The organism is Pseudomonas sp. YQ_5 (assembly GCF_043103305.1).
Classification (GTDB): domain Bacteria; phylum Pseudomonadota; class Gammaproteobacteria; order Pseudomonadales; family Pseudomonadaceae; genus Aquipseudomonas; species Aquipseudomonas putida_Y.
The window spans coordinates 1-57671 of the sequence record NZ_JBICJS010000098.1 but is presented as its reverse complement, the minus strand read 5'-3'; the positions used below and the strand labels follow the sequence as shown (position 1 = coordinate 57671).

General features: G+C 62.6%; 40 protein-coding genes (1 of these 40 running past the window's edge). 30 read left to right on the top strand and 10 right to left on the bottom strand.

Features of this window, described 5'->3' with window-relative positions; genetic code table 11:
• Together ACF8EA_RS23585 and ACF8EA_RS23580 are read left to right on the top strand one after the other, a co-directional pair.
• Positions 1-20 carry the 3' end of an XdhC family protein gene (locus ACF8EA_RS23585; RefSeq protein WP_028698364.1) on the top strand. 952 nt of this gene lie to the left of the window's left edge, so only the last 20 of its 972 coding nucleotides appear in the window; its start codon lies off the left edge, out of view; its stop codon occupies positions 18-20.
• Positions 17-583 (top strand): nucleotidyltransferase family protein, encoded by a 567-nt coding sequence (locus tag ACF8EA_RS23580; RefSeq protein ID WP_028698363.1) that lies wholly within the window; start codon positions 17-19, stop codon positions 581-583. The genes ACF8EA_RS23585 and ACF8EA_RS23580 overlap by 4 nt, the downstream gene beginning before the upstream one ends.
• Before the next feature lie 16 nt (positions 584-599).
• Here ACF8EA_RS23580 and ACF8EA_RS23575 read toward each other — a convergent pair whose 3' ends face one another.
• From ACF8EA_RS23575 to ACF8EA_RS23565, 3 genes are read right to left on the bottom strand one after another with little or no spacing between them, the layout of a single operon-like run.
• A complete protein-coding gene (locus ACF8EA_RS23575) occupies positions 600-1226 on the bottom strand; it encodes a GAD-like domain-containing protein (RefSeq protein ID WP_012051708.1) in 627 nt (208 codons plus the stop codon).
• A 22-nt stretch (positions 1227-1248) separates the two neighbouring features.
• Positions 1249-1866, bottom strand: coding sequence for a GAD-like domain-containing protein (locus ACF8EA_RS23570; RefSeq protein ID WP_392523463.1), 618 nt, complete (start codon positions 1864-1866; stop codon positions 1249-1251).
• Between the two features lie 18 nt (positions 1867-1884).
• Complete coding sequence (locus ACF8EA_RS23565) at positions 1885-3231, bottom strand: DUF6861 domain-containing protein (protein ID WP_392523461.1); 1347 nt, start codon at positions 3229-3231, stop codon at positions 1885-1887.
• A gap of 257 nt (positions 3232-3488) precedes the next feature.
• Between ACF8EA_RS23565 and ACF8EA_RS23560 the strand changes: the two genes are divergently transcribed.
• From ACF8EA_RS23560 to ACF8EA_RS23550, 3 genes are all read left to right on the top strand, one after another.
• Positions 3489-4172, top strand: coding sequence for a response regulator transcription factor (locus ACF8EA_RS23560; RefSeq protein ID WP_004576176.1), 684 nt, complete (start codon positions 3489-3491; stop codon positions 4170-4172).
• Entirely contained in the window at positions 4169-5500 is a 1332-nt protein-coding gene (locus ACF8EA_RS23555) for an ATP-binding protein (RefSeq protein ID WP_392523460.1), read from the top strand. The genes ACF8EA_RS23560 and ACF8EA_RS23555 overlap by 4 nt, the downstream gene beginning before the upstream one ends.
• Positions 5501-5587: 87 nt before the next feature.
• Positions 5588-6979 carry an aspartate aminotransferase family protein gene (locus ACF8EA_RS23550; protein ID WP_392523458.1) on the top strand — a complete coding sequence of 464 codons (1392 nt, stop codon included), beginning with the start codon at positions 5588-5590 and terminating at the stop codon, positions 6977-6979.
• 74 nt (positions 6980-7053) lie between these two features.
• Here the strand turns inward: ACF8EA_RS23550 and ACF8EA_RS23545 are convergent, their stop codons facing one another.
• The 3 genes from ACF8EA_RS23545 to ACF8EA_RS23535 all read right to left on the bottom strand — a co-directional run bounded on the left by ACF8EA_RS23545 (position 7054) and on the right by ACF8EA_RS23535 (position 10892).
• Positions 7054-8175, bottom strand: a complete 1122-nt coding sequence (locus tag ACF8EA_RS23545; protein ID WP_392523456.1) for a cupin-like domain-containing protein — start codon at positions 8173-8175, stop codon at positions 7054-7056.
• Between the two features lie 64 nt (positions 8176-8239).
• Entirely contained in the window at positions 8240-9529 is a 1290-nt protein-coding gene (locus ACF8EA_RS23540) for an aminotransferase class V-fold PLP-dependent enzyme (RefSeq protein WP_028698357.1), read from the bottom strand.
• A 16-nt stretch (positions 9530-9545) separates the two neighbouring features.
• Positions 9546-10892 (bottom strand): dipeptidase, encoded by a 1347-nt coding sequence (locus ACF8EA_RS23535; RefSeq protein WP_028698356.1) that lies wholly within the window; start codon positions 10890-10892, stop codon positions 9546-9548.
• A 182-nt stretch (positions 10893-11074) separates the two neighbouring features.
• Here ACF8EA_RS23535 and ACF8EA_RS23530 point away from each other — a divergent pair, with 182 nt between their 5' ends.
• From ACF8EA_RS23530 to ACF8EA_RS23515, 4 genes are all read left to right on the top strand, one after another.
• Positions 11075-12700 (top strand): twin-arginine translocation signal domain-containing protein, encoded by a 1626-nt coding sequence (locus ACF8EA_RS23530; RefSeq protein WP_392523453.1) that lies wholly within the window; start codon positions 11075-11077, stop codon positions 12698-12700.
• Positions 12701-12822: 122 nt separating this feature from the next.
• Positions 12823-13299, top strand: coding sequence for a sigma-70 family RNA polymerase sigma factor (locus ACF8EA_RS23525; RefSeq protein WP_392523451.1), 477 nt, complete (start codon positions 12823-12825; stop codon positions 13297-13299).
• 168 nt (positions 13300-13467) lie between these two features.
• Entirely contained in the window at positions 13468-13947 is a 480-nt protein-coding gene (locus tag ACF8EA_RS23520; RefSeq protein WP_028698353.1) for a hypothetical protein, read from the top strand.
• 72 nt (positions 13948-14019) lie between these two features.
• Positions 14020-15345 carry an MFS transporter gene (locus ACF8EA_RS23515; protein WP_392523449.1) on the top strand — a complete coding sequence of 442 codons (1326 nt, stop codon included), beginning with the start codon at positions 14020-14022 and terminating at the stop codon, positions 15343-15345.
• A 532-nt stretch (positions 15346-15877) separates the two neighbouring features.
• Here the strand turns inward: ACF8EA_RS23515 and ACF8EA_RS23510 are convergent.
• Positions 15878-17560: an electron transfer flavoprotein-ubiquinone oxidoreductase gene (locus ACF8EA_RS23510; protein WP_392523447.1), complete on the bottom strand. Its 1683-nt coding sequence runs from the start codon at positions 17558-17560 to the stop codon at positions 15878-15880.
• Between the two features lie 535 nt (positions 17561-18095).
• Between ACF8EA_RS23510 and ACF8EA_RS23505 the strand changes: the two genes are divergently transcribed.
• From ACF8EA_RS23505 to ACF8EA_RS23465, 9 genes are all read left to right on the top strand, one after another.
• Complete coding sequence (locus ACF8EA_RS23505) at positions 18096-18845, top strand: electron transfer flavoprotein subunit beta/FixA family protein (protein WP_003254232.1); 750 nt, start codon at positions 18096-18098, stop codon at positions 18843-18845.
• On the top strand, positions 18846-19775 hold the full coding sequence (locus ACF8EA_RS23500; protein ID WP_021784840.1) for an electron transfer flavoprotein subunit alpha/FixB family protein: 930 nt from the start codon (positions 18846-18848) through the stop codon (positions 19773-19775). It begins immediately after the preceding gene.
• 75 nt (positions 19776-19850) lie between these two features.
• The gene (locus tag ACF8EA_RS23495) at positions 19851-20672 is read left to right on the top strand and encodes a substrate-binding periplasmic protein (RefSeq protein ID WP_392523445.1); all 822 of its coding nucleotides are present in this window, start codon (positions 19851-19853) and stop codon (positions 20670-20672) included.
• A 9-nt stretch (positions 20673-20681) separates the two neighbouring features.
• Positions 20682-21035, top strand: coding sequence for a DUF4398 domain-containing protein (locus tag ACF8EA_RS23490; RefSeq protein WP_021784842.1), 354 nt, complete (start codon positions 20682-20684; stop codon positions 21033-21035).
• The gene (locus ACF8EA_RS23485) at positions 21032-21844 is read left to right on the top strand and encodes an OmpA family protein (protein ID WP_325950575.1); all 813 of its coding nucleotides are present in this window, start codon (positions 21032-21034) and stop codon (positions 21842-21844) included. Before ACF8EA_RS23490 ends, ACF8EA_RS23485 begins: the two co-directional genes overlap by 4 nt.
• A gap of 170 nt (positions 21845-22014) precedes the next feature.
• Entirely contained in the window at positions 22015-23457 is a 1443-nt protein-coding gene (locus tag ACF8EA_RS23480; RefSeq protein ID WP_003254223.1) for a PLP-dependent aminotransferase family protein, read from the top strand.
• 64 nt (positions 23458-23521) lie between these two features.
• A complete protein-coding gene (locus ACF8EA_RS23475) occupies positions 23522-23956 on the top strand; it encodes a hypothetical protein (RefSeq protein WP_392523443.1) in 435 nt (144 codons plus the stop codon).
• 130 nt (positions 23957-24086) lie between these two features.
• A complete protein-coding gene (locus tag ACF8EA_RS23470) occupies positions 24087-24341 on the top strand; it encodes a YkgJ family cysteine cluster protein (protein ID WP_003254220.1) in 255 nt (84 codons plus the stop codon).
• A 33-nt stretch (positions 24342-24374) separates the two neighbouring features.
• The gene (locus ACF8EA_RS23465; protein WP_325950576.1) at positions 24375-24980 is read left to right on the top strand and encodes an START domain-containing protein; all 606 of its coding nucleotides are present in this window, start codon (positions 24375-24377) and stop codon (positions 24978-24980) included.
• A 219-nt stretch (positions 24981-25199) separates the two neighbouring features.
• Here the strand turns inward: ACF8EA_RS23465 and gltA are convergent, their stop codons facing one another.
• Positions 25200-26489, bottom strand: coding sequence for a citrate synthase (gene gltA / locus ACF8EA_RS23460; RefSeq protein WP_021784847.1), 1290 nt, complete (start codon positions 26487-26489; stop codon positions 25200-25202).
• 352 nt (positions 26490-26841) lie between these two features.
• Here gltA and sdhC point away from each other — a divergent pair, with 352 nt between their 5' ends.
• From sdhC to ACF8EA_RS23405, 11 genes are all read left to right on the top strand, one after another.
• Complete coding sequence (gene sdhC / locus ACF8EA_RS23455) at positions 26842-27228, top strand: succinate dehydrogenase, cytochrome b556 subunit (protein ID WP_008091902.1); 387 nt, start codon at positions 26842-26844, stop codon at positions 27226-27228.
• Positions 27222-27590, top strand: coding sequence for a succinate dehydrogenase, hydrophobic membrane anchor protein (sdhD, locus tag ACF8EA_RS23450; protein WP_003254214.1), 369 nt, complete (start codon positions 27222-27224; stop codon positions 27588-27590). Before sdhC ends, sdhD begins: the two co-directional genes overlap by 7 nt.
• 3 nt (positions 27591-27593) lie before the next feature.
• The gene (gene sdhA, locus ACF8EA_RS23445) at positions 27594-29366 is read left to right on the top strand and encodes a succinate dehydrogenase flavoprotein subunit (RefSeq protein ID WP_003254213.1); all 1773 of its coding nucleotides are present in this window, start codon (positions 27594-27596) and stop codon (positions 29364-29366) included.
• An 11-nt stretch (positions 29367-29377) separates the two neighbouring features.
• Positions 29378-30082: a succinate dehydrogenase iron-sulfur subunit gene (locus ACF8EA_RS23440; protein ID WP_003254212.1), complete on the top strand. Its 705-nt coding sequence runs from the start codon at positions 29378-29380 to the stop codon at positions 30080-30082.
• Between the two features lie 246 nt (positions 30083-30328).
• The gene (locus ACF8EA_RS23435; protein ID WP_021784848.1) at positions 30329-33160 is read left to right on the top strand and encodes a 2-oxoglutarate dehydrogenase E1 component; all 2832 of its coding nucleotides are present in this window, start codon (positions 30329-30331) and stop codon (positions 33158-33160) included.
• 42 nt (positions 33161-33202) lie between these two features.
• The gene (gene odhB / locus ACF8EA_RS23430) at positions 33203-34426 is read left to right on the top strand and encodes a 2-oxoglutarate dehydrogenase complex dihydrolipoyllysine-residue succinyltransferase (RefSeq protein ID WP_021784849.1); all 1224 of its coding nucleotides are present in this window, start codon (positions 33203-33205) and stop codon (positions 34424-34426) included.
• A 96-nt stretch (positions 34427-34522) separates the two neighbouring features.
• Positions 34523-35959: a dihydrolipoyl dehydrogenase gene (lpdA, locus tag ACF8EA_RS23425; protein WP_021784850.1), complete on the top strand. Its 1437-nt coding sequence runs from the start codon at positions 34523-34525 to the stop codon at positions 35957-35959.
• Positions 35960-36131: 172 nt separating this feature from the next.
• A complete protein-coding gene (gene sucC / locus ACF8EA_RS23420) occupies positions 36132-37298 on the top strand; it encodes an ADP-forming succinate--CoA ligase subunit beta (RefSeq protein ID WP_003254205.1) in 1167 nt (388 codons plus the stop codon).
• On the top strand, positions 37298-38182 hold the full coding sequence (gene sucD / locus ACF8EA_RS23415) for a succinate--CoA ligase subunit alpha (protein WP_016393102.1): 885 nt from the start codon (positions 37298-37300) through the stop codon (positions 38180-38182). Before sucC ends, sucD begins: the two co-directional genes overlap by 1 nt.
• A 484-nt stretch (positions 38183-38666) precedes the next feature.
• Positions 38667-39980 carry a branched-chain amino acid transport system II carrier protein gene (gene brnQ, locus ACF8EA_RS23410; RefSeq protein ID WP_392523440.1) on the top strand — a complete coding sequence of 438 codons (1314 nt, stop codon included), beginning with the start codon at positions 38667-38669 and terminating at the stop codon, positions 39978-39980.
• A gap of 235 nt (positions 39981-40215) precedes the next feature.
• Entirely contained in the window at positions 40216-40965 is a 750-nt protein-coding gene (locus tag ACF8EA_RS23405; protein WP_021784852.1) for a DUF599 domain-containing protein, read from the top strand.
• Between the two features lie 27 nt (positions 40966-40992).
• On the opposite strand, the gene ACF8EA_RS23400 is transcribed toward ACF8EA_RS23405, so the two are convergent.
• Both ACF8EA_RS23400 and ACF8EA_RS23395 read right to left on the bottom strand, forming a co-directional pair.
• Positions 40993-41535, bottom strand: a complete 543-nt coding sequence (locus ACF8EA_RS23400; protein WP_392523439.1) for a thiamine pyrophosphate-binding protein — start codon at positions 41533-41535, stop codon at positions 40993-40995.
• Positions 41532-42728, bottom strand: a complete 1197-nt coding sequence (locus ACF8EA_RS23395) for a PepSY domain-containing protein (protein WP_021784854.1) — start codon at positions 42726-42728, stop codon at positions 41532-41534. The genes ACF8EA_RS23400 and ACF8EA_RS23395 overlap by 4 nt, the downstream gene beginning before the upstream one ends.
• A gap of 248 nt (positions 42729-42976) precedes the next feature.
• On the opposite strand from ACF8EA_RS23395, the gene ACF8EA_RS23390 reads away from it, so the two are divergent.
• The coding region (locus tag ACF8EA_RS23390; protein ID WP_392523437.1) for a non-ribosomal peptide synthase/polyketide synthase at positions 42977-57671 on the top strand (14695 nt) is incomplete at its 3' end.

Below are 57671 nucleotides of genomic sequence, written 5' to 3'. Positions count from 1 at the left end.
TCGAGCGGGCGGCGCTGTGAGCGTGGTTGCGTTGGTATTGGCGGCAGGCAGCAGTGTGCGTTTTGGCTCTGACAAGCGCCGTTCGCTGCTGGCTGACGGTCGAAGCTTGCTGGTGCACAGCGTAGAGAGCGCCTGCGCAGTGTTCGATGATGTGCGGGTGGTGTTGCGTGAAGGGGAGCGAGGCGTGGACCTGGGGTTGCCAGCGCGGTGCAGGGTGGTCTCCAGTCCGGATTTCACATTGGGCATGGGCCATAGCCTGGCGGCCGGGGCCGCTTCGCTGGCTGACAGCGAGGCGCAGGCAGTAGCGATTCTGTTGGGTGATATGCCCTGGGTGGCGTCCGCGACCCTGGATTTGCTTGCACGCGAGGCCAGTGGGTCAACGATAGTCCTGCCTTGTCATGCCGGACGACAGGGCCATCCGGTGTTGTTCGGGCGTGATTTCTGGCCGGCGCTTGCCCGGCTGAAGGGTGATGAAGGGGCGCGTTCGGTGGTCAAGGCCAACCCGGCGGTTTGCGTCAGGCTAGAGGTGCAGGATGCCGGTGTGTTGCAGGATGTCGATAGGCCGGATGCGGTGCGCCCTTGAATGCGTTCGTCAAAGGCTATTCATCTTCTTCGCCAGTGAGTTCATAGGGTTCGAGTTCGCTCAGTTGGGAAAGCAGCACCAGATGCTCCACTGCCTTCAGCTTTTCAAGACGCTCAAGGCTGTCTGGGCCTCCCAGCATCAAGGCGGGGACAAAGCCATACATTTCGTCTGAGCCCAGGGTGCCGAGCCGTTCCCTGGCAGGTTCGAACAGGTCGTCGAAGTAGACGCACTCGGTCATCAGCCACATGAGCAAACCGTGGATCTTGTTGTCCCGTTCTTCGTCGCCTGAGCTGTGAGCGCCATCGAGGTAACGGGAATGGTAGGCCGCGATGGTCAGCACCGAACCGGTTTTCTCACCCCATAGGTACAGGTCGCCAAAAGCGCTGCGGGCGATGAGGTGATAAGTGTCGCATGCTTCGAAGTGCGTACCTGCCAACCAAGAGGCCACTACACCCTGGTATTCCTGAGGATTTACAAGCCAGAACAAGCCGCCGCCGTAGCCGCACCAGCCGTGGTCTTGCCAGTATTCAAGGAGGCGATTGGGGAGTTTGCCTTGGTAATGATCGATAGCGGCAGGTGGTACGGGTTGCTGGCCGATGGGTTCGCCGAAGGTTTCCAGGAAAATGCTGAAGATGACATCCATTCGTTTAGGTCCTTTTGTGTGCTCAGAAGTCAGAGAAGCTGTAGGGTTCGAGTTTGGTGATTTGAGACAGCAAAATCAAATGCTCTATTGCTTTAAGTTTTTCTAGGTTTTTGAGGTCGGGGCGCCCTCCCAGCATCAATGCAGGAACAAATGCATATATCTCATCTTCTTTCAAGATGCCCAGCTTTTTCTTCGCGGGCTCAAAAAGGCTTTCAAAGTCGTTGTGTTCTTTTTTTCTTGATAGAAAGAAGCTTTGGACCTCTCTGGTTGCTTCCGTTTCAGTGAGTGTGCAGTTTTCACCTGTGTAACGGGACAGAAGACTTGTGATTTTTACTGAAAAGCCACTGTTCTCTCCCCAAAGATACAGGTCGCCGAAAGCGCTTCTGGCAATCAAGTGGTAAGTGTCCCGGTTTTCAAGGAGGGTGTCCTCGGTCCAGGATGAGACAACGCCCTCATAGTCCTGTGGATTAACCAGCCAGAATATACCTTCGCCAAAACCACACCATCCATGCTCTTTCCAGTATGCAAGTAACAACTCTGGAAGTTTTCCGTTATAGCGATCAATGCTGGATGGGGGCACCTCTCGACGGGAAAAAGGCGCGCCTATATTGTCAAGGAATATGGAGAATACCTCATCCATTTGCGATGCCTCTTATCGTTAGCACTTATGAAGTCTTACATTCATGTAAGTCGAGTGGGTGCCGAATTTCGGCGATTTTTCCGCAGCCTCTTTGATGCTGGCTAGTCTATTTCGCCATTGAGCACCAATGCTGGAGTTGACTTGCCTGTCGCCAAAGTCTGAGATCATGTCTCTGCCACCCGCGCTTAAGTCGGGATTGTGTAGCGCGGCCAAGGTGGCCATCGTCTCTTTCGCCTTTATGGTCGACAGTCTAGTTGCTTCTGCTGGGCTCATTTCGGCGAGCAGCTCCTTGTTGATTCTTTTTTCCAACCTGTCTTGTAGATCCCTGCGTGCAGCGCGTGCGACCGCAGGGTCACGCTTTATAGGATTGGCAACGTTCTCCAAAAACTCCTCAACCGTCAGCCGATTCAACCCATCCTGTTGCCCCTTCAGCTGCCGCTCAAACTCGCCATGCTTCGACGCTGGCAATTTATCCGCCTTGAAACACGCCACCGTATGCAACGGCATCCTACCGGGCTTAGCTGTCGAGGGCTCCTTGTCTTTTCCCGCCTGCCGATTCGGCTGAACTGGCTGCGGATCATCCATCGCCCCTTTGCGCCGCTCCGGCACCTGCAGATCCGGCCGTTTCTTCAACCCTTCCTCATGCTTGAGCATCCATTGCCCCAGTCGCGCGCCTTTGCGGCTGGCCGCCATCTCCTGGACCAGCACTCGGGCATCGCCGCGCCCGCGGGTGAGGTACGACACGATTGCCCCCAACAAGAGCACCACGACTTCCACATGGCCTTGGGCAATCTGATGCGTGGCCCGGGATATCGCATAGGGGTCGTCCCGGCAGAACGGGCCGGTGCCTTCATTGCCGCAGGTACCTTCCCAGGCGAAGCGGATGCCATCGACGTAGTACTCGCCGATCCGCGGTAAGCCCTCGACGAAGAACTCGGCAATGGAGGCCAGCCCCAGCGCACCGAGGATCCAGCCGCTGACCTTGAGGCCCATGGCCGCGCCTGCGCCAGCGAACGGAATGGTTCCGGCGCCGCCAGTGAATGCGCCAACCCCCGCGCCAAGCAGGCCGCCGGTAACGGTGCTGCCGATGACGATCATCGCCATCTGCTGCACGACCCTCAGCAGTTCGTCGATGATGCTGTTGATGTCGAGGTCGGCGAAGCGCTGGCGTAGCATGTTCGCCGCCTGCCATTCGGCGTGGTAGAAGGCTGTGCGGACAGCTTCGATCCGGCGCAGGTTGAGGCCCAGTGAGGCGACTTCTTCATTGAGGCTGGTGCGGAACTGGCCACCGCTTTGGTAGCCCACCATGGCGATGACACGTGACTCGATCTCGTGCCAGGAGGGCACGAGGTAATCCAGGTACATGAGGTGTCTCCCTGACAACGTGTGCAGGGGGAAATCCCATCATGGATTCGGATCGGAGGTTTCTGGGTCAGTTGTAGGAAAGGGCGACTTCGTTTCTGTTGTGTTCGAGAAGCTCGGGAATTGGGGTTGAGGCTGCGAGGGGAAGGGTGGCGACCCGCACGGCGCTCGATCTCCCCCAACCCTCCCCAAAAGGTCCATAATCCCCCCTTAATCCGCCCAAGGTGCAATACCAGCCACACCACACCGGGAGCCCCACCATGCACGTTCTGCTCTGCGAGGACGACGACCTGATCGCCGCCGGCATCTGCGCCGGTCTCACCGCCCAGGGCCTGACCGTGGACCGTGTGGGCAACGCCGCCGCTGCGCGGGCAATGCTGCAGGCCGCGCAGTTCGACGTGATGATCCTCGACCTCGGCCTGCCCGACGAAGACGGCCTCAAGCTGCTGCGCCGCCTGCGCGAAAAAGGCGAGACCCTGCCGGTACTGGTGCTCACCGCCCGCGATGCCGTCACCGATCGTGTCGATGGCCTGCAGGCCGGTGCCGACGATTACCTGCTCAAGCCCTTCGATCTGCGCGAGCTGGCCGCACGCCTGCATACCTTGCTGCGGCGGGTGGCCGGGCGGGCGGTGAACGTAATCGAGCACGGCCCGCTGCGCTATGACCCGAGCAGCTGTGAGGCGACCCTGGCCGGCCAGCATGTCGACCTGTCCCGCCGCGAGCAGGCCCTGCTTCAGGCGCTGCTGCAGAACCCCGGGCGAGTGCTGTCCAGCGAGCAACTGAAAGACTGCGTGTACGGCTTCAGCGACGAAGTCGAGAGCAACGCCCTGAACGTGCACATCCACCACCTGCGCCGCAAGCTGGGCAACGGCATTGTCGAGACCGTGCGTGGCCTGGGCTACCGGCTGGGTCCGGCGCAGGCACCGCAAGAGGCCGCATCATGAGCCTGCGGGTGCGCCTGAGCCTGATCCTCGGCAGTGCCTTCGTGATCATCTGGGCACTGGCCGCCGCGTGGATGCTGCGAGACCTGCGCCAGCAGATGATGTTTTCCCTCGACCAGCGGCTGGTGGCGTCGGCGCGTATGGTCGCCGGGCTGATCGACCAACTGCCGCAGCCGCTGACCGCCAAGGGCGGGGAGGCGCATATTTCCGCCGACCAGTTCAACGTACCGGATGGCATGGCCTGCCAGGTCACCTCGCTGCGTGGCGAGATCCTTGCCAGCAACCACAAGCACGATGGCGCCATGGACGACGAGCGCAGCGGGTTCCGTGACCAGACCATCGACGATGCGCTTTGGCGCACCTTCACCTACAACCACGGCGATGTGCGCATCACCACGGCCGACCGGCATATGGAGCGCGAGGCGCTGAACCAGTCGATTCTGCTGGCGGCATCGGCGCCGGTATTGATGGCCCTGCTTGGCAGCCTGGGGCTGTTGTGGATCGGCCTTGGCAAGGGCCTGGAGCCGCTCAACCGCATGCGTGATGCGTTGCGCCGCCGGCGTGCAGACAGTGTCGAACCGCTGCAGGTGGCGGGCATGCCCAGCGAGTTGCAGCCGTTGCTGGAAACCCAGAACCAGCTGTTCCGGCGCATTGCCCAGACCCTCGAGCGTGAGCGGCGCCTGACCGATGATGCCGCGCATGAACTGCGCAGCCCGCTGACCGCGATCAAGACCCACCTGCAGGTGGCGCGGATGACCGACGGTGCGGTGCGCGAGCAGGCGCTGGAGCATGCAGAGCAGGGCACCGACCGCATGCACCGAACGCTGGAGCAGTTGCTGATGCTGGCGCGGGTGGAAGGCAGCCTGTCGTTCGAGGACGGCGTGCAGTGCAGCGCCGAGCAGGTGGCCCATCAGGCGGTGCAGGACGCCGGAGGGGGTGACAACCGCCGTATCGTGCTGCGTTTGCCTGAAGAAGCCACGCAGATCTACCTGGGCATGCCCGCTCCGTTGGCAGTGGCAGCGCTGCGCAACCTACTGGACAACGCCTTGCGTCATGGCGGCGATGAAGCCGTAGAGCTGGACGTGCAGATGGCGGACGGCCAGGTGGGCTTCATGGTGCGTGATCACGGGCCAGGGATTGCCGAAGCGGACCTGGAGCACCTGACCGAGCGCTTCTGGCGCAATGGGCAGAGTGGTGGTTGCGGATTGGGGCTGGCGATTGTGCAGGCGATCGTGCAGCGGTGTGCCGGCAGCCTGCGCTTTGACAGCCGTAGTGACGGCTTGCGGGTCTTCTTGCAGGTACCGGCGCGTCCTGGGCACAGACAGAAATAAAATCCAGTAACAACCGCTAAATCCTCCCCGCACTCAAGCGTTTCCAAAGCGATAACCGCCCATCCGCTTGCTTGCGAGGATTCACCCATGTCCACCGCTTCCAGCCTTGCCCGGGTTGTTCCGGCCAGCGTGCCGCAACCTTTGTACGAATTCACCGATTCGCCTTTGCTACAACGCCAGCAACAGCAAGAGTCCAACGCCCGCAGCTACCCGCGGCGCATCCCGCTGGCGCTAAAGCGCGCCCGGGGCATTCATGTCGAAGATGTCGAAGGCCGCCAGTTCATCGACTGCCTGGCTGGCGCTGGCACTTTGGCGCTGGGGCATAATCACCCGGTAGTAGTCGAGGCAATCCAGCGCGTGCTGGCTGACGAACTGCCGCTGCATACACTCGACCTGACCACACCGGTCAAGGACCGCTTCGTCCAGGACCTGTTCGGCATCCTGCCCGAGGCGCTGCGTCGCGAGGCCAAGGTGCAGTTCTGCGGCCCGACCGGTACCGACGCCGTTGAAGCGGCGCTCAAACTGGTGCGTGGCGCAACCGGGCGCAGCACCGTGCTGGCCTTTCATGGCGCCTACCATGGCATGAGCCAGGGCGCGCTGAGTCTGATGGGCAGCCTTGGCCCCAAGCAGCCACTGGGGGCGTTGCTGAGCAGCGGTGTGCAGTTCATGCCGTACCCCTACGACTACCGCTGCCCGTTCGGCCTGGGCGGTGAAGCCGGGGTCAAGGCCAGCCTGCATTACCTGGAAAACCTGCTGCTCGACCCGGAAAGCGGTGTGCCGCTGCCCGCTGCCGTGATCCTCGAAGTGGTGCAGGGTGAGGGCGGGGTCATTCCGGCCGACATCGAATGGCTCAAGGGCGTGCGGCGCATTACCGAGCAGGCGGGCGTGGCGTTGATCGTTGACGAGATCCAGAGCGGCTTTGCCCGTACCGGGCGCATGTTCGCCTTCGAGCACGCCGGTATCGTGCCCGATGTGGTCACCTTGTCCAAAGCCATCGGTGGCAGCCTGCCGCTGGCGGTAGTGGTCTATCGCGACTGGCTGGACACCTGGAAGCCGGGTGCGCATGCCGGTACCTTCCGTGGCAACCAGATGGCCATGGCGGCCGGCTCTGCGGTGATCAACTATCTGGTCGAGCATCGCCTGGCCGAGCATGCAGAAGCCATGGGCCTGCGCCTGCGCCAGCACCTGCAGCAATTGCAACGTGACTATCCGCAGTTGGGTGATGTACGCGGGCGTGGCTTGATGCTTGGGGTCGAACTGGTCGCGCCGCAGGGCGAACGGGATGCGTTGGGGTACCCGCAGGCCAACCATGAGCTGGCGGCCACGGTGCAGCGCGAATGCCTCAAGCGCGGGTTGATTCTGGAGCTGGGCGGGCGGCATGGCGCGGTGGTGCGCTTCCTGCCGCCGTTGATCATCAGCGCTGAACAGATCGATGACGTGGCTCAGCGCTTTGCAGAGGCGTTGATCGCGGCAGTCTGAACCCTTGTCTGGGCCGCTTTGCGGCCCATCGCCCCCGCCAACGGCCCATCAAGATCAGGTCATCGTCCCGCGGGTTACCAGCCGCGTCCGGAGTCTATCCAGAAGTTCACGGACAGCGACGTGGACACTGACTCTACCTGGTGGAACCAGCCCTCGGGCAGGAACAGCAAGTCGCCGGCCTGCAACACCACACGCAGGAAGGGCACCTCACGGGCTTCGGGGAAACGCTCGTAGTCGGGGGCGTCGGGGTTGAAATCACAGCCGTCCAGGCCGCCCTTCGGGCTGGTTGACCAGGTGCCCAGTGCGGCGCGATGGTGCGGTGCTGCCAGGATGAACGATTTCTGCCCCCAGACCTGGGCGAACAGGTTGTCGGTATCATCCCGGTGCAGCGGTGTAAGCGTGCCTTTGGGGCCGATCCAGATACGCGGTGGAATGAAGCGCTGGCGTTCGAAGTAGTCCGGGTAGCGGATCAGGGCCTGGAGCTTTTCCGGCACGATATTGTTGCCCATATAGGCGGGGGGCTCGCCAGGCTTGACCGGCTGGTCCAGCGACGCGATGAAATCAGCCATGGAAGTGGCGCGAAAGTCGCGATCAGTGGAGAAGGTCTTCTTCACATAATCACCATGCCGGGTAATGCCCTGTAGCTCGGCAAAGTGTGCCAGCGAGGCGTCGCGGCCCATGGTGAACAGCGGCCAATCGCCAAGGGCGTCGCTCAGCACCACTGGCAAGCCCGTTGCCAGGTGCTCTCGATCGAAGCGCGACGGTGGCATTTCGGCCCGTGACAGGCGTCGTACAGCATGCAGCAAAGGTTGGGCTGCCGAGATGTGTTCGCTGTGACGTGCTGGCGTGGGATAGCGCTGGTTCATCGCTGCCTTGCTGGCTGTCGCGCCTTGCCGCGCGCTGCTGATGACCTGCGGCAGCAAGGTTGCCAGGCCCATGTTGCCGGTAATTTTCAGGCGTGCACTGGCGAACAGTTCCTCGACGTCGACATTGCCCGCCATGATGCCGAGGAAGTCTTCTTCGGCCACCTCGAGGGTGACGTCCGGCGTGTCATGCCGGCCACGCCCGGTGCACGTGTTGTCGCATACCTCGGACCAGTAGCTGAGTCCCTGGCCGAAGTCGAACTGGAACACGCCTTCGATGCCGACGGCGTGGGCATTGACGAACAGTTTTTCGAGTATGCGCTGAAGGTCCACGGTAAGCCTCGTCGGTTGTCGTTGTGCAGGGTTGGCATGGGCGCGTGTGGCCGCGCCCGGGTTGTCAGGCGCGCAGGCGTTGGCGCAGTACTTCGACCAAGCGGTCGATTTCCGCTTCGGTATTCAGCAAACCCGGCGCAGTGCGCACCACTGGCCCGGCATCGCGCGACACGGCGTCGACGATGATGCGTTGGCTAGTCAGGTACCTGGCCAGCTCGTCGGCATCCTGGCCTTTGCCGCGAAAGAAGGTGAAGCCCGCCGAATGGGTGCTGCTGCGCGGCGTCACCAGTTCGATGGCAGGCAGGCTTTCCAGCTGTTGCTTCAGGTAGTCGTTGAGAGCGTGGATACGTGCCTGCACGGCAGCCTTGCCGGTTTGCAGGTGCAGTTCGAACGCCTTGCCCAGGGCCCAGCGGTGCTCGAAGGCGTGGTAGCCGCCCGGGCTCATGATGGTGGCGAAGTCTTCGTTTTCCGAGAAGGTGGCGATGCTCGGTTGCAGTTGCCCCAGTGCCGAGGATGCGGCGCAGATGATGCCTGTCCCCCGGGGACCGAACATCCACTTGTGGGTCCCGGAGATGAAGTAGTCGCAGTTCAGGTCGGCGAAGCGCATGTCCTCGACGCCAAACCCGTGAACTCCGTCGATCACATACAGGATATGGTCGCGTTCGTCCCTGTTCTGATTGATCTCGCGTACGAGCGCACCGATTTCGCCAACCGGCAGTTTCACCCCGCTGCCCGAATGTACCCAGGTCATGCCCAGCACGCGTGTTTGCGGGGAAATGGCGGCACGCAAGGTCCCCAGCACCTGGTCGGTGCTCACCTGCCAGGGTTGCTCGAACAGGCGCAGCCTGCGTACCGGGTTGCCATCGCGGGCGCTGCGGTAGTTCATGGTTTGCCGTGCGGCGGAATGCTCGTGCACCGTGGTCAGGATTTCCTGGCCGGGTGCCAGCTTGATGCCGCCATAAATCAAACCCAGGCCCTCGGTAGTGCTGCCCGTCAGGGCAATCTGGCGTGGCGCCACCTCCAGGTAGCGTGCCGCCCATTGGCGTACCTCAGCCTCGTGCTTCCACTCCGACTGGGCATCCCAGTCGACCATCAGCGCCGGGTGACGGTCGAAACGTGCACGCAGGGCCTCGATGGCTTCGCGTACCGGTCTTGGATGAGAGGTGATCAGGAAGTTGGCGAAGTGCGCATAGTTCGGGTCGAGTTCGAACAGGCGGCGAAAATCGGCCCATCGTTGGTTGCCGGCGCTCGGTATCGGCGTGGCGGCCTCGGCACCGGGTAGCAGATGGCCGGCGAGCGGCAGGCCGGCAGCGAGGAGGCCAGCCCGTTTGAGAAAGTTGCGGCGGTCGTTCATAAGGGTGCCCAATGGCTTAGCGCAGTGAAGTGTCGGTACCGCGGGCGGCGTGCTGCACTTGTTCCCAGACGCGCAGGAAATTGCCGCCCCAAAGCTTGGCGATATCGGCTTCGGAGTAGCCGCGGGTAATGAGTTCGGCCGTTACGTTGCGTGCCTCGCTGGCGTCGTGCCAGCCATCGATGCCGCCGCCTTCGTTGAAGTCCGAACTGATGCCTACGTGATCGATGCCGATCTTGCGCACGGTGTAGTCGATGGCATCGCCATAGTCCTTCAGGGTCGCGGGCGGCTCTTGTTCGAGGATGGCATAGAGCTCGTTGGCATATTGTCCGACCTTCTGCTCGGGCCAGCCGGCGATGACCGGGTCGCCAGGCATCAGCGCATAGTTCAGGTCAGCCAGTGGCGGCAGGGCGTAGCGGGCGCGCAAGGCATTGAGCTTTTCCTGGGTCTGTGCGCTGAGCGGCTTGAGGTAGCTGGAGAACGCGACCAGCTGCACGACCCCGCCGCCTTCCTTGATCAATTGCATTTCCTTGTCGGACAGGTTGCGGTTGATATCGACCATGGCCCGTGGCGCCGAGTGCGACGCCACCACCGGAGTGCGGCTGAGCTGAATGACTTGGTTCAGCGCCTTGCTGGACATCTGCGAGACATCGATGATCACGCCCAGGTCATTGAGCCGCTGTACGGCGCGCTTGCCGATGGGGGACAGACCCTCCAGCGCATCGACAGTGTCATTGAAGAACGGCAAGGGGCGAGATGAGTCGGCCCAGCTATTGTTGCCGACGTAGCTGAAGCCGAACATACGCACCCCGCGTGCCGCCCAGCGGTCGAGCTGGTCGATATCGTCCCCCAGCGCATACGCATTGAGCATGCTCAGGAACACCGCGAACTTGCCTTCGCCGTGCAAGCGCCGCATGTCCTGCGGGGTGTAGGCGATGGCGACACGTTCGGGGAAGTCGCGCACCATCGCGGTGATGGCGTTGTAGCGCACCTCCTGGGTGTGGCGGGCGGCCTCGACGAAACCTGGCGTGGGGCGATGCGGGCTGTTTGCGCCCGTCCAGGATTCGGGCCAGGCAAAGATGGTCAGCGCCGCGCCAGACAACCGCCCTTGGGCAGCCTTGGCCAGGTCGAAGCGGCCCGGCCCGTCCTTGTCGGCTTCGCTGCCTTCGTTGCCGAAGTCCAACGGCAAGGTGACATGGCTGTCGAACGAGATGATGCGCTCCTGTAAGTCGTTGGCTTGACGAACGACCTCCCGGGGGTAGCCGCCAGGGGCCGCGAAATGGTACCAGGCAGCCAGACCGGCACCCGCGGCGGCTGCCGCAGCCAGGCTGATGTACAGGGCTTTTTTCCAGCGTGGTGTCGTCATCTTGGTCTCAGTAGGTTCGCCGTCGAGGGAGGGCACAGAGGCCGCCGCTACCTGGGGTGAACGAGTCGACACAGAGGAAATTTAGCCGGCCCGGCCGAGGCGTTAAATTTCTGCGCAGATACAACGTTCTAGCCTTGGACGGGCCGTGCTCCATGGCCGCTATGAAGGCACAGGTAGTTGCAATGACGATTTCTCGACGCGGGTTCATCGCCGCTGTGGCATTGACCGGCGTGGCGGTGCCCGGTGCGCTGTATGTGCAGCGCCAGCGGGATGCCGATGCGTTTCCGGAAACGCCTGGCGAGGCTGTTGTCGAGTTGGCCGATACCCGCCTGCAGCAGCTGGGCGACATCCTGCGGGGCATCTGGCGCTGGACTGCACATGGCAAGGATGCCCAACTGCTGGGTATGCCCGACGGGGAGCTGGAACTGTTTCTGGATGTCGCCAGCAATGGCCGGGGGCTGCGAGGTTACCTGGACACCGCCGATCGCTTGCGCAGTGAGCAGGAACCACGTTATCGGGTCATGGGTGACTTGCTGACGGACAAGCCCGGGACGTTGCGCTGGCGGCTGTTTTCAACCGAGCCCGGTGCAGGGCGTGCGCGCTATGAATGCCATGTGGTGCTCGATGAGGTCTGGGGCGCCTATGGCAATGCCGGGCCGGCAACGCTCAATGGTCGTATCTCGGCCCTGGACCGCGCCCTGTCTCTGCCTGTTCTGGACAATGGCTTCCTGGCCTTGAAGCGGCCTTTCCCGGAGGCTCGCGAACGTACGCCGCTGTCGCCACAGTTGCTGGCTTGGCTCATTTCGCCGGAGCACCGGCTGTTTCACCAGTTATGGCACGCATCGCGGGACAAGTGGCACAAGCTGGAAGAGGACAAGCAATCCGCCCTGCGTGGTCTGGGCTGGCAACCCGGGCCGCGGGGCCAGGAGCGTGATGCGCGTGGCAGGCACAAGGATCGCAACGGTTCCGGAGAAGACTTCCTGTTCATGCACCGGCACATGCTCGGCAGTGCCAGGGCCCTGCAGGACCTGCCCTCGTGGACGCGGTTCCCGCTGCCTCAGCCGGAGCTTGAGCGTGACCGCGTCGGTTTCGCCCGTTACTTCGACAACTGCGACGGCAATGCCTTGCCACCGACCTGGCTGGCCCATGACGACCAGGAGTACACCCAGTGGGTACGCGACATCAAAAGCCCGGATACCTTCCATGGCAACTTTCAGGTCTGGGAGTCGCGGTACAGTGATCCGGAATATCTGAGCAAGCTGACCTTGGGGCAGTTCGGCTCAGAGCTGGAACTGGGCCTGCATGACTGGTTGCACATGCGGTGGGCGGCGGTGCCGCGCGACCCGTCCAACGGTATGCCGGTGCCCGCAGCACGTACCCCGGGGGATTTTGCTGAGCGCTGGTTTGAAGCACGTAACGATTTTCTTGGCGACCCGTTCTCGTCACATGTAAACCCGGTGTTCTGGCATTTTCATGGGTGGATCGACGACCGAGTCGACGACTGGTTCCGCGCCCACGAGCGGGTTCACCCGGGCGAGATCCGCCGCTTGCAGGTGAATGGTGTGCCCTGGTTCGCACCCGGGCGTTGGGTAGAGGTGGCTGACCCGTGGCTAGGTCCCGATACCCATGGCTGTTCCACGGTGCCGGGCCTGCGACCTGGTCGAAGCGTCGAGATGGACCCGGAAACCATGAAGCTGGCGTTGCGCATCATTTATGGCAATGAAGACCTCTTTGCCCGGCTGCGACCACGGGTGCCGCAGCGCCCCTGGTATGCCCGCAATCTCAAGGTCGTGCGGGCATCGGGCTGACAGTGGGCCCAGCGCAGGTGTGCGTTGCTGAGAATCATTATATTTTGTAAGATCGCACGCTGATATCACTCAGTTCTGCATCTGCCCCGTCGTGGGTGTGCAGGACGATTCCAGGTGTGTTTGTGGAACGTTACTATCGTGAATTGGTGAGTTTCCTGTCCGCGCGCCTGGGTAACCGTCAGGCGGCAGAGGATGTTGCCCACGATGCCTACCTGCGGGTACTGGAGCGAACGGACAACGGGCAGATCGAGCATCCGCGCGCTTTCCTGTACCGTATCGCCCTGAACCTGGTGGTCGACCGCCATCGTCGCCATCTGGTGCGTCAGGCCGAACCGCTGGAGATACTTGACAGTGATGAGGGCTGTCATGTGCCGGCGCTGGCGCAGGAACTGCAGCTCAACCAGCGCCTGACCCTCATGCAGCGGGCACTGGACGAACTGAGCGGCCCCTGCCGCGAATGCTTCCTGCTGCGCAAGATCGAAGGCCTGTCCCATCTGCAGATCGCCGAGCGGCTGGGCATTTCGCGTAGCCTGGTGGAAAAGCACATCGTCAATGCCATGAAGCACTGCCGGGTGCGCATGCGGCAATGGGAATCCTGATTGCCAGGTTAAAGGCAAATGCAAATTCCGTCAGTCAATCACTTGATTTATGCGGCTTTCCCGACTTCTATCAGATAAGACCGTTGCCGTACATGGCCTTGGCAGTAGCCGTTACTGGCGCAGTATGGTCATGGAGCGTGCCCATTACCTAATGGCCCAGGTCCGACCATGGCAAACAAGACCCTGCGCATTCTCATCGCCGATGCACACCCGTGCCAGCGCCTGCAGCTGGAGCGGTTGCTCAATGGTTTGGGCTATTACCGGATAGCCCCAGTGGATAGCTTCGAGGAGCTGCAGCGCCTGGTGCAGTGCGCCTTGCAGCCCTTCCACCTGTTGCTGGGCAATATCGAGCTGGCCAGCCATTGCGGAGTAGACCTGGAACGCTTCTGCCGCGTCAGCACACAGATCCAGCACGCCCTGCTTTACCATTCCAGCCAGTTGAAAGTGCCAGCAGTGCCGCAGACCGAGCGCCAGGCGGTCAGTCTGAGCCTGCCACAGGCGCCCGATAACGAGGCGCTGGAGACGTTCATGGCAATCATCGACGCACCGATGCTGGTCGGCAAGCTACCGCTGCCGAGCACCTTGGCGGCGAGTACAGCGCGGCCACGGCCGCGAGCCAACTTCGCGCATACGGTGTTCAACCGCTAGCGGTGCCGCAGGCGGGGCAATGGGGCAGCTATTTGTTATGCTCTTGCCCTTTGCCGATCTGCGGACCCTGCCATGACTGCCATCGATACCGCTCGCCCGCCCCGGTTCAGCCGCGGCGACCATCGGACCCTGGGCCTGGCGGCGCTGGGTGGCGCGCTGGAAATCTACGACTTCATCATTTTCGTGTTCTTCGCGCTGACCCTCAGCCAACTGTTCTTCCCTCCCGAGATGCCCGAATGGCTACGCCTGCTGCAAAGCTTCGGCATTTTCGTCACCGGCTATCTGGCGCGGCCGCTGGGCGGCATCCTGATGGCGCACTTTGCCGACCATCTGGGGCGCAAGCGGGTCTTCAGTCTGAGCATCCTGATGATGGCCCTGCCGTGCCTGTTGATCGGGGTGATGCCGACCTATGCCGACATCGGCTATGCCGCCCCGCTGATACTGTTGGCCCTGCGCATCCTCCAGGGTGCTGCCGTAGGCGGTGAAGTGCCAAGCGCCTGGACGTTCGTTGCCGAGCACGCACCCAACGGGCGGCGCGGCTATGCCTTGGGCTTTCTGCAGGCCGGGCTGACCTTCGGCTACCTGCTGGGGGCGCTGACCGCAACCTTGCTGGCGCAACTGTTCACCCCGCAGGAAATCCTCGATTACGCCTGGCGCTACCCGTTCCTGTTGGGTGGGGTGTTCGGTGTAATTGGTGTGTGGCTGCGCCGCTGGCTCAGTGAAACACCGGTGTTTCTCGCCCTGCGCGCGCGCCAGGAGCAACCTGTGGCATTTCCGCTGCGGCGAGTGCTGGGCGAGCACCGCCGGGCGTTGATCCCTGCCGCGTTGCTGACCTGTGTGCTGACCTCGGCGGTGGTGGTGCTGGTGGTGATCACCCCGACAGTGATGCAGCAGCGCTTCGGCATGAGTGCCGGGCACACCTTCGCCCTCAGCAGTGTGGGCATCGTCTTCCTCAACATTGGCTGCGTGCTGGCCGGGCTGCTGGTCGACCGTGTGGGTGCCTGGCGCGCGCTGATGCTGTATAGCCTGTTGCTGCCGCTGGGTATCGGCACGTTGTACGCCAGCCTGGTGGGGCAGTGGGGCATGACCTGGCTGGCCTATGCGCTGGCGGGGTTGAGTTGTGGCGTGGTGGGGGTGGTGCCCTCGGTAATGGTAGGGCTGTTCCCGGCGCAAATCCGTGTATCGGGCATTTCCTTCACCTACAACGTGGCCTACGCAGTGTGGGCCAGTACCACGCCGCTGGCACTGATTGCGCTGATGCCGTGGAGCCCATGGGTGTGTGTCGGGTTTTGTCTGATCATGGGCGCGGTGGGGCTGCTGACGGCCTTGTATTTCGGGCGTCGTGAGCCATTGGTGTTTGCTGCGGAGCCGATGCCGGTCATGTGTGGCGACAAATGAGCAGGTGCATGTCCTGGGTTGTGTAGCAAGGCTTGCACCGAGCGCCGCCCGCGCGGCGCATCGCGAGCAAGCTCGCTCCTACATTTGTTCCGGGCCAATTATGCCTGTGGGATTTGCGCGCGAACGCCCTGGCGCATGGCTCGATATCGCGTCGTACAAACAAGGCGGTCGCGCGGGCCTGGCACAGGATGGACTGGCTCGAAACAGATGTAGGAGCGAGCTTGCTCGCGATGCGCTCCTACATTTGTTCCGGGCCAATTATGCCTGTGGGATTTGCGCGCGAACGCCCTGGCGCATGGCTCGATATCGCGTTGTACAAACAATGCGGTCGCGCGCGCCTGGCACAGGATGGACTGGCTCGAAACAGATGTAGGAGCGAGCTTGCTCGCGATGCGCCGCGCGGGCGGCGCTCGATCTGATAGGCGCTGAACCTCTCACGGCGAACACCTCGTAGGTCCAGACGCATACTCACAACAAAAAGCCCCCGGCCCATGAGGACCGGGGGCTTTTTGTTGCCGCAAGGGCAGGGGCCTTACATGTTCGGGTAGTTCGGCCCGCCAGCGCCTTCAGGGGTGACCCACGTGATGTTCTGGGCCGGGTCCTTGATGTCGCAGGTCTTGCAGTGCACGCAGTTTTGCGCGTTGATCTGGAAACGCTTGTTGCCGTCTTCCTGGGTGACCACTTCGTACACGCCTGCCGGGCAGTAACGCTGGGCAGGCTCGTCGTACAGCGGCAGGTTGCTGGCGATCGGTACGCTCGGATCGGTCAGCTTCAGGTGGCAGGGTTGTTCCTCTTCGTGGTTGGTGCTGGAGAGGAATACCGAGCTGAGCTTGTCGAAGCTGAGCTTGCCGTCCGGTTTCGGGTAGTCGATCTTTTTCGAGTCGGCGGCCAGCTTGAGGCAGGCATAGTCCGGCTTGGTGTCGTGCAGGGTGAACGGCAGTTTGCCACCGAACCAGTTCTGGTCGACATAGTTGAACGCCGCGCCCAACAGCGGGCCGAACTTGTGCATGGCCGGGCCGAAGTTGCGGCTGGCGAACAGTTCTTCGTGCAGCCAGCTGGCCTTGAAGGCGCTGACATAGCTGTTCAATTGATCGCCGCCTTCGCCACCGGCGATCAATGCGTCGGCCACTGCTTCGGCGGCGAGCATGCCGGATTTCATCGCGGTATGGCTGCCCTTGATCTTGGCCACGTTCATGGTGCCCAGGTCGCAACCGATCAGCGCGCCACCATTGAAGACCATTTTCGGCAGCGAGTTGATGCCGCCCTTGGCCAAGGCGCGGGCGCCGTAGCTGATGCGCTTGCCGCCTTCGAGGTACTGGCTGATCACCGGGTGGTGCTTGAGGCGCTGGAACTCGTCGAACGGCGACAGGTATGGGTTGGCGTAGGACAGGTCAACGATCAGGCCGACCACCACCTGGTTGTTTTCCAGGTGATAAAGGAACGAGCCACCGGTGTTTTCCTTGGCCACCACGTCCAGCGGCCAGCCGGCGGTGTGCACCACCAGGCCCTGTTCGTGCTTGGCCGGGTCGATTTCCCAGATTTCCTTCAGGCCGATGCCGTAGTGCTGGACGTCGGACTCGCTGTCGAGGTTGAAGCGCTTGATCAGCTGTTTGCCGATATGGCCACGGCAGCCTTCGGCGAACAGGGTGTACTTGGCGCGCAGTTCCATGCCTGGGGTGTACAGGCCATCCTTGGGGTTGCCTTCACGGTCGACACCGAGGTCGCCGGTGACGATGCCGCGGACCACGCCGTTGTCGTCGAACAGCGCTTCCTGGGCGGCGAAGCCCGGGTAGATCTCCACACCGAGGTTCTCGGCCTGCTGGGCCAGCCAGCGGCACAGGTTGCCCAGCGAGATGATGTAGTTGCCATGGTTGTGCATGGTCTTGGGTACGAACAGGTCAGGCACCTTGGTCGCGCTGCCGGCATCCTTGAGCACGTAGATGTCGTCGCGCTTCACTTCGGTATTGAGTGGTGCGCCGAGCGCTTTCCAGTCGGGGAACAGCTCGTTCAGGGCGCGAGGCTCGAACACTGCGCCAGAGAGGATGTGGGCGCCGACTTCAGAGCCTTTCTCCACCACGCAGACGCTGATTTCGCTACCGGCTTCGGCGGCCTTCTGCTTCAGGCGGCAGGCGGCGGACAGGCCCGCCGGGCCGGCGCCGACGATGACCACGTCGAATTCCATGTATTCGCGTTCCACTGGTTCTCTCCTACTCATCAAGGCTCGTGCTGTTGCTTTGTCTTATGGGTGCGGGGCATTCGCAGCGGTTCTACGCAACGGCGGAACTGTAGCTGGGCAAATGACGGACTACACCGTTTTGTCTTGGCCGCGCATTATATCTACACCACTTGGCGGGTCCAATACAAACGTTTGTTTGAATTTGCCGCAGGCCAGTAAAATCACAGGAACGCGGCTGGAGGGTGACCGATTTGCCGTATTGACCGGAATGGGTGTTACGGTCAAGATACGAGCGGTTTTACGTTCGCCGTAGGCTTGCAGCCGGGCGCAGGTACACCTCTAAAGACCAGGTGTGGAGCAGGGTTTTGCGGGCTTAGGCCGGTTTGTAGTGGAGTTTACACGCCACGACAGAAAATGACCCGCGAGGATTTGTCGCAAGAGTCCGAACAAGACTGTTCGGTCACTGTGAAATTGCTGCCTCCCGATACGTTTTTAGAGGTGCCCTTGTACCCACGCGCATCGCAGGGCTCTGCCCCAGGCGACTATCTATTCACCGGAGAGTAACGAGGAATCCATGAAGGTTCTTGTAGCTGTCAAACGAGTGGTCGACTACAACGTCAAGGTTCGCGTCAAAGCGGACAACTCCGGCGTCGACCTTGCTAACGTCAAGATGTCCATGAACCCCTTCTGCGAAATCGCCGTGGAAGAAGCCGTACGCCTGAAAGAAAAAGGCGTTGCGACCGAGATCGTCGTCGTTTCCGTCGGCCCGACCACTGCCCAGGAGCAGCTGCGTACTGCCCTGGCTCTGGGTGCCGACCGTGCCATCCTGGTAGAAGCCGCTGACGAACTGAACTCCCTGGCTGTGGCCAAGGCGCTGAAGGCCGTTGTCGACAAGGAGCAGCCGCAGCTGGTCATCCTCGGCAAGCAGGCCATCGACAGTGACAACAACCAGACCGGCCAGATGCTGGCCGCGCTGACAGGCTTCGCCCAGGGTACCTTCGCGTCCAAGGTCGAAGTCGCTGGCGACAAGCTGAATGTCACCCGTGAAATCGATGGCGGCCTGCAGACCGTTGCACTGAACCTGCCAGCCATCGTCACCACCGACCTGCGCCTGAACGAGCCACGCTACGCGTCGCTGCCGAACATCATGAAGGCCAAGAAGAAGCCGCTGGAGACTGTTACTCCAGACGCGCTGGGCGTTTCCCTCGCCTCCACCAACAAGACCGTGAAGGTTGAAGCCCCGGCTGCCCGCAGCGCTGGCATCAAGGTCAAATCGGTGGCCGAACTGGTCGAGAAGCTGAAGAACGAAGCGAAGGTAATCTAAATGACTATCCTGGTTGTCGCTGAATACGAGAACGGTGCCGTAGCCCCGGCCACCCTGAACACTGTCGCCGCAGCCGCCAAGATCGGTGGTGATGTGCACGTGCTGGTCGCAGGCCAGAACGTCGGTGGCGTTGCCGAATCTGCTGCCAAGATCGCTGGCGTGGCCAAGGTGCTGGTTGCCGACAACGCGGCCTACGCCCACGTGCTGCCGGAAAACGTCGCGCCGCTGATCGTCGAGCTGGCCAAGGGTTACAGCCACGTGCTGGCCCCGGCTACCACCAACGGCAAGAACATCCTGCCGCGTGTTGCCGCGCTGCTGGACGTGGACCAGATCTCCGAGATCATCTCGGTCGAGTCCGCCGACACCTTCAAGCGCCCGATCTACGCGGGTAACGCCATCGCCACCGTGCAATCGAGCGCGGCCATCAAGGTGATCACCGTCCGTACCACCGGCTTCGATGCCGTGGCTGCCGAAGGTGGTTCGGCTGCTGTCGAAGCTGTTGGCGCTGCACACAACGCCGGCATTTCGGCTTTCGTTGGCGAAGAGCTGGCCAAGTCCGACCGCCCAGAGCTGACCGCTGCCAAAATCGTCGTTTCCGGCGGCCGTGGCATGGGCAACGGTGACAACTTCAAGCACCTGTACAGCCTGGCCGACAAGCTCGGCGCGGCTGTCGGTGCCTCGCGCGCCGCAGTCGACGCAGGCTTCGTGCCGAACGACATGCAGGTCGGCCAGACCGGCAAGATCGTTGCGCCACAGCTGTACATCGCCGTCGGTATCTCCGGCGCGATCCAGCACCTGGCCGGCATGAAAGACTCCAAAGTGATCGTTGCGATCAACAAGGACGAAGAAGCGCCGATCTTCCAGGTGGCCGACTACGGCCTGGTCGCTGACCTGTTCGAAGCGGTTCCAGAGCTGGAAAAGCTGGTCTGATCCGGCTGCTTCACTTATAAAGAACCCGGCCCTCGCTTTGAGGGTCGGGTTTTTTTATGGGTTGAGGAGTGAGGCATGACGTTGCGCGGAACGGGCAGGGTGCTGGCATGCGTGGCGCTGTTGTTGCCGCCACTGGCGATGGCGGCAGGCAAGTGCGAGCGCCTGGTGGCGACCGGTAGCCCTGATGCGCCGCCCTATTCCTGGCAAGACCCGAAAGACCCCAGGCACCTGATCGGCGCCAACGTCGACCTGTTGCGCCAGGTGGCCGGCGAGCTGGGTGTGAAGGTCGAGGTGCTGAGTGCCGGTCGCCGTGACCAGGCGCTGGAAGAGGTGCGCAGTGGGCGCATGGACTTGCTGCTCGACACCCCCATGCAGGTGGAGCAACTGACCGCGCTGGACTACATCCATCCGCCGTTGCAGCTCAATGAGTACCTGGTGTGGACCCGCCATGATGCAGCGGTGACCTTTGATGGCCCGGCCGACCTGGCCAGGTACCAGGGCAGTTTGTCCGAGCGTGCGCGCCTGACCCCGGCCTTTACTGCGTTCGCCAAGGCCCAGCTCAAGCTGGTGCCGGCGCAGAACCTGACCCAGGCTTTCCAGAAACTGGTACTCGGCCAGGTGGATTATGTGCTGGCTGGACGTTACTCCGGTATGGCCATGGCCCAGAGCCTGGGCATGAGCAATGACCTGATAGCCCGCGGCTTGCCGGTGGACAGGCCAGGCCTGTACCTGGCGCTGTCGCACAACTCGGCGTGCAATGACAGCTGGTTGCGTGGGCAATTGGCAAAAAAACTGACAGAATTGCCGATCTCTGGTGCATCCGAAGCGGTGCTGCAACGTAATCTCGAGCGCTGGAAAGCGCAGTTGCAGGTGCCGGCGGACGCCCCCAAACACTAGGAAGATTGCGTGAGAACCCAACCACTAATCCTTGCCCTGGCCGTGCTCGGCCTGGCTGGCTGCGCCAATGATCCGGCCCCTGACGAGCAGATGCGCATTTCCGAGCAAGCACTGGACCAGGCCAAGGCCGTCGGCGCCACCGGGCAGGTCGAAGCGCTGAAACTGGCTGAAGACAAGCTGGCCCGCGCCAAGGCCAACATGCTCACCCAGGACTACCGCGATGCGCGCATGCGCGCCGAGCAAGCCGAGCTGGATGCGCGGCTGGCCGAGGCCCAGGTGCTGAACCAGAAGAGCGAAGAGCAGCTGCAGGTGCTGCAGTCGCGGGTCAAGCGCTTGCGCAAGCAACTGGAGGTGCAGCCATGATCCGTCGTACGCCTTTGGCTGCACTGGTACTGTTGGCGCTGACGGCAGGTTTGCAAGGTTGCGCCAGCCAGCGCAGCAGTGCCGCGCTGGATGAGGCCACTGTCGCCTTCCAGGGGGTCAAAGATGATTCCGACGTGCTGCGCAGCGCGCCGCGCGACGTGATTCGCGCGGGCGAATCGCTGGCTCGCGCCGAGCGCTTGTCCAGCTACATCGGCACCGGTTCTGATGTGCGGCATTATGCTTACCTCAGTCAGCGCTACAGCGAGATTGCCCGCGAACATGCCAAGCTGGCGCTGAGCCAGGAACGCCAGGCCAAGCTCGACCTGGAGCGCCAGCGCCTGCAGCTGGCTTTGCGTGAGGCCAAGCTGGCCAGCGTGCAGCAGCAGGGACAGTGGGTCGAATCGCAGATTGCCGCGTTGGCTTCGGAGCAGGCCGACCGTGGCCTGGTGATGACCTTGGGCGATGTGCTGTTCGATACCGGCAGTGCCGACCTGAAGAACTCGGCCAGCCGGACTGTGCTCAAGCTGGTGCAGTTCCTGCAGCTCAACCCGCGCCGGGTAGTGCGTATCGAGGGCTATACCGACAGCACGGGCGCGGGCGAGGACAACCTTAAGCTGTCGCGCGACCGGGCGCAGTCCGTGGCCGACATGCTGGTGGACCTGGGCATCGACGAAAAACGCCTGCAGGTTGAAGGCTATGGCGACCAGTACCCGATCGAGGCCAATGCTTCGGAGCGGGGCAGGGCGCAGAACCGTCGGGTGGAGATCGTATTCTCCGATGACAAGGGGCGGCTCGCGCCAGCGCGCTGAGTCTTGTGGAAAGGGCCGCTTTGCGGCCCGCTTTATGTCGGTTTAATCGTTTCGATAGCTGTCACGCTGTTGTATTGTCGACTATGTTGCAATCTGTCCCAGTACACTTTGCAACTGTTACGGTATCCTCTACCGTCTGTGACCTGTACAAGAACAACGAGCATGTCGACATGACCAACCTGCTGCTGTACCAGCGTATCGCCCAGCAACTGGCCGATGATATCCGTCGCGGTGTCTACCAGCCAGGCGAGCGGGTACCCTCCGTGCGCAAGATGAGCGCCCAGCTCAATGTCAGCCATGCCACGGTGCTGCAGGCCTATGCCAATCTTGAGGACCAAGGGCTTATCCGGGCGCGGCCGCAGTCTGGCTATTACGTTCACCAGACCCCTGCCTTGACCGCGCAAACCCCGGACATCGCCCGGGTGGAGCGCCCCGGCCTGGTCACGCGTGCCAGCATCATCCAGCAGGTGCTGACTGAGGCGCGTCGCGATGGTGTGTTCCCGTTTGGTGCTGCAGTGCCGCATGTCGACTACCTGCCGGTGCGCGCCTTGCATCAGCAAATCGCCAAGGTAACGCGCTTCCATAGTCCGCGCGCCTTCAGCTACATGTTCAGCCCCGGTTTCGAGCCGCTGCGCAGGCAGATCGCCATACGCATGCGCGATGCCGGCGTGCTGGTCGACCCGCGCGAAGTGATCGTGACCCATGGGTGTGTCGACGCCCTGCAGATGTCGCTGCGGGTGCTGACCCGCCCAGGTGACTTGATCGCCGCCGAGTCGCCGACCTATTACGGCTTGCTGCAGCTGGCTGACCTGCTGGGTTTGAAAGTGATCGAAATCCCCAGTGACCCGTCCACCGGTATCAGCCTCGAAGCCTTGCAACTGGCGGCTAACCAGTGGTCGATCAAGGCGTTGGTGCTGACTGCGCGCTTGAGCAATCCACTTGGTGGCACTGTTCCGGAGGAACGGCAAAAGCAATTGCTGCGCCTGGCCTCGGACTTCGATATCCAGATCATCGAGGATGACATCTACGGTGAGCTGATGTTCGAGCAGGGCAAGACCAAGGCGCTGAAGGCGTTCGACCGGCTGGATCGGGTCATCTACTGTTCAAGCTTCTCCAAGACTTTGTCCCCCGGCGTGCGTGTGGGCTGGATGATCGCCGGGCGTTACCAGGATGAGATTCAGCGCCTGCAGACTTTTACCACCCACTCGGCCTGCAGCGTGACGCAGATGGGGGTGGCAGCCTACCTGGAAAATGGCGGCTACGACCGGCATCTGCGCTACATACGTCAGGAGTATCGCAAGAACCTCAGTGCCTATCAGTTGGCGGTACAGCAGCATTTCCCCGAGGGCACCCAGATGACCCGGCCGACAGGTGGCTTCATCCTTTGGGTAAGCCTGCCGGGTCGGGTCAATACCCAGGAGCTGCATGTGCGTGCGCTGGAGCAGGGCATCAGCATTGCACCGGGGCTAATATTCAGTAACACAGAGCAGTTCAACCACTGTGTCCGGCTCAATTGTGGCATTCCATGGAATAAAGAGGCCGAGCGGGCTGTGATTACGCTGGGTTTGCTGGCCCAACAGTTGTGCAGAGAGACGGCGGTCACGCTTTTGTAAGGCTTGCAAGCTGCCTGTGGAACAGGGAGCATACGCATTTTTCCTGCCAGTCTGTCCATTTGCCATGAACGCTTTGCGCTGCTTTGTTCTGATCGTGTGCCTTCTGCCGTTGTGCTGCCCGGTCGTCCCCGCCTTGGCTGCGCAACCGGTCCCCCAGGCTCAGGCTGCTCCGGGTAAGCAGGTGCCAAGAAAGGCGACAGCCAAGCCCGCGCACAAGCCGCTCAGCAAAGCGGTCGCCAAGCCATTACCCAAGACTAAGCTGGACCTGAGCCTGCCAGTTGATATGGTCAACAACCTTGAGCCGAATGTGGGCACACCTTCGCCAATCCAACGGCGCAAGCCTTTGTTGCCACCCATGTTCACAGAAAAGCCAGAGACCAATGACAGCCCGTTCCAGCTCAATGGTCGGCTGATCAACAACGAGATGCAGCTGCAACTGCGCAATGACAGCCGTCATGACGTGGAGGGGGCTGCCATCGATTTCGAGTATCGCCAATAGGTGGGAACTGACTGCAGGGTCACGGCAGATTTCATCGTGCCAGTAATTTCAAACGGCTGTTTGAGCGGTTACTATCCAGGGACGTTCGTCCCGTTTTGTTCCAAGGGAGTCCTGATTTTGGTGAATAGCCATGAAATGCCGTGAGGGCTGTGGTGCCTGCTGCATCGCCCCGTCCATCACTTCTGCGATGCCGCGAATGCCCAATGGCAAGCCGGCTGGTGAGCGCTGCCTGCACCTGACGGCCGCCAACCTGTGCGACCTGTTCGGCAAGCCTGAGCGGCCGGCGGTGTGTGGTGGTTTCAAGGCGGATGCCGAGGTGTGCGGCAGTGATCGTGACGAGGCAATCAGGATTCTTGGCTGGTGGGAGCAGATGACGGCGGCGTGACAGGCTGGATCTTCGACAACAAGGATAAACATGATGAGATCGTTCAAGCGTATTGCACTGCTGTGTGGCGTGGGTGTTCTGCTGTCGCCTGTGGCCTGGGCTGAAAACTGGCAAGTGGCCAAGAACGAGGACGGGATCAAGGTATCCCTCAGCGAAGTGGCCGGTTCCAAGTACAAGGCCTATCAGGGTGTTACCGTGATCAAGGCGCCGTTGGCCAAGGTGCAGGCGTTGCAGGAAGATGTGGTGGGCGCCTGCGCATGGATTCATGAGTGCAAGTTGCAGAAATTGCTCAAGCAAGAAGGTGATCAGACCTGGACCTACACCCAGTTCAATACGCCTTGGCCGGTGACGCCGCGTGATTCGGTTTTGCATGTGACCACGGTCAAGGGGGCGGACGGCAGCCTGGTGCGTAACCTGAAGGAAGAGCCGACCTATCTGCCGGAAGAGAAGGGCTTTGTGCGGGTGGCCAAGGTTGAGGGCTTCTGGAAGCTGGTGCCCAAGGGCGACAGCACGGAGGTGACCTACCAGGTGCACACCGAGCCGGGCGGCAGCGTGCCGGCAATGGTGGCCAACAAGTTCGTGGTGGATGCGCCGTTCAATACCTTGAAAGAGCTGCGTGAGCGGGCTGAGAAAAACTGAGGTTTAACGCGGCGCGCGGTTCTCTGTGGTAGCGGCCATGCGTCGCGAATGGGCGCGCGCAGCGGCCCCGGAATCTTAGGATTAGCGCAATATTGCTTGGGCTGCTTTGCAGCCCTTTCGCGACGCAAGGCCGCACCCGCAAAGGCCGAACTGCGACCATCAGGTTTACAATAAAAAAGGCTGCCCGAGGGCAGCCTTTTTGCGTTCGGCTATCAAAGCTTACTTGCGGTCCTTCAGGGCAACGAGGTCGCGCTTTTGCTCGCCGGTGTACAGCTGGCGCGGACGGCCGATCTTGTACGGGCTGGAGAGCATTTCTTTCCAGTGCGAGATCCAGCCCACGGTACGTGCCAGGGCGAAGATCACGGTGAACATGCTGGTTGGAATGCCGATTGCCTTGAGGATGATCCCCGAGTAGAAGTCGACGTTCGGGTACAGCGAGCGCTCGATGAAATACGGATCGGTGAGGGCGATCTCTTCCAGGCGCATGGCCAGTTCCAGCTGCGGATCGTTCTTGATGCCCAGCTCGCGCAGGACTTCGTCGCAGGTCTGCTTCATCACGGTGGCGCGCGGGTCGCGGTTCTTGTACACGCGGTGACCGAAGCCCATCAGCTTGAACGGGTCGTTCTTGTCCTTGGCCTTGGCGATGAATTTGTCGATGTTCGAAACATCACCGATTTCATCGAGCATGGTCAGTACGGCTTCGTTCGCACCGCCGTGGGCCGGGCCCCACAGTGCGGCGATACCGGCGGCGATACAGGCGAACGGGTTGGCACCCGACGAGCCGGCCAGACGAACGGTGGAGGTGGAGGCGTTCTGCTCGTGGTCGGCGTGGAGGATGAAGATCCGGTCCATTGCCTTGGCCAGCACCGGGCTGATCGGTTTGATCTCGCACGGGGTGTTGAACATCATGTGCAGGAAGTTTTCCGCGTACGACAGGTCGTTGCGCGGGTACATCATCGGCTGGCCCATGGAGTACTTGTAAACCATCGCAGCCAGGGTCGGCATCTTGGCGACCAGGCGCACCGCGGAGATTTCGCGGTGTTGCGGGTTATTGATGTCCAGGGAGTCGTGATAGAACGCCGACAGGGCGCCGACTACGCCGCACATCACCGCCATGGGGTGAGCGTCGCGGCGGAAGCCGTTGAAGAAGGTCTTCAACTGCTCGTGAACCATGGTGTGGTTCTTGACGGTGCTGACGAACTGGGCCTTTTGCTCGGCATTCGGCAGTTCGCCATTGAGCAGCAGGTAGCAGGTTTCGAGGTAGTCGGACTGTTCGGCGAGTTGCTCGATCGGGTAGCCGCGGTGCAGCAGGATACCTTTGTCGCCGTCAATATAGGTGATCTTCGACTCGCACGAGGCAGTCGCCATGAAACCTGGGTCGAAGGTGAAGTGACCAGTGGCCCCTAACCCGCGGACGTCGATTACATCAGGACCAACGGTGCCGGTTAAAATGGGCAGCTCGACGGGGGCAGCGCCCTCGATGACCAACTGCGCTTTTTTGTCAGCCATGTGGCCTCCTATTAATGCTTGAAATCATCAGACAGACCCCCCACGCAGGGCCCGCACCACTATAGAGGGATAAATTCAGATGTCAATTTGCCTAAAGGCTTGTTGAATCAAGCATTCAAGCCTGATTTTTCCCGAAATTCTCGCCCATTTACGCCTTTTGTTCATTAAAGGCAATGCGCTATTTGGGCTACCCCGTCACGTTGTCATAAGCAGCCTAACTGTCTATACTCGGCACCCGACCGCCAGGGGCTTCCAAGCCCGAACTGCTGGGGGTCGCCGTTCCCTGGGTGGTGGGTACCTGACCAGTACACTTACCAACAACTTTGCCCTGATTCGCTAGGGGCTCTTCAGTGTGAAAAAAGCCGTGAAAAGCCAACGACCTGTAAACCTAGACCTAAGGACCATCAAGCTCCCCGTCACTGCATACACGTCCATCCTGCACCGTATCTCCGGCGTCATCCTGTTCATCGGCCTTGCCATCATGCTTTATGCACTGGGCAAGTCGCTGGGTTCCGAGGAAGGCTTCGGTGAGGTGAAGGCGTGTCTGACCAGCCCGCTGGCCAAGTTCGTGACCTGGGGTCTGTTGTCCGCCCTGCTTTATCACCTCGTGGCAGGTGTTCGACACCTGATCATGGACATGGGTATCGGTGAGACGCTGGAAGGCGGCAAGCTGGGCTCGAAAATCGTGATCGTCATCTCCGTGGTGCTGATCGTTCTGGTGGGAGTTTGGGTATGGTAACCAATGTCACGAACCTGTCGCGTTCGGGCCTCTATGACTGGATGGCGCAGCGCGTTTCTGCGGTCGTTCTCGCGGCTTACTTCCTCTTCCTGATCGGCTACGTGGTCGCCCACCCAGGCATCGACTACACCCAGTGGCATGGTCTGTTCTCCAACAACGCGATGCGGATCTTCAGTCTGCTGGCCCTCGTTGCCCTGGGCGCTCACGCCTGGGTCGGCATGTGGACCATTGCAACCGACTACCTGACGCCTATGTCGTTCGGCAAGTCGGCAACTGCGATTCGTTTCCTGTTCCAGGCGGTATGCGGCGTTGCGATGTTCGCTTACTTCGTCTGGGGTGTGCAGATTCTCTGGGGTATCTGATCCATGGCTAGCATTCCAACCATTTCCTTCGACGCCATCATCATCGGTGGCGGCGGCGCCGGCATGCGCGCAGCGCTGCAACTGGCTCAAGGCGGCCACAAGACTGCCGTAGTCACCAAGGTCTTCCCGACCCGTTCGCACACCGTATCCGCCCAGGGCGGCATCACCTGCGCCATCGCTTCGGCCGACCCGAACGACGACTGGCGCTGGCACATGTACGATACCGTCAAGGGTTCCGACTACATCGGCGACCAGGACGCTATCGAATACATGTGTCAGGAAGGCCCGGCTGCGGTCTTCGAGCTGGACCACATGGGTCTGCCGTTCTCGCGTACCGAAACCGGCCGCATCTACCAGCGCCCGTTCGGCGGTCAGTCCAAGGACTTCGGTAAAGGTGGCCAGGCCGCCCGTACCTGTGCCGCGTCGGACCGTACCGGTCACGCGCTGCTGCACACCCTGTACCAGGGCAACCTGAAAGCTGGCACCACGTTCCTCAACGAGTACTATGCCGTTGACCTGGTGAAAAACCAGGACGGCGCATTCGTTGGTGTGATCGCCATCTGCATCGAAACCGGCGAAACCCTGTACATCAAGTCCAAGGCCACTGTGCTGGCCACTGGCGGTGCGGGCCGTATCTACGCTTCCACCACCAACGCCCTGATCAACACCGGTGACGGTATCGGCATGGCCCTGCGTGCAGGCGTGCCGGTGCAGGATATCGAGATGTGGCAGTTCCACCCGACCGGTATCGCCGGCGCCGGTGTACTGGTCACCGAAGGTTGCCGCGGTGAGGGTGGCTACCTGATCAACGCCCACGGCGAGCGCTTCATGGAGCGTTACGCGCCGAACGCCAAAGACCTGGCTGGCCGCGACGTGGTTGCCCGTTCCATGGTCAAGGAAATCATCGCCGGCAACGGCGTGGGCCCGAACAAGGACCACGTACTGCTGAAGCTGGACCACCTGGGCGAGGAAGTGCTGCACAGCCGCCTGCCAGGTATCTGCGAACTGTCCAAGACCTTCGCCCACGTCGACCCTGTGGTCGCACCGGTGCCGGTAGTGCCAACCTGCCACTACATGATGGGCGGCGTTGCCACCAACATTCATGGCCAGGCCATTACCATGGACGCCGACGGCCAGGATCACATCATCCCGGGTCTGTTCGCCGTAGGTGAAGTGGCGTGCGTATCGGTTCACGGTGCCAACCGCCTGGGCGGCAACTCGCTGCTCGACCTGGTGGTGTTCGGCCGTGCTGCCGGCCTGCACCTGGAGAAGGCGCTGAGCGAAGGCGTGGAATACCGTGACGCCAGCGACACCGACGTCGATGTTGCCCTGAACCGCCTGAACAAGCTCAACGAGCGTACCAGCGGTGAAGACGTTGCCAGCCTGAAGCGCGAGCTGCAGAGCTGCATGCAGAACTACTTCGGTGTGTTCCGTACTGGCGAATACATGCAGAAGGGTATCGAGCAATTGGCCGGTCTGCGTGACCGTATCGCCAACGTCAAGATCAACGACAAGTCCCAGGCCTTCAACACCGCGCGTATCGAAGCGCTGGAGCTGCAGAACCTGCTGGAAGTTGCCGAAGCTACCGCCATCGCGGCCGAAGCCCGTAAAGAGTCCCGCGGCGCTCACGCCCGTGAAGACTTCGAAGACCGTGACGACGAAAACTGGCTGTGCCACACCCTGTACTACCCGGGTGAGAAGCGCGTTGCCAAGCGCGGCGTCAACTTTGCGCCGAAGACTGTTCCAGCCTTCGAACCAAAAGTCCGGACTTACTAAGGGTGGCTGCTATGTTGAAAGTCGAAGTTTATCGTTACAACCCGGACACCGACTCGGCGCCAAAAATGGAGTCGTTCGACGTCGATACCGGCGGCAAGGACCTGATGGTGCTGGATGTATTGGCACTGATCAAGGAAAAGGACGAGGGTTTCTCGTACCGTCGCTCCTGCCGTGAAGGCGTTTGCGGTTCCGATGGCATGAACATGAACGGCAAGAACGGCTTGGCCTGCATCACTCCGCTGTCGGCGGTTGTGAAGGGCGGCAAGCTGGTTCTGCGTCCGCTGCCAGGCCTGCCGGTCATTCGTGACCTGGTGGTCGATATGAGCATCTTCTACAAGCAGTACGAGAAGGTGAAGCCGTTCCTGCAGAACGATACCCCGGCACCGGCCATCGAGCGCCTGCAGTCGCCGGAAGACCGTGACAAGCTGGACGGCCTGTACGAGTGCATCCTGTGCGCTTGCTGCTCGACTTCCTGCCCGTCGTTCTGGTGGAACCCGGACAAGTTCCTGGGCCCGGCAGCACTGCTGCAAGCTTACCGCTTCCTTGCCGACAGCCGCGATACCAAGACTCAGGAGCGCCTGGCGTCCCTGGATGACCCGTTCAGCGTATTCCGCTGCCGCGGGATCATGAACTGCGTAAACGTTTGCCCGAAAGGTCTGAACCCGACCAAGGCAATCGGTCACGTACGTAACATGCTGCTGCAAAGCGGCACCTGATACAAAGCGTTGTACCTGCAGTAAGCCGAGGTGCGGGTGGTGAGCCCGCACTGAGGTAAAACCCGAACAAGGGCCCACAAAGCCCGCGTTCATTACCTATGAAGATATGAGACCAGCAGGGGCTTTCCGGGCTGGTACCCGGAAAATCAGCAGGATCCAGGTGGCGTGGTTCAGTCGCTGTTTTCGGACTTTTCCAGGTTTGCTGTGGCTCTCGCCGATCAGTCCCCTAATCGAGGGTGACCAAGCATGCAAGAAAGCGTGATGCAGCGCATGTGGGATAGCGCCCACCTTTCAGGTGGTAACGCTGCATATGTGGAAGAGCTCTACGAGCTCTACCTGCACGACCCTAACGCTGTGCCAGAAGAGTGGCGCACTTACTTCCAGAAGTTGCCAGCCGACGGCAGCACCGCTACTGATGTATCGCACTCGACAATCCGCGACCATTTCGTACTGCTGGCAAAGAACCAGCGCCGCGCCCAACCGGTTTCCGCCGGGAGCGTGAGCAGTGAACACGAGAAGAAGCAGGTTGAAGTTCTGCGACTGATCCAGGCCTATCGTATGCGCGGCCATCAGGCTGCCAAGCTCGACCCGTTGGGGTTGTGGCAGCGCCCTGCGCCCGTAGACCTGTCGATCAATCACTACGGCTTGACCAATGCCGATCTTGATACGACCTTCCGTGCCGGCGACCTGTTCATCGGCAAAGAGGAGGCGAGCCTACGCGACATCTTCGATGCACTCCAGAAGACATATTGTCGCACCATTGGCGCCGAATTCACCCACATCGTCGATTCCGAGCAGCGCAGCTGGTTCCAGCAGCGCCTGGAAAGCGTGCGCGGCCGTCCGGAGTTTTCCGCTGACGTGCAGGCCCACTTGCTCGAGCGCGTGACCGCCGGTGAGGGCCTGGAAAAGTACCTGGGCACCAAATACCCGGGCACCAAGCGTTTCGGCCTTGAAGGCGGCGAGAGCCTGATTCCGATGCTGGATGAAATGATCCAGCGTTCCGGCTCTTACGGCGCCAAGGAGGTCGTGATCGGCATGGCCCACCGTGGCCGCCTGAACGTGCTGGTGAACACCTTCGGCAAGAACCCGCGCGAGCTGTTCGACGAGTTCGAAGGCAAGAAGATGAACGAGCTGGGCTCCGGTGACGTGAAGTATCACCAGGGCTTCTCCTCGAACGTGATGACCCCGGGTGGCGAAGTGCACCTGGCCATGGCGTTCAACCCGTCCCACCTGGAAATCGTATCGCCGGTGGTCGAAGGTTCGGTGCGCGCCCGTCAGGACCGCCGCAACGACACCGTTGGCGACAAGGTGCTGCCGATCTCGATCCACGGCGACGCTGCATTCGCCGGCCAGGGCGTGGTCATGGAAACCTTCCAGATGTCGCAGACCCGCGGTTTCAAGACTGGCGGTACCGTGCACATCGTGATCAACAACCAGGTTGGTTTCACCATCAGCAACCCGCTGGATGCGCGCTCCACCGAGTACGCGACCGACGTTGCCAAGATGATCCAGGCACCGATCCTGCACGTGAACGGCGATGACCCGGAAGCCGTGCTGTTCGTCACCCAGCTTGCCATCGACTACCGCATGCAGTTCAAGCGTGACGTGGTCATCGACCTGGTCTGCTACCGTCGCCGTGGCCACAACGAGGCTGACGAGCCTAACGGCACCCAGCCGCTGATGTACCAGCAAATCAGCAAGCAGCGCACTACCCGTGAGCTGTATGCCGAGCAGCTGATCCAGGCCGGTCGCATCGACGCCGAGCGCGCTCAGGCCAAGATCGATGAGTACCGCAACGCGCTGGACAATGGCCTGCACGTGGTGAAGAGCCTGGTCAAGGAGCCGAACCGCGAGCTGTTCGTCGACTGGCGTCCGTACCTGGGCCATGCCTGGACCGCGCGTCACGACACCCGTTTCGACCTCAAGACCCTGCAGGATCTGTCGGCCAAGCTGCTCGAGCTGCCGGAAGGTTTCGTGGTGCAGCGTCAGGTGTCGAAGATCTACGAAGACCGTCAGAAGATGCAGGCCGGTGGCTTGCCGATCAACTGGGGTTATGCAGAGACCATGGCTTACGCCACCCTGCAGTTCGAAGGTCACCCGATCCGCATGACCGGCCAGGACATCGGCCGTGGCACCTTCTCGCACCGTCACGCGGTGCTGCACAACCAGAAGGACGCCAGCACCTACATCCCGTTGCAGAACCTGTTCCCTGGCCAGCCACGTTTCGATCTGTACGATTCGTTCCTGTCCGAGGAGGCGGTACTGGCCTTCGAATACGGCTACTCCACCACCATGCCGAACGCGCTGGTGATCTGGGAAGCCCAGTTCGGCGACTTCGCCAACGGTGCGCAAGTGGTGATCGACCAGTTCATCACCAGTGGTGAGCACAAGTGGGGCCGCCTGTGCGGTCTGACCATGCTGCTGCCACACGGCTATGAAGGGCAGGGGCCGGAGCACTCGTCCGCGCGTCTGGAGCGTTACCTGCAGCTGTGCGCCGAGCACAACATCCAGGTCTGCGTACCGACGACGCCGGCACAGATTTACCACCTGCTGCGTCGCCAGGTCATCCGCCCGCTGCGCAAGCCGCTGGTCGTCCTGACGCCGAAGTCGCTGCTGCGCCACAAGCTGGCCATCTCGACCCTGGAAGACCTGGCAGAAGGCTCGTTCCAGACCGTGATCCCGGAAATCGACGCAATCGATCCGGCCAAGGTCGAGCGTCTGGTGCTGTGCAGCGGCAAGGTCTACTACGACCTGCTGGAAAAGCGCCGTGCCGAAGGCCGCGAAGACATCGCCATCCTGCGTATCGAGCAGCTGTATCCGTTCCCTGAGGACGATCTGGTCGAAATCCTCGCCCCTTACACCAACCTCAAGCATGCGGTCTGGTGTCAGGAAGAGCCGATGAACCAGGGCGCCTGGTACAGCAGCCAGCACCACATGCGCCGTATCCTGGGCCGCCACAACAAGGCATTGACCCTGGAATACGCCGGTCGCGACGCTTCCGCCGCGCCAGCCTGTGGTTACGCTTCGAAGCACGTCGAACAGCAGGAAAAACTGCTGCAAGACGCCTTCACTGTCTAACGCCTTCGCGCACCTGAAACCGAATTTAAGGAAACACAGATAATGGCTATCGAGATCAAAGCCCCAACCTTCCCGGAATCGGTTGCCGACGGCACCGTTGCCACCTGGCACAAGAAGCCGGGCGAAGCCGTCAAGCGTGACGAGCTGATCGTCGACATCGAGACTGACAAGGTTGTCCTGGAAGTACTGGCTACTGCCGATGGCGTGCTGGGCGATATCGTCAAGGGCGAGGGCGACACCGTCCTGTCCGACGAACTGCTGGGTTCGATCGTTGAAGGCGGTGCTGCCGCAGCACCAGCCGCGGCAGCCGCTCCTGCTGCTGCTCCGGCCGCTGCTGCCGCTGACGCCGGTGAAGATGACCCGATTGCTGCCCCGGCCGCGCGCAAGCTGGCTGAAGAAAACGGCATCGACCTGGCTACCGTGGCAGGTACCGGCAAAGGCGGTCGCGTCACCAAGGAAGACGTGGTTGCTGCTGTTGCCAACAAGAAGTCGGCACCTGCCGCTGCACCGGCTGCCAAGCCTGCCGCTGCTGCCGCTGCCCCGGTTGTCGTCGCTGCTGGCGACCGTACCGAGAAGCGCGTGCCGATGACCCGCCTGCGTGCCAAGATCGCCGAGCGTCTGGTCGAAGCCCAGTCCAACATGGCGATGCTGACCACCTTCAACGAAGTGGACATGACCGAAGTCATGGCCCTGCGTTCGAAGTACAAGGACCTGTTCGAGAAGACCCACAATGGCGTGCGCCTGGGCTTCATGTCGTTCTTCGTCAAGGCTGCTACCGAAGCGCTGAAGCGCTTCCCGGCCGTCAACGCCTCGATCGACGGCAACGACATCGTCTACCACGGCTTCGCCGACGTCGGTGTTGCCGTGTCCAGCGACCGTGGCCTGGTGGTACCGGTGCTGCGTAACGCCGAGTCGATGAGCCTGGCTGAAATCGAGAACGGTATCGCTACCTTCGGCAAGAAGGCCCGTGACGGCAAACTGGCCATCGAAGAGATGACCGGTGGCACTTTCACCATCACCAACGGTGGCACCTTCGGTTCGATGATGTCGACCCCGATCGTCAACCCGCCGCAGGCCGCCATTCTCGGCATGCACAACATCATCCAGCGCCCGATGGCCATCAATGGCCAGGTCGTGATTCGCCCGATGATGTACCTGGCGCTGTCGTACGATCACCGCCTGATCGACGGCAAGGAAGCGGTAACCTTCCTGGTCACTATCAAGAACCTGCTGGAAGATCCGTCCCGCCTGCTGCTGGACATCTAATCGCGCAGCTGTAAGCTGCAAGCCGCAAGCTTCAAGCTGAAGCCTGCTGGTCTTGCGGCTTGCAGCTTGCCGCTTGAAGCTAAAAAGGAATCTTTTATGACCCAGAAATTCGACGTAGTGGTGATTGGTGCAGGTCCTGGCGGCTATGTGGCTGCCATCAAGGCTGCCCAACTTGGTCTGAAGACTGCCTGTATCGAGAAATACACAGACGCCGAGGGCAAACTGGCCCTGGGCGGCACCTGCCTGAACGTAGGTTGCATCCCTTCCAAGGCGCTGCTGGACAGCTCCTGGAAGTACAAGGAAGCCAAAGAAAGCTTCAACGTCCACGGTATCTCCACTGGCGAAGTGAAGATGGACGTCGCCGCGATGGTTGGCCGCAAGGCTGGCATCGTCAAGAACCTGACCGGTGGTGTTGCCACCCTGTTCAAGGCCAACGGCGTTACTTCGATCCAGGGCCACGGCAAGCTGCTGGCCGGCAAGAAGGTCGAAGTCACCAAGGCTGACGGCACCACCGAAATCATCGAAGCCGAGAACGTGATCCTGGCTTCCGGCTCGCGCCCGATCGACATTCCACCGGCCCCGGTCGACCAGAACGTCATCGTCGACTCCACCGGCGCCCTGGAATTCCAGGCCGTACCGAAGCGCCTGGGCGTTATCGGTGCAGGCGTGATCGGCCTGGAGCTGGGCTCGGTATGGGCTCGCCTGGGTGCTGAAGTCACCGTGCTGGAAGCCCTGGACACCTTCCTGATGGCTGCCGACACCGCCGTGTCGAAAGAAGCCCAGAAGACCCTGACCAAGCAAGGCCTGGACATCAAGCTGGGCGCTCGCGTCACCGGCTCGAAAGTCAACGGCAATGAAGTCGAAGTGACCTACACCAACGCCGAAGGCGAGCAGAAGATCACCTTCGACAAGCTGATTGTCGCAGTCGGCCGTCGTCCGGTGACCACCGATCTGCTGGCTTCCGACAGCGGCGTGACCATCGACGAGCGTGGTTACATCTTCGTCGACGATTACTGCGCCACCAGCGTTCCGGGCGTGTACGCCATCGGTGACGTGGTACGCGGCATGATGCTGGCCCACAAGGCTTCGGAAGAGGGCATCATGGTCGTCGAGCGCATCAAGGGCCACAAGGCCCAGATGAACTACGACCTGATCCCTTCGGTCATCTACACCCACCCGGAAATCGCGTGGGTCGGCAAGACCGAACAGGCCTTGAAGGCCGAGGGCGTTGAGGTTAACGTGGGCACCTTCCCGTTCGCGGCCAGCGGCCGTGCGATGGCTGCCAACGACACCGGCGGTTTCGTCAAGGTCATCGCCGATGCCAAGACCGACCGCGTTCTGGGTGTTCACGTGATTGGCCCATCGGCTGCCGAACTGGTGCAGCAGGGCGCAATCGCAATGGAATTCGGCACCAGTGCCGAGGATCTGGGCATGATGGTCTTCAGCCATCCAACCCTGTCCGAAGCGTTGCATGAAGCAGCGCTGGCGGTGAATGGCGGCGCCATTCACGTGGCCAACCGTAAGAAGCGTTAATTATAAGAAACCACGGCGGGCTGCCCGTCGTGAGTCTTGCGTGCATGACTCACCGCGGAAAGTCCGCCGGACCGGATCACATGGGATAACCCGGGGTCAACGGTCACAGGTGGTGCGGCGCCACTGATGGCGCAGCGCCGAAGCGCAGTACCTAACGAAGACGGTAAAAAGCATGAATCTTCACGAGTATCAGGGTAAGCAGCTGTTCGCTGAATACGGCCTGCCAGTTTCCAAGGGTTTCGCAGTCGATACCCCTGAGCAAGCTGCAGAAGCCTGCGACAAGATCGGCGGGAACGAGTGGGTTGTAAAAGCCCAGGTTCACGCGGGTGGTCGCGGTAAAGCGGGCGGCGTAAAGCTGGTTCGCAGCAAGGAAGACGCCAAGGCGTTTGCTGCACAGTGGTTGGGCAAGAATCTGGTTACCTACCAGACCGATGCCAACGGTCAACCCGTCTCCAAGATTCTGGTCGAATCCTGCACTGACATCGCCAAAGAGCTGTACCTGGGCGCTGTAGTCGATCGTTCGAGCCGCCGTATCGTGTTCATGGCTTCCACCGAAGGTGGCGTGGACATCGAGAAAGTCGCTCACGAAACGCCTGAGAAAATCCTCAAGGCCACCATCGACCCACTGGTCGGCGCTCAGCCGTTCCAGGGTCGCGAGCTGGCATTCCAGCTGGGCCTGGAAGGCAAGCAAGTTCAACAGTTTGCCAAGATCTTCGTTGGCCTGGCCAAGCTGTTCAAGGATCACGACCTGGCGCTGCTGGAAGTGAACCCGCTGGTGATCAAGGCCGATGGCGACCTGCACTGCCTCGATGCCAAGATCAACATCGACGCCAACGCCATGTACCGTCAGCCGAAGCTGAAAACCTTCCACGACCCGTCGCAGGACGATGCCCGTGAAGCCCACGCTGCCAAGTTCGAACTGAACTACGTTGCCCTTGAAGGCAACATCGGCTGCATGGTCAACGGTGCCGGCCTGGCCATGGGTACCATGGACATCGTCAACCTGCACGGCGGCAAGCCGGCCAACTTCCTTGACGTTGGCGGTGGTGCTACCAAAGAGCGCGTAACCGAAGCGTTCAAGATCATTCTGTCCGACAGCAATGTCGCGGCCGTTCTGGTCAACATCTTCGGCGGCATCGTTCGCTGCGACATGATTGCCGAAGGCATCATTGGTGCAGTGAAAGAAGTCGGCGTCAAAGTTCCGGTTGTCGTTCGCCTCGAAGGCAACAACGCCGAACTGGGCGCTAAAGTACTGGCAGAAAGCGGTTTGAACATCATTGCGGCAACCAGCCTGACCGACGCTGCTCAACAAGTTGTCAAAGCTGCGGAGGGCAAGTAATGAGCGTCCTGATCAATAAAGACACCAAAGTCATCTGCCAAGGCTTCACTGGCTCGCAGGGTACTTTCCACTCCGAACAGGCCATTGCCTACGGCACCAAGATGGTCGGCGGCGTAACCCCAGGCAAGGGTGGCACCACCCACCTGGGCCTGCCGGTGTTCAACACCGTCAAGGAAGCCGTGGAAGCTACCGGCGCTGACGCTTCGGTCATCTACGTACCGGCTCCGTTCTGCAAGGACTCGATCCTGGAAGCTGCCTTTGGCGGCATCAAGCTGATCGTCTGCATCACCGAAGGCATTCCTACCCTGGACATGCTGGATGCCAAGGTCAAGTGCGACGAGCTGGGCGTTACCCTGATCGGCCCTAACTGCCCAGGTGTCATCACCCCGGGCGAGTGCAAGATCGGCATCATGCCAGGTCACATCCACTTGCCAGGCAAGGTCGGTATCGTTTCGCGTTCCGGCACCCTGACCTACGAAGCTGTGAAGCAGACCACCGACGCCGGCTTCGGCCAGTCGACCTGTGTCGGCATCGGCGGTGACCCGATCCCGGGCTCCAACTTCATCGACATCCTGAAGCTGTTCCAGGAAGACCCGAAGACTGAAGCGATCGTCATGATCGGTGAGATCGGCGGTTCGGCTGAAGAAGAAGCTGCGGCCTACATCAAGGCCAACGTCACCAAGCCTGTCGTTTCCTACATCGCCGGTGTTACTGCACCTGCGGGCAAGCGCATGGGCCACGCTGGCGCCATCATCTCCGGCGGCAAGGGCACTGCGGACGAGAAGTTCGCCGCTCTGCAGGACGCGGGTGTGAAAACCGTGCGTTCCCTGGCTGACATCGGCAAGGCCCTGGCCGAGCTGACTGGCTGGGAAGCCAAGAAGTAATACTGCTACACCCCCCACGCGCACAAAGGCCACCTTCGGGTGGCCTTTGTCGTATGTGGGGTTTCTGTATGCCTATGCCGCCCTCTTCGTGGGTAAGCACGCCCCCTCAGAGAGATGACAATCCCTGGGGGGCTATGCAGTACCTGTGGGAGCGGGTTCACCCGCGAAGGGGCCGGTGCTGGCGATAGGGATTCTTCGATAGGTTTAATAGGAATTTTCACGCAGACGAATGTTTCAATCCGAGGATAATTCCTCCTGTCCTCGGTCGCACAGACGACAAACATGTACGCACATCGGACAAGCAGCACTGTGCCAGTGCGTTTGACTGACAAAACAGTTACATTACGCGTTCACTCTGTGCCCGTACCCCAAAAGGGAACGACACGCTAAACGGGTCTGGCCTATCAAGCCGGGCAGCATTTCCCCTCATCCAAAGGGAAATCCCCTCTCGAATCCCGATTTCAGCAGTGTGGTACTACCTTAAATGAAAGTTCTCAAAGGCCAGGATATCCTGGCGCTTGGCTTTATGACGTTTGCGCTTTTTGTGGGTGCAGGCAACATCATCTTCCCGCCTATCGTCGGTTTGCAGTCTGGCCCGCATGTATGGATGGCTGCACTGGGCTTCCTGGTGACTGCCGTCGGCCTGCCGGTCATCACCGTGGTCGCCCTGGCCAAGGTCGGTGGCGGCATGGACGCCCTGAGCAGCCCGATTGGCAAGTTCTTCGGTGGCTTGCTGGCGGCCGTGTGCTACCTGTCGGTAGGCCCGCTGTTCGCCACCCCGCGTACCGCGACCGTGTCGTTCGAAGTGGGTGTTGCGCCGCTGACCGGTGAGAGCCCGCTGGCGCTGTTCATCTACAGCCTGGTGTACTTCGTCGTGGTACTGGCGGTGTCCATGTACCCGGGCAAGCTGCTCGATACCGTAGGCCGCTTCCTGGCACCGTTGAAGATCATCGCCCTGGCGGTGCTGGGCATCGCTGCCTTCGCCCTGCCAGCCGGAACCATTGGTGACGCACAGCCGGCCTATGCCGCTGCCGCATTCTCCAAGGGCTTCTCCGACGGCTACCTGACCATGGATACCTTGGGTGCCCTGGTGTTCGGTATCGTCATCGTCAACGCCATCCGCTCGCGCGGGGTGGAGTCGCCGAAGCTGATCACCCGTTACGCCATCATCGCTGGCCTGATCGCAGGTGTCGGCCTGGCGCTGGTATATATCAGCCTGTTCCGCCTGGGTGCCACCAGCCACGATATCGCGGCTGACGCGACCAACGGTGCCGCGGTGCTGCATGCCTACGTACAGCACACCTTCGGCTCGCTGGGCAGCGGCTTCCTGGCCGTGCTGATCGCGCTGGCCTGCCTGGTAACCGCAGTTGGCCTGACCTGTGCCTGCGCCGAGTACTTCAGCAAGATTCTGCCGCTGTCGTACCGCGCACTGGTGGTGATCCTCGCCGGCTTCTCGCTGCTGATTTCCAACCTTGGCCTGACCAAGCTGATCATGTTCTCGATCCCGGTGCTCACCGCCATCTATCCACCGTGCATCGTGGTGGTCGGCCTGAGTTTCGTGAAAGACCTGTGGAACTCGCCAACGCGCATCCTGGCGCCCGTGATGCTGGTATCGCTGCTGTTCGGCATGGTCGATGCGATCAAGGGCAGCAGCCTTGCCCACGTGTTGCCGGACTTCATGGCGCACCTGCCATTGAGTGATGCCGGCATGGCCTGGCTGGTGCCTTCGGTGGTGACCCTGGCGGGTGCCGTGGCCTGCGACCGCATGCTCGGCAAGCCGCGCGAGGCGTTGGCCTGACCGCACAAGTCGAAGCCTGAGGGCGGCACCGGCCACAAGCCGAAGGGTGCGCGCCAAGGGTGAAAACAAGAGAGCCCCGTATCCGTAAGGATGCGGGGCTTTTCGTTGCTTGCCTGTTACAGTCTCTTCGCAGCAGGCCAGGCATTTTCCAGTGTGCAGGTGTGCCTTTTGCCGCTTGCCAGCGTCGAAATCCGGTCCCTATCCTTTAGGCACATGGCCCTTTCGGTAACCCTGCATGAACTTCATCCAAAGCAACCTCAACAACCTGCTGGCCATCGCCTGGTTCGCCCTGTGCTGGGGTGGCTATACCCGCTATGCGATCTGGAAGGGGCGCGACACCGCTTGCCTGGCCAGTGTGCTGCACCTGTACCGCGAAGACTGGATGCGCCGCATGTTGCTGCGCGACAACCGCATCGCCGATGCCAGCGTGATCGGTAATCTGGAGCGCAACGCCTCGTTCTTTGCCTCCAGCACCCTGATCATTCTGGCTGGCATCCTCACCGTGCTCGGTGCCTCCGACCGGGCTCTGTCGTTGCTGGCCGACCTGCCGCTGGTTCAGCAGACATCCCAGGGCATGTCGGAGATCAAGCTGCTGTGCCTGGCCATGGTATTTGTCTATGCCTTCTTCACGTTCAGCTGGTGCATGCGCCAATACAATTTTGCCGCTGTGCTGGTGGGGTCGGCGCCGATGATCGGCGAGCGGCTGGTCAACGAGCTGGAGCGAAAGGCGTTCGCCTCCCGCGCGGCGCGCGTGCTTTCACTGGCTGCCAACCAGTTCAACTTCGGCCTGCGCTCGTACTATTTCGGCATGGCCATGCTGACCTGGTTCATCAGCCCCTGGCTGTTCATGGTGGTGAGTGTGGGCGTGGTATTGATCCTGTACCGCCGTGAGTTCCATTCCGATGTACTGGATGTGATGGTCTTCACGCCCACTGAAAGTGCCCCCACGGACGCGGGAAAGGAAAGCGCCGCTGGCAACGCTTGAGCCGATCAGGGGGCGCCACCCGGTTGTCTAGCGGCTGCCAGCCTGCGTCTGCAGCCAGGCGACTGTCGCTGGCGAGGCCTGGCTCAGGGGAATCGAAGCCTGGTGCACGCTGCCATCCCAGCCCTCCATGGTGATCCACAGTTCAGCGCTGGGCCGGGTCTTGGCTGGAACCGGGACGGAAGCGCCCATGCTGTACGGTGAACCGAAGAAAATGCTCCCGGCCGCGCGCAGGCTGCGTGGCTTGCCCACCCGCAGGTAAGTGGCCTTCACTTCGCCGATACAGTGGTTGCACAGCGCCGCACTGAAACTCTTGAAATACCCGGCTGGGCCTTCCTGGCGGGGCGCCGCAGCACGGAATTCGGCCAGACGCAGGCTCCATGGGCCTACTGCGACCACACCCGCCTCACGCTCACCCAGCCCGGCTTCTCCTTTGAACAATGCCTGGTCGGCAAAATACCTGGGCATGAACCCCAAAGGGACGAGTATCAGCAGGATGTTCAGGTGAAAGCGCCATTTCAGCCACAGGCGGCGTGAGGCCGAAGGTGCGTCGGTGGTGGTGGCTCGGCTCATCGGGCGGTCTCCGGCAGGTGGGCGTCTTGCGCGGCGGTGGCCGTTGGTGCGCTGCGCGGCTTGCGTTTCAGTGCGGCTGCAGTGGCCTGTGCGGTGCGCTTGCTCCAGATCAACAGGCCGCTGAGCACCATCAAGGTCAGCACCAGGCCAAAAACGAACCAGATCATCTTGACCCACAGCCCGCCGAAGTCGCCAGTGTGCAACGGGCGCATGGATTCGGTGACGAACTCCAGTGAGGTGCGATCATCCAGGGTGTGCGAGGTGGCGACCACGCCTGTGTACGGGTTGATGCTGGCGCTCTGGAACATCAGCGGGTACCAGCCGCGGCCACGGATGTTGAAGGTGTCATAGGCATTGCCTGGCAGGCGCACGAAGGATGCCTCGAAGCCGGGGATCTGCGCCTTTACCGTTTCGATGGCATGCTCCAGGCTGACCAGCCGGGGCGCTTCGCCAGCCTGCAGCAGCGGTACGTCATCGCGGGCCACCACCGCGGGTACGTCGCGGCTTGAGATCGAGATGTGGTTGTCGGCCAGCAACGCCTGGATCAGGAACCAGGTGCCGGTGATCGCGATCACGGCAATGAACCAGATCGACCAGATACCGCTCAGGCGATGGAAGTCACCCCAGAAGATGCGCGCACCTTGGCGAAAGCGCAGGGTAGGTTTCAGAAAGCCTTTCCAGAAGCGCTTGTAGACGACCAGGCCGGTGACCAGCGAGGCAAGCATCGGCAAGCCCAGCAGCGAGACCAGGTACCACCCCCACGGGTAGCCGTTGCCGAAAGGTACCAGCCACCAGCCATGCAAGGCGCGGGTGAACTGGCGAAAGTCGAAGGAGGGGCTGATGCCCTGGATCTTGCCTGTATAGGGGTTCACGTAGAGGTTCTGGGTGGTGTTGTCCGGCTGCACCACCTGCACCTGCAGCGCAAAGTGCGACTCGTCCGGGCGCATGATGTATTGCACATCCAGCTCGGGGCGCGCTTCACGCAGGGCCTTGAGCACCTGGTCGTAGGTCAGCAGTGGCGCATCATCGCTCGGCTTCGCCGCGCGTATCTCCGGTTTGGCCAGCCACACCAGCTCCTGGCTGACCACTGCCAGGGTGCCGGTGAAGCAGACGATCAGCACGAAGAACCAGATGGGCAGGGCCAGCCAGCTGTGAACCAGGAACCAGAGTTTCGAGCGTGACTTCTTGGACATAGGGGCCGGTGCCTTGTGGTTTGGGTGGCTTGCGCGTCGATCCCTCGCGGTATGAGGAAAATCCCGCCGGTACCCTTATGACGCGCGAGGGCAGGCAAACCGGAAAACCGTCTGTCATGGCGAACCCCAGGCCCCCGCTGAGCCTGCCTTTGCCGGTGGCCGTGACGGGTTAATTTTCCCGGTGTTCCATCCGTTTCGTAGGGATAGCCGAGTTGTTACTCGAAACCCATGTGCACGGATGAATCCCGATGAATGTTGAGAAGTCCCTGAAGCTCGCCCGCCGTTTCATTGAGCTACCGGTGGAAAAGCGGCGGCTGTTTCTCGAAACCCTGGCCAGCGAGGGTATCGACTTTTCACAATTCCCGATCCCTGCGGACGTTGCTGTCGACGATCGCCATGCACTGTCCTATGCCCAGCAGCGCATGTGGTTTCTGTGGCAACTGGACCCACACGGTGCCGCCTACAACCTGCCCAGTGCGGTGGTGCTGAAAGGGGCGCTGGACACCTCGGCGGTCCAGCGCGCGTTCGAGCAGGTACTGCAGCGACACCAGGCCCTGCGTACTGTGTTCCAGACCCAGGGTGACGAAGTGGTGCAAGTGGTGCAGCCAGCGGCCATCGTCATTGAAGAACACGACCTTCAGGCGCTGGCCGGCGAGGCCCGCGACGCCGCTGTAGCGCAAGCCGTCCGGGACGAAGCCGGTTTGCCCTTCGACCTCCAGCAGGGCCCGCTGTTTCGCGTACGCTTGTTGAAGCTGGCGGCACAGGAGCACGTGCTGCTGTTGACCCTGCACCATATCGTCGCCGACGGCTGGTCGATGAACGTGCTCATCCAGGAATTCGTCCACGGCTACGACGCCTTGGTTCGCGGGCAGGTGCCGGTGCTGCCTGAGTTGCCGATCCAGTACAGTGACTATGCGCTGTGGCAGCGGCGTTGGCTGGAGGCCGGGGAGCAGGCGCGACAGCTGGCTTACTGGCAGGCCAAGCTGGGCGACCAGCACCCGGTATTGCAGCTGCCTGCCGACTACCCGCGCCCGCTGCATGCCAGTCGCCAGGGCCAGCGCCTGCCCATCGCGGTGCCACAGGGCCTGAGCGAGCGCCTGGCGGGCCTGGCGCGTCAGCAAGGGGTCACCTTGTTCAGTGTGCTGTTGGCCGGTTTCAAGCTGCTTTTGCAACATTACAGTGGCCTGCAGGACATCCGTGTCGGGGTGCCGGTCGCCAACCGCAATCGCCAAGAAGTCGAGGGGCTGATTGGCGTATTCGTCAACACCCAGGTGTTGCGCACCGAGCTCGACCCGCAGATGTCCGTCGCCCAATTGCTGGCCGATATCCGCGAAACCACCCGCGCGGCCCAGACCCACCAGGATTTGCCGTTCGAGCGTTTGGTCGAAGGCCTGCAAGTCGAGCGCAGCCTCAGCCATACGCCGTTGTTCCAGGTGTTGCACAACCATCAGGCGAACGTCGCCGACATCGGCGCCTTGCGCAGCGAATCAGGCCTTGAGCTGCACGTGCTGGAGCGCCACGAGCGCAGTGTCCAGTTCGAGCTCACCCTCGATACCGTGGAGCGCGACGGCCAGGTGCAGGCAGCCTTCACCTATGCCCGCGAATTGTTCGCCCCGGCCACCATCGAGCGTATGGCGAGCCATTGGCTGAACCTGTTGCAGGCCATGGCCGCCGACCCGCTGGCGGCCATCGGCGAATTGCCGCTGCTGGGTGCCGGCGAGCGGCAGCGGCTGCTGCAGGCCAGCCAACCGGCCGCCAGCGAGTTCGCCGTCGACAGCATACTTGCGCTGTTCGCCGCGCAGGTGGCGCAGCAGCCGCAGGCCCCGGCACTGGTGTTCGGCGACCGGCAACTGAGCTATGCCGAACTCGATGCCGATGCCAACCGGCTGGCACACCAACTGATCGAGTGGGGCGTCGGGCCTGAAGTACTGGTGGGTATTGCAGTCGAACGGTCGGTGGAGATGATCGTTGGCCTGCTGGCCATCCTCAAGGCCGGCGGTGCCTATGTGCCGTTCGACCCCGAATACCCGCAAGAGCGGCTTGCCTACATGCTCGACGACAGCGGTGTTCAACTGCTGCTGACCCAGCAGGCGCTGCTGGCCCGTCTACCGCAGGACACACAAGTGCGCTACCTGGTACTCGACCAGGCAGCAGAGGAACTGGCGCGCTTCAGTACGACGGCTCCGCCTGCTCAGCTGAATGCCGATAACCTGGCCTATGTCATCTATACCTCGGGCTCTACCGGGCGTTCGAAGGGTGTCACCATCAGCCATGGCGCCCTGGCCAACTACGTGCAGGCGGCCTTGCAGCGCCTGGCGCTGGGCCGGGTCGCGAGCATGGCGGTGGTTTCCACGCTGGCGGCCGACCTTGGCCACACCACCCTGTTCGGCGCACTGTGCAGCGGCAGCTGCCTGCATGTGATTGCCCTGGACATCAGCCTGGACGCTGAGCGCTTCGCCGCCTACATGCACGCACATGCCGTGGACGTGCTGAAAATCGTCCCTTCCCACCTGCAGGCATTGCTCGATGGCCCACACCCGGCCCGGGCACTGCCGCAGCGTGCGCTGGTGCTGGGCGGCGAGGCTTGCCCCGCCGGGCTGATGGCACAACTGGCGCAGCTGGCCCCACACTGCACGCTGTTCAACCATTACGGCCCCACCGAAACCACCGTGGGTGCGCTCGCTGATGCGGTCGAGGCGCCACCGGCGACGGGGCGTGCGCCGCTTGGGCGGCCGTTGGCCAACATGCAGGCTTATGTGCTGGACGCTTCGCTGCAACCGCTGAGCACCGGCTGCCAGGGCGAGTTGTATCTTGCCGGCGCAGGGGTAGCGCGAGGCTATCACCGCCGCGCGGCGATGACGGCCGAACGCTTTGTGCCCAACCCGTTCGGTGCCGCCGGTAGCCGCGTGTACCGTACCGGCGATCTGGCGCGGCAATTGGCGAACGGCCAGGTCGATTACCTGGGGCGGGTTGACCATCAGGTGAAGATTCGCGGTTACCGGATCGAACTGGGTGAAATCACCGACACCCTGAAGCGCCAGCCCCGTGTCCACGACGCCGTGGCCGTTATCCACGGCAGTGGCAGCGCGGCCCGCATCGTGGCCTACGTGGTCCCTGACAGCCAGGCCGATGCCCCGCAGGTGCTTGCCGAAGTACAAGCGGCGCTGGCCAGGCAGTTGCCGGACTACATGCTGCCGAGCCGCTTCATGGCATTGCCCGGCATGCCACTGACACTCAACGGCAAGCTCGACCTGCGTGCCTTGCCTGTGCCTGACGATGGCCCGGCACAGGCCTACCGTGCTCCGCAGACAACCTTGCAGCAGCAGCTGGCGCTGATCTGGCAGGACGTGCTGAACGTCGCCCAGGTAGGGCTTGACGACAACTTCTTTGCCCTGGGTGGGCATTCCCTGCTGGCGACGCAGATCATCGCCCGGGTCCGGCGCATCCTTGGGCGTGACGTACCGTTGCGCAGCCTTTTCGAAAGCAACTCGCTACAGGCCTTTGCCGAACAGGTACTGGGCGCTGGCGCCCAGCAAGTCGAGCCGATCGCAGCGGTGCCGCGTGACCAGCCCCTGGTCGCGTCGCATGCCCAGCAGCGGCAATGGCTGTTCTGGCAGATGCAGCCGCACAGCACCGCCTACCACACACCTATGGTCGTGCGCCTGCGCGGCGAACTGGATCGTGCCGCATTGACCCAGGCCTTCTCGATCCTCTGCGAGCGCCATGAAGCCTTCCGCACTACGTTCGTCGAGCGCGATGGCGTGTTGCTGCAGCGCATCCAGCCTGCGGGTGAATTACCGCTGGCCTGGGACCGACTGCCGGCAACAGCCGAGCTGGCACAGATACAGGCTCAGGTACTGGCCGAGACCCAGCGGCTGTTCGACCTGGGCACCGGCCCGTTGTGGCGCGCCAAGGTGCTGCAGTTGGGCGAGCAGGACCAGCTGCTGGTGGTCACCTTGCACCACATCATTTCCGATGGTGGCTCGATGAGCGTGATGGTGCGTGAGTTCGTTGCCCTGTACCAGGCCTTGCACCGGGGGGAGGCGCCGGCGCTGGCCCGGCTGCCGATCCAGTACGCCGATTACGCCGCCTGGCACAAGCACTGGCTCGACCAGGGCGAACTCCAGCGCCAGCTGGACTACTGGCGCGGGCAGCTGGGAAGCGAGCAGCCCATCCTGGAACTGCCAATCGACCACCCGCGCAGCGCGCTGAAAGACCACCGTCTGGGGCGGGTCGCGTTCGCCTTGGACAACGACCTGGCACAGCGCTTGCGGCAGTTGGCGCGTGAGCATGAGCTGACCCTGTTCCAGCTGTTCCTCGGCGCTTTTGCCCTGTTGTTGCAACGCTACTGCGAACAACCCGATGTACGCATCGGTATACCGGTGAGCAACCGTAGCCGGCAAGAGCTGGAAAACGTCCTGGGCTTTTTCGTCAATACCCTGGTCATGCGCGTCGAAGTCGACCCGGCGATGAGCGGCGCAGCGCTGCTCAGCCAGGTCAAGGCTACGGCACTGGCCGGGCAGGCGCATCAGGACCTGCCGTTCGACCGCCTGGTCGAAGCCTTGAACCCGCAACGCTCGCTGGACCGTAACCCGTTGTTCCAGGTGATGTACAACCACCTCAGCATTGCCGGGCAGCAGGTGGGCAGCACCAGCCTGGCAGGTTTGCATGCCGAGGAAATGACCCTGCAGGGTGGCACCGCGCAATTCGACCTGACCCTGGAAACGCTGGAGACCGACGCGGCGATCAACGTGTCGTTTCTCTACGCTGCCGAGCTGTTCGAAGCCGCTACCCTGCAACGCATGGCTGAGCACTGGTGCAACTTGCTGCGCGGCCTGGTCGCCGACCCAAGCCAGGCTGTCGGCGAGCTGCCGTTGCTGGCACCGCAGGAGCAGGCGGCCCTGTTGCAGGGCTGGCAACGGGCGGGGCTCGCGGCTGCGCCGGCGGAGGTTCACCAGCTGATTGCCGAACAGGCCCGGCGCCAACCGCAAGCGGTAGCGTTGCTGGTCGGCGACCAGCAACTGAGCTACGGCGAGCTTGAGGCCCGGGCCAACCAGCTGGCACACCGCCTGCGGGCGCTGGGTGTCGGCCCCGACGTGCTGGTGGGCATCGCCCTGGAGCGTTCGCTCGACATGGTTGTCGGTTTGCTGGGCATTCTCAAGGCCGGTGGCGCGTTCCTGCCGCTTGATCCTCAGTACCCGGCAGAGCGCCTGGCCTACATGATGCAGGACAGCGGCATCGACCTGTTGCTCAGTCACAGCCGGGTGCTGCCGGGCCTGGACGTGCAGGCCGGTATTCGTACGCTGCTGCTCGACCAACTGGTTGAACAGCCGGGCGCCGAACAGGCGCCCACCGTGGCATTGAACCCACAGAACCTGGCCTACGTGATCTACACCTCGGGTTCTACCGGCCAGCCCAAAGGCGTTGCGGTCGCACACGGGCCGCTGGCCATGCACTGCCTGGCCACTGGCCAATGGTACGAAATGACCCCGGCGGACCGTGAGCTGCATTTCCTGTCGTTTGCCTTCGACGGTGCCCATGAACGCTGGCTGACCTCGCTGGTCATGGGTGGCAGCCTGCTGCTGCGCGACGATGAGCTGTGGAGCCCCGAGCGCACCTACGAGGAGATACGCCGGCATGGGGTGACCATGGCCGGATTCCCGCCGGCCTACCTGCAACAGCTGGCCGAGCATGCGGCGCATGCCGGTAACCCTCCGCCGGTTCGTCTTTACAGCTTTGGCGGCGATGCCATGCCGCGGGCGACGTACGAGCGGGTGCAGCAAAGCCTGCAACCTCAGGTGATGATCAATGGTTACGGCCCCACCGAGACCGTGGTCACACCGATGGTCTGGCGTACCCGCGCCGGGGATCATTGCGACAGCGCCTATGCACCGATCGGCCAGCCTGTCGGTGAGCGCAGTGCGTGTGTGCTGGACGCCGCCCTGGGCCTGCTGCCAGCAGGCGTGCCCGGGCAGCTGTACCTAGGCGGTGCCGGCCTGGCCCGCGGCTACCTGGGGCGCCCGGGCCTGACAGCCGAGCGCTTCGTGCCCGACCCGTTTGGCACCGAGGGTGCGCGTCTGTACCGCACCGGTGACCAGGTTTGCCTGCGCGCCGACGGGCAGTTCGATTACCTGGGACGAATCGATAACCAGGTAAAAATCCGCGGCTTCCGTGTCGAGCTGGGCGAAATCGAGGCGTGCCTGCTGGCCTGCGCTGAGGTGCGCGAGGCCGTGGTGGTGGCCGTGGACGGCCCCAGCGGCAAGCTGCTGGCGGCTTACCTGGTGCTGGCCGATAGCATTGCCGCACACGGGCCGGCCGAGCAGCGCGAGCAGCTGAAGGCGGCGCTGCGCCAGAGCCTGCCGGACTACATGCTGCCGACCCACTGGCTGGTGCTTGAGCAACTGCCGTTGTTGCCCAATGGCAAGCTCGACCGCAAAGCACTGCCGGCACCAGACTTCAGCGCCCTGCAGCAGGCCTACGTGGCGCCACGCAATGCCCTGGAGCAGCGTCTTGCCGCGTTGTGGCAGCGCGTGCTGAAGCTGCCGCAGGTGGGCGTGAGTGACAACTTCTTCGAGCTCGGGGGCGACTCGATCGTCTCGATCCAGCTGGTCAGTCGGGCGCGTCAGGACGGCCTGCTGTTCAGTGCCCGTGATCTGTTCGAGCATCAGACCGTGGCAGCACTGGCCAGCGTTGCCCAAGTCGGTGCATGCGAAGCGCAGGCCGACCAGGGGCCGCTCAGCGGCGAGCAGGAGCTGCTACCTGTACACCAGCTGTTCTTTGCCCAGGCGATTCCGGCACGTCACCACTGGAACCAGTCGGTACTGCTTGAGCCACGGCAGCCCTTGAGCGCCGCAAGCCTGGAACAGGCGCTGCAAACTATGGTCGATCACCATGACGTCTTACGCCTGAGTTTTGCAGCCGCCGATGACGGCTGGAAGGCGCACTACCGCAGCCCCGCACAGTGCGCCCAGGCGGCACTGCTGTGGCAGGCCGCGGTGGATGATGAAGGGGGGCTGCATACGTTGCTCGAGCAAGCACAGCGCAGCCTTGACCTGGAAAACGGGCCATTGCTGCGCGCGCTGCTGGCAACGCTGGCGGACGGCAGCCAGCGCTTGCTGTTGGTCGTTCATCACCTGGTGGTGGACGGGGTGTCATGGCGCATCCTGCTGGAGGACCTGCAACAGGCCTACGCTGCCGTGTTTGCGGGTAACAAGCCGAACCTGCCCGCCAAGAGCCATTCCATGCAGGCATGGGCCAAGCGCCTGCAGGGGCATGCAGCGCACATGCAGGGCCAGCTTGGCTACTGGTGCGAGCAGTTGCAAGGGCGCGCCGCACTGCCACGTCGGCAGGTCAGCGACCTGGCCGCAGCCAATTTGCAGTGCCACGCCCACACGGTTTACAGCCGCCTGGACCGCGCATGGACCGAGCGGCTGCTGCGCGAGGCGCCGGCAGCCTACCGTACACGTGTCAACGACCTGCTGCTTGCAGCCCTGGTGCGGGTGATTGCAGGCTGGACCGGGCGCGACGAAGTGTCGGTGCTGCTTGAAGGTCATGGCCGTGAAGCACTGTTCGACGACCTGGACCTCAGCCGCACGCTCGGCTGGTTCACCACGGTGTTCCCGCTGAAGCTGGTGGTGCCCAGTGAGCTTTCCCACACCTTGAAGCAGGTCAAACAACACCTGCACAGCATTCCCGACAACGGTATCGGTTTCGGGGTGCTGGGCCAATGGGGCAGCGCCGAGGCGCGCCAGCAGTTGGGCCATGCACCGCTGCCGGAAATCACCTTCAACTACCTGGGCCAGTTCGATGGCAGCTTCGATCAGGCCGAAGCGCTGTTCGTGCCGGCCAAGGAAGACAAGGGCGCCGATCACGACGCGCAGGCGCCGCTGGGCAACCTGTTGAGCCTCAATGGCCAGGTGTACGGCGGTGAGCTGAGCCTGGGCTGGACGTTCAGTCGCGAGTTGTTCGATAGCGCCACCCTTGAGCGTCTGGCCGCCGATTACACCCGCGAGTTGCAGGCGTTGATCGAGCACTGCTGCACACCGGGGGTGTGTGGTGTAACGCCGTCCGACTTCCCGCTGGCGCGCCTGTCGCAGACCCAGCTGGACCAACTGCCAGTGCCGGCGGCCGAGATCGCCGACCTCTATCCGCTGGCGCCGATGCAGCAGGGCATGCTGTTCCACGCCTTGTACGAGCAGCAGGCGGGGGATTACGTGAACCAGATGCGCGTCGATGTCGATGGCCTGGATGTCGAGCGTTTCCGCCGTGCCTGGGAGGCCGTGCTGCAGCGCCACGATATCCTGCGCACGCAGTTCCACTGGGAGCACGAGCAGGCTCTGCAGGTGGTACGCAAACACGTTGAACTGCCGTTCGTGGTGCACGACTGGCAGGGGCGCGAAGGCCTTGAGGCTGCCCTCGAGCAACTGGCAGTCGACCAGCGCCAGCAGGGCTTCGACCTCAGCCAGGCGCCATTGCTGCGCCTGGCGCTGGTGCGCACTGGTCCGGCCCGACAGCACTTGCTCTATACCAGCCATCACATCCTCATGGATGGCTGGAGCAACTCCCAGCTGTTGGGCGAAGTGCTGCACCAGTACGCCCTGCTGGGCGACGGTCAGCTCTCGGCATTGCCACCGGTCACCAGCCGTTACAGCGACTACATCGGCTGGCTGGGCCGGCAGGACGCCGCTGCCGGTGAAGCGTTCTGGAAAGACTGCCTGCGCGATCTGCAAGGGCCCACCCGCCTGGCGCAGGCCATTGCCTACGAAGCCCAGGCCGAAGCCGGGCAGGGCTACGCCGAGCATGTGCAGGTGATCGATGCCGCCACCACCGGGCAGCTGGTGGCACTGGCGCGCCAACACAAGGTCACCCTCAACACCTTGCTGCAGGGTGCCTGGCTGTTGCTGCTGCAACGCTATACCGGGCAGGACAGCGTCACGTTCGGGGCCACGGTTGCCGGGCGCCCGGCGGCGCTCAAGGGCATCGAGCAGCAGGTGGGCCTGTTCATCAACACCTTGCCGGTCACTGCCAGCCCGGCCCCGCAGCTGCCGTTCGCGCAATTCCTGCAGCAGTTGCAGGCGCAGAACGTGGCCATGCGCGAGTTCGAACACACCCCGCTGTTCGACATCCAGCGCTGGAGCGGGCAGGGCGGCGAGGCCTTGTTCGACAACATCCTGGTCTTCGAGAACTACCCCGTTTCCGAAGCGCTGCAGCAGGGTGCCCCGGCAGGCTTGAGCTTCGGCGAGGTCTACAGCCGCGAACAGACACATTACCCGCTGACCCTGTCGATCAGCCAAGGGCAGACCTTGCAGTTGCACTACAGCCATGCGCTGGAGCATCTGCAGCGCCCGGCGCTGGCTGCACTGGCCGACAACTTCCAGCATGTGCTGCAGCAGTGCCTGAGCTTGCCGCTGGACAGCTGCCTGGGCGCGTTCTGCCTGGTAGCCCCTGCCACCCGCGAAGGGCTGTTGCAGCACGTCAACCAGACGGCTGCCGATTACCCGCTGCTGCACAGTTATGCCGGGCTGTTCGAAGCGCAGGTGGCCCGTACCCCGCACGCGGTCGTGGCGCGCTGCGGCGACCGGCAGTACAGCTACAGCGAGCTCAACCGCCGTGCCAACCGTGTGGCCCATGGGCTGATTGCCCTGGGGGTCGGGCCTGACCAGCCAGTGGCCTTGCTGGCGCAGCGCAGCCTTGAGCTGCTGGGCATGATGGTGGGCACCTTCAAGGCCGCCGCCGGCTACCTGCCACTGGACCCTGGCCTGCCACAACAACGCCTGAGCCATATCGTCGCCTTGAGCCGCACCCCGGTGTTGCTCTGCACCGAGGCGTGCCAGGCGCAGGCCGAGGCCTTGCTGCACGCAGTGGACGAGGCACGGCGGCCGCAGCTGCTGGTGCTGGAAACCCTCGACCGGCCTGACAGCGCCGAGCACGATCCGCAGCGCTACAGTGGCCCGCAGCACCTGGCGTACGTGATCTACACCTCGGGTTCGACCGGGCAGCCCAAAGGGGTGATGGTCGAGCAGGCGGGCATGCTCAACAACCAGCTGAGCAAGGTGCCTTACCTGGGCCTGGGGCCGGACGACGTGATCGCCCAGACTGCGTCGCAGAGCTTCGACATCTCCGTGTGGCAGTTCCTTGCAGCGCCACTGTTTGGCGGCTGTGTACAGATCGTGCCAAACGAACTGGCCCATGATCCCGAAGCCTTGCTGCAGCAGGTGCGCGAGCAGCGCATCAGTGTGCTCGAGAGCGTGCCGTCGTTGATCCAGGGTATGTTCCAGACCCCGGCCATTGCGGTGCCATCGCTGCGCTGGATGCTGCCCACCGGCGAAGCGCTGGCGCCGGAAACCGCACGTCAATGGTTGCAGCGCTATCCCGATGTCGGGCTGGTCAATGCCTATGGTCCGGCTGAATGTTCCGATGACGTGGCGTTCTTCCGCGTCGACCTGGCGAGCACGCAAGGCGTGTACCTGCCCATTGGCAGCCCCACCGACAACAACCGCCTGTATGTGCTGGACGCCGCATTGGAGCTGGCGCCGCTGGGCGTCACCGGAGAGCTGTGCGTGGCAGGAACCGGCGTGGGCCGTGGCTATGTCGGCGACCCACTGCGTACCGCCCAGGCCTTTATTCCGCACCCTTGCGGGGCGCCCGGCGAGCGCCTGTACCGCACTGGCGACCTGGCCCGGCGCCGTGCCGACGGCGTGCTGGAGTACGTCGGCCGGGTCGATCACCAGGTCAAGATCCGCGGTTTCCGTATCGAGCTGGGCGAAATCGAAGCCGCGTTGCTCGACAGCGATCAGGTACGCGAGGCGGTGGTGATGGCTCAGCCTGGCGCCAACGGGCCGCAGTTGGTGGCCTATTGCGTGGCTGAAGACGCGGTGGCTGCCGACGCGCTCAAGCAACAGCTCAAAGCCAGCCTGAAAGCCCGTCTGCCCGACTACATGGTACCCCTGCACTGGGTGCTGATGGCGCGCCTGCCGTTGACGCCGAACGGCAAGGTAGACCGCAAGGCGCTGCCGCTGCCGGACATGAGTCAGGCACGCCAGGCCTATGTTGCCCCGCGCAGTGAACTGGAGCAGCAGCTGGCCGCGATCTGGCAGGACGTGCTCAAGCTTGAGCAGGTGGGGCTGGACGACAACTTCTTCGAACTGGGTGGCGATTCGATCGTTTCCATCCAGGTGGTCGGGCGCGCCCGCCAGGCCGGCATCGCCTTCAGCCCCAAGGATGTTTTCGAGCAGCAGACGGTGCAGGGCCTGGCGCGTGTCGCTCGGCTGGGTGCCGCTCAGCAGCAGATCGACCAGGGCCCGGTCAGCGGTGAGCTGCACCTGCTGCCGGCCCAGGCCGAATTCTTCGCGCTGGCTATTCCCGAACGCCATCACTGGAACCAGTCGGTGCTGCTGGACACCTTGCAGCCGCTGGATGTCGACCGGCTGGAACACGCCCTGCACCAGTTGGTGGTGCACCACGACGGCTTGCGCCTGAAGTTCGACGAAAGCGAACAGGGCTGGCGCGCCAGCTTCGGCGAAGCGCACGTGCGCCACGCGCTGTTGTGGCAGCGTGACTGTGCCGATGCGCAGGCGCTGGAGGCACTGTGCGACCAGGCCCAGGCCAGCCTGTGCCTGGGCAATGGCGACCTGGTGCGTGCGGTGCTGGTAACGCAGCCGGGCGAGTGCCAGCGCTTGTTGCTGGTGATCCATCACCTGTTGGTCGACGGGGTGTCCTGGCGGATCCTGCTGGAAGACCTGCAGCGTGCTTATCGTCAATGCGTGGCGGGCCAAGCGGTGGTGCTGCCGGCCAAGACCAGTTCGCTCAGGGACTGGGCCGGGCAGTTGCAAGCCTATGCCGGCAGCGAAGGGCTTGGCAGCGAGCTGGCGTACTGGCAGGCGCAGTTGCAACACGACCACGCCGAGCTGCCCTGCGACCACCCGGGCGCCGGGCAACAACGCCGACGTGCGCGTACGGTCAGCACGCAACTTGATCGCGAAGTGACCCGGCAGCTTCTGCAAGAGGCTCCCGCCACCTATCGTACTCAGGTCAACGACTTGCTGCTGACTGCGCTGGCGCGAGTGGTGGGACGCTGGAGCGGCCAGGCCGCGACGCTGATTCAGCTGGAAGGGCATGGCCGCGAAGAACTGTCCGCCGACCTTGACCTCAGCCGAACCGTCGGCTGGTTCACCAGCCTGTATCCGGTGTGCCTGCGCGTCGAGGGCGAGCTGGGCGCGTCGATCAAGCAGGTCAAGGAGCAGTTGCGCGCCATCCCCAACAAAGGCCTGGGTTACGGTGTGCTGCGTTACCTTGGCAGTGACGAGCAGCGTCAGGCCCTGCAAGGCCTGGCAACACCACGCATCACCTTCAACTACCTGGGGCAGTTCGACGCCAGCTTCGATGGCGCCGGTGATGCCTTGCTGCAACCTTCCCGGCTGGGCGTCGGCGCCGAACAGAGCGCTGACGCGCCGCTGGAAAACTGGCTCAGCCTCAATGGCCAGGTCTATGGCGGCGAGCTGCGCATGGGCTGGACGTTCAGCCTCGACCTGTTCGACGAACAGACCGTGCAACACCTGGCGGACGATTACGGGCGCGAGCTGCGCAGCCTGGTCGAGCATTGCCTGCAGGCCAACGAGGCCGGTGAACAGGGCATGACACCTTCGGACTTCCCGCTGGCGGGCCTCAGCCAGGCCCAGCTCGATGCGTTGCCGGTACCGGCGGCGCAAGTCGAAGATATCTACGCGCTGTCGCCGATGCAGCAAGGCATGCTGTTCCACTCGCTGTACGAGCAAGGCAGCGGTGACTACATCAACCAGATGCGTGCCGATGTGCAGGGGCTGGATGCCGAACGCCTGCGGGCCGCCTGGCAGGCAGTCTACGACCGCCACGAGGTGCTGCGCGCCAGTGTGCTGTGGCAGGGCCAGCAGCAACCGTTGCAGGTGATCCACAAGCACTTGGCCGTGGCGCTGGTGTACCAGGACTGGCGCGAGCGGCGGGAGCTGACTATCGAGCTCGACCAGCTGGCCAACGCCGAACGCCTGCGCGGGTTCGACCTGGGTAAAGCGCCGCTGCAGCGCATCCAGGTCATCCGCATTGGCGACGATCGCTACCACCTGATCGATACCAACCATCACATCCTCATGGACGGTTGGAGCTATTCGCAGCTGCTGGGGGAGGTACTCGAACAATACGGTGCCCAGGCCCGCGGCGAGCCTCGCCCAGCGGCGCCGGCAGGGCGCTACCGCGATTACATCGGCTGGTTGCAGCGCCAGGATGCGCAGGCCAGCGAGCAGTTCTGGAAAGCCCGCCTGGCGGACCTGGAACAGCCCACACTGCTCAGCCGCAGCCTGGCGACCGGCCAGCCATTGGCCGAAGCCGACGTGGCCGGGCAGGGGCAGGTTGTCTTGCTGCGTGATCGCCAGCAAACCCGCCAGCTCAGCGATTTTGCCCGGCAGCACAAGGTCACCCTCAACACCTTGATGCAAGGGGCCTGGTTGTTGCTGTTGCAGCGTTATACCGGGCAGGCGGCGGTCGCATTCGGTGTCACCGTAGCGGGCCGCCCTGCCGAGCTGCGCGGCGTCGAAGCGCACATCGGGCTGTTCATCAACACCTTGCCGGTGGTTGCCAGCCCGCGCCCGGAACAACCCGTGGTGCAATGGCTGCAAGCGTTGCAAAGCCTCAACCTGCAATTGCGTGAACACGAACACACGCCGTTGTTCGAGATCCAGCGCTGGGCCGGTCACGGCGGCGAGGGGCTGTTCGACAGCATCATGGTGTTCGAGAACTACCCGGTCTCGGAGATCCTCCAGCAAACGGCACCCGAGGGGCTGCGTTTCGATGCGGTGCACAACCATGAGCAGGCCAACTACCCATTGACCCTGGCGGTCAACCAGGGCGAGACGCTGTCGGTGACCTTCGGCTACGACCGTGGCTGCTTCGCTGCCGTGCAGGTCGAGCAACTGGCTGGGCACCTGCGACAGTTACTGGAGCAGATTGTCGAGGCCTCGGCGCACCAGGCGCTGGGCAGCCTGACGCTGCTCGATGCGCAACAGCAGCAGGCCACCTTCGCCCAGTGGAACCCGGCCCCCGCCGAGCACCCGGCCGATCAGGCCCTGCACAGCCGCATCGAGGCCCAGGTGCAGCGCACCCCCGATGCCATTGCCGTCACCTGCGAAGGCCAGGCCCTGAGCTATGCCCAGCTCAACCAGCGCGCCAACGCCCTGGCCCGGCGCCTGGTCGACGACGGGGTCGGGCCCGACGTGCTGGTCGGCCTGGCTGCCGAGCGCTCGCTGGACATGGTCGTCGGCATCTTCGCCATCCTCAAGGCCGGCGGTGCCTACGTGCCGCTGGACCCGGCCTACCCGGCCGACCGTTTGGCCTACATGATCGAAGACAGCGGCCTGCAGCGCCTGCTGGCCCAGCCCCAGGTGCTGGCCAGCCTGCCAGTGCCGGCAGGCGTGCGCGTGCTCAGCCTGGAAAGCAACGATGACAGCACCCAGGCCGACCCGCTGGCCTGCTCGCCGGTCACGGTCAGCCCGGACAACCTCGCCTACGTGATCTACACCTCCGGTTCCACCGGCAACCCCAAGGGCGTACTGCTGCCGCAGCGCAACGTGCTGCGCCTGTTCACGGCCACCGACGCCGACTTCCGCTTCGCCAGCGACGACGTGTGGAGCCTGTTCCACTCCTATGCCTTCGACTTCTCGGTGTGGGAAATCTTCGGCGCCCTGCTGCATGGCGGGCGCCTGGTGATCGTGCCGCAGCACACCAGCCGCTCGCCCGAGGCCTTCTACCAGTTGCTGGCCGATGAACAGGTCACGGTGCTGAACCAGACCCCGTCGGCGTTCAAGCAACTGATGGCGGTGGCCACCACGGCCGAGCCGCAGCGGCCGCTGGCACTGCGCAGCGTGGTGTTCGGGGGCGAGGCGCTGGACGTCAACAGCCTGGCACCGTGGTTCGAAC

Bases quoted from the DNA above. Each gene is read 5' to 3' on its own strand.
- ACF8EA_RS23575 (WP_012051708.1), bottom strand. From the start codon at position 1,226: ATGGATGTCATCTTCAGCATTTTCCTGGAAACCTTCGGCGAACCCATC.
- ACF8EA_RS23570 (WP_392523463.1), bottom strand. From the start codon at position 1,866: ATGGATGAGGTATTCTCCATATTCCTTGACAATATAGGCGCGCCTTTT.
- ACF8EA_RS23565 (WP_392523461.1), bottom strand. From the start codon at position 3,231: ATGTACCTGGATTACCTCGTGCCCTCCTGGCACGAGATCGAGTCACGT.
- ACF8EA_RS23560 (WP_004576176.1), top strand. From the start codon at position 3,489: ATGCACGTTCTGCTCTGCGAGGACGACGACCTGATCGCCGCCGGCATC.
- ACF8EA_RS23555 (WP_392523460.1), top strand. From the start codon at position 4,169: ATGAGCCTGCGGGTGCGCCTGAGCCTGATCCTCGGCAGTGCCTTCGTG.
- ACF8EA_RS23550 (WP_392523458.1), top strand. From the start codon at position 5,588: ATGTCCACCGCTTCCAGCCTTGCCCGGGTTGTTCCGGCCAGCGTGCCG.
- ACF8EA_RS23540 (WP_028698357.1), bottom strand. From the start codon at position 9,529: ATGAACGACCGCCGCAACTTTCTCAAACGGGCTGGCCTCCTCGCTGCC.
- ACF8EA_RS23535 (WP_028698356.1), bottom strand. From the start codon at position 10,892: ATGACGACACCACGCTGGAAAAAAGCCCTGTACATCAGCCTGGCTGCG.
- ACF8EA_RS23530 (WP_392523453.1), top strand. From the start codon at position 11,075: ATGACGATTTCTCGACGCGGGTTCATCGCCGCTGTGGCATTGACCGGC.
- ACF8EA_RS23520 (WP_028698353.1), top strand. From the start codon at position 13,468: ATGGCAAACAAGACCCTGCGCATTCTCATCGCCGATGCACACCCGTGC.
- ACF8EA_RS23515 (WP_392523449.1), top strand. From the start codon at position 14,020: ATGACTGCCATCGATACCGCTCGCCCGCCCCGGTTCAGCCGCGGCGAC.
- ACF8EA_RS23510 (WP_392523447.1), bottom strand. From the start codon at position 17,560: ATGAGTAGGAGAGAACCAGTGGAACGCGAATACATGGAATTCGACGTG.
- ACF8EA_RS23505 (WP_003254232.1), top strand. From the start codon at position 18,096: ATGAAGGTTCTTGTAGCTGTCAAACGAGTGGTCGACTACAACGTCAAG.
- ACF8EA_RS23500 (WP_021784840.1), top strand. From the start codon at position 18,846: ATGACTATCCTGGTTGTCGCTGAATACGAGAACGGTGCCGTAGCCCCG.
- ACF8EA_RS23495 (WP_392523445.1), top strand. From the start codon at position 19,851: ATGACGTTGCGCGGAACGGGCAGGGTGCTGGCATGCGTGGCGCTGTTG.
- ACF8EA_RS23485 (WP_325950575.1), top strand. From the start codon at position 21,032: ATGATCCGTCGTACGCCTTTGGCTGCACTGGTACTGTTGGCGCTGACG.
- ACF8EA_RS23480 (WP_003254223.1), top strand. From the start codon at position 22,015: ATGACCAACCTGCTGCTGTACCAGCGTATCGCCCAGCAACTGGCCGAT.
- ACF8EA_RS23475 (WP_392523443.1), top strand. From the start codon at position 23,522: ATGAACGCTTTGCGCTGCTTTGTTCTGATCGTGTGCCTTCTGCCGTTG.
- ACF8EA_RS23470 (WP_003254220.1), top strand. From the start codon at position 24,087: ATGAAATGCCGTGAGGGCTGTGGTGCCTGCTGCATCGCCCCGTCCATC.
- ACF8EA_RS23465 (WP_325950576.1), top strand. From the start codon at position 24,375: ATGAGATCGTTCAAGCGTATTGCACTGCTGTGTGGCGTGGGTGTTCTG.
- gltA (WP_021784847.1), bottom strand. From the start codon at position 26,489: ATGGCTGACAAAAAAGCGCAGTTGGTCATCGAGGGCGCTGCCCCCGTC.
- sdhD (WP_003254214.1), top strand. From the start codon at position 27,222: ATGGTAACCAATGTCACGAACCTGTCGCGTTCGGGCCTCTATGACTGG.
- sdhA (WP_003254213.1), top strand. From the start codon at position 27,594: ATGGCTAGCATTCCAACCATTTCCTTCGACGCCATCATCATCGGTGGC.
- ACF8EA_RS23440 (WP_003254212.1), top strand. From the start codon at position 29,378: ATGTTGAAAGTCGAAGTTTATCGTTACAACCCGGACACCGACTCGGCG.
- ACF8EA_RS23435 (WP_021784848.1), top strand. From the start codon at position 30,329: ATGCAAGAAAGCGTGATGCAGCGCATGTGGGATAGCGCCCACCTTTCA.
- odhB (WP_021784849.1), top strand. From the start codon at position 33,203: ATGGCTATCGAGATCAAAGCCCCAACCTTCCCGGAATCGGTTGCCGAC.
- lpdA (WP_021784850.1), top strand. From the start codon at position 34,523: ATGACCCAGAAATTCGACGTAGTGGTGATTGGTGCAGGTCCTGGCGGC.
- sucC (WP_003254205.1), top strand. From the start codon at position 36,132: ATGAATCTTCACGAGTATCAGGGTAAGCAGCTGTTCGCTGAATACGGC.
- sucD (WP_016393102.1), top strand. From the start codon at position 37,298: ATGAGCGTCCTGATCAATAAAGACACCAAAGTCATCTGCCAAGGCTTC.
- brnQ (WP_392523440.1), top strand. From the start codon at position 38,667: ATGAAAGTTCTCAAAGGCCAGGATATCCTGGCGCTTGGCTTTATGACG.
- ACF8EA_RS23405 (WP_021784852.1), top strand. From the start codon at position 40,216: ATGAACTTCATCCAAAGCAACCTCAACAACCTGCTGGCCATCGCCTGG.
- ACF8EA_RS23400 (WP_392523439.1), bottom strand. From the start codon at position 41,535: ATGAGCCGAGCCACCACCACCGACGCACCTTCGGCCTCACGCCGCCTG.
- ACF8EA_RS23395 (WP_021784854.1), bottom strand. From the start codon at position 42,728: ATGTCCAAGAAGTCACGCTCGAAACTCTGGTTCCTGGTTCACAGCTGG.